Origin of the sequence: Streptomyces sp. ISL-100 (genome assembly GCF_018614615.1) — a bacterium.
GTDB lineage: Bacteria > Actinomycetota > Actinomycetes > Streptomycetales > Streptomycetaceae > Streptomyces.
The window spans coordinates 1-56,096 of sequence record NZ_JAGGOK010000008.1 but is presented as its reverse complement, the minus strand read 5'-3'; the positions used below and the strand labels follow the sequence as shown (position 1 = coordinate 56,096).

Sequence of the window (56,096 nt, the reverse complement as noted above, 5' to 3'; positions counted from 1 at the left end):
GTGTGGGTCGTGTCGGTTCGGGCTTCAGACATGTTGGGAGATCCCCTGGAATCGCTGCGATCACTTTCAGTGGTGCAAGGCCCGCCCCGCCGTCACCGTCGGCGTTCAGCCGCAACGACTGCGTAGCCCCGGACCGAGTTAATCACGTGCCCCGCGCCCGGTGAGAGGCGCCTGCTGGAGCGGTACGGGCTTGCACACCACAGGAGTGTCCGGAGCCCGGAATGGTTCCCCACCTGCGGATTCCACTTGTGGGGGTTCAGTGATCATCGCGTCTTCCGGGGCATCGAAACGTGCCACCCCGCACGGCACCGCCCCCGTAACGTACGGTAGTTGCAGCACCGCGTCGCGCGTCCAGAGGCCCGTCCCCGCCAACCACCCCTGCGGTGCCGCGAGGTGATGCAGCCTCCGCCCGGCGGGCCGCCACACCCCGACCCAGCTCCTCCCCGCCACCCCGTCCACCCGCAGCGCCACCGCGCAGCTCTCCGGCGTCAGTACCTGCCCCGGCTGCACCGCGAACGGCGTCACCGCGCAGTCGGCCGGAGCCAGACACTCCGGGAAACGCACCGGCAGCATGCTCCCCAGCACACCCCACCCCAGCCGGTCGCGCCCCGGCGCGTCCGACCGGATCAGCAGCAGCCCGCTGTCCGGATCCGCGAGCAGCAGCCGGTCGTTGCTGCCCTCCGCGATCTGCAGCAGCGGCGTCACCTCCCCGCCCCGCTCCAGGTCGACCGCCACCGCCTTCGTCACCCCGTCGGCCTCCCGGTCCAGGGCGAGCATCCGTCCCGTACGGTCGAGCCATACGCCGCCCGAGCAGCGCCCCGCGACCTCGGCGACATGCTCCGGACCGAGGGTGCCGCCCGCCACCTGCCATACGGTGGTGGACAGTTCGCCCACGGACAGGGCGTACGCACGTGAGCCGTCCGGGGCCGGCGGCAGCAGCTCCAGCCGCTCGCACTCGACCGCGCCCACCGGCAGCTCCCCGGTCCGCGGCCCCGTCGGGTACAGCAGGGAGAAGCAGTGCCGGCCCCCGCCGCTGCCGAAGGCGTGCGAGGCGCCTCCCTCGCGCCGGTGGATCAGCACCCGGCCGTCCGCCATCGGCAGCAGTCCGGTGTCCGGCTCCTCGGGTTGGTCGGCCGGCAGTGGCACGGCGTAGGGCTCGGGTCCGTCGAGCGTCCAGCGCTCGGGGAACCGCGCGTCTCCCTCACCCGCGAGCCGTGCGGCGTAGGAACCGTCAGCGGCGATTGTGAACGCCGCCTCGCGCACCGCGTCGCCGTCGGCCGCGGTCTCGATGGCACAGGCCGTCATCAGGCCATCACCTCCGGCGACCGAAGCTAGTTTTCGCACTTCCTGCCGAACAACACGAGACCGCCCACTTCACACATAAGGGTGGCCATCACCCGATTCGGCTGAGCCGGCGGGGGCGGGTGTGCTGGGCGGTACACCCGTGGCGATAAAGTAAGGCGAACCTAACCCACCCCCAGCAGGAGCTCTTGATGTCCGTACGACGCCGCGGTGCCGCCGCAGTCTCCCTCGCCGTGGCCGCGGCACTCGCCCTCACCGCCTGCGGGGGCGGCGACACCGACACCAAGAGCCAGGAGGCGACCGGCAGCGGCGACAAGAAGGCCGTCGCACAGGGGGGCAAGGACTTCGGCGACGCCGCCGCCAAGACCGCCGCGTACGGCACGGACAGCAAGCCCGGCCAGTTCCCGCGCACCCTCACCCACGCCATGGGCAAGACCGAGCTCAAGGCCGCGCCCAAGCGCGTCGTCGTCCTCGACGTCGGCGAACTCGACAACGTCGTATCGCTCGGCATCGAGCCCGTCGGCTACGCGCCCGCCGAGGGCGACGAAGGCATCCCCGGCTACCTGAAGAAGGACGCCGGAGCCCCCAAGAGCGTAGGCACCATCAACAGCCTCAACCTTGAGGCGATCGCCGCCCTCAAGCCCGACCTGATCCTCGGCAGCCAGCTGCGCGCCGCCGACAAGTACAAGGAACTGTCGGCGATCGCGCCGACCGTCTTCTCCATCCGCCCGGGCTTCACGTGGAAGGAGAACTACCTCCTCAACGCCGCCGCCCTCGACAAGAGCGCCGACGCGAAGACCAAGCTCGCCGCGTACGAGAAGAAGGCCGCGCAGCTCGGCACGGACATCGGCACGGCCGGGAAGAAGCCCACCATCTCGATGGTCCGCTACCTCCCCGGCAAGATCCGCCTGTACGCGAAGGCCTCCTTCATCGGCACGATCCTTGAAGACGCCGGCCTGCCGCGACCGGCGAACCAGCAGATCAACGACCTCGCCGCCGAGATCAGCCCCGAGAAGATCGACGAGGCCGACGGCGACTGGATCTTCACCGGCGTCTACGGCGACCCCAAGGCCACCAGCCAGGACAAGGCCGAGGACAACGCCCTCTGGAAGAAGCTCGGCGCTGTGAAGAAGGGGCAGGCCAAGGACGTACCGGACGAGACCTGGTACCTGGGCCTCGGCGTGACCGCCGCCGACGAGGTCCTCGACGACCTGCGCGGGTACCTGGCCAAGTAGGCCGCGTACGCCATGGCCGGCGGGGCACGCAGCGCAGGTAACCTGTCTGCGTGCCCCGTCTGTCTGAAGTCATCGCCGCACTCGACGCCCTCTGGCCCCCCGAGCGGGCCGAAAGCTGGGACGCGGTCGGTACGGTCTGCGGCGAACCCGACGCCGAAGTGACCCGGGTCCTGTTCGCCGTCGACCCCGTCCAGGAGACCGTCGACGAAGCCGTGAAGCTCGGCGCGAACCTCCTCGTCACCCACCACCCGCTCTACCTGCGCGGTACGACGACGGTCGCGGCGACCACCTTCAAGGGCCGCGCCGTGCACACCCTCATCAAGAACGACATCGCGCTGCACGTCGCCCACACCAACGCCGACAGCGCCGACCCCGGCGTCTCCGACGCCCTCGCCGGAGCGCTGGACCTGCGGGTCACCGGGCCCCTGATCCCCGACCCCACCGACTCCTCCGGCCGCCGCGGCCTCGGCCGCGTCTGCGAGCTCGACCCTCCGGCCACCCTGGGCCACTTCGCCGCCCGCGTCGCCGCCCGGCTGCCCGCCACCGCGCAGGGCGTCCGCGTCGCCGGCGACCCGGACGCCCTCATCAGCCGGGTCGCCGTCAGCGGCGGCTCCGGCGACAGCCTCTTCGCCGACGTACGGGCAGCAGGAGTCGACGCCTTCGTTACGGCCGACCTGCGCCACCACCCGGCCTCCGAGGCCCGCGAACACACTCCCCTCGCGCTGATCGACGCCGCGCACTGGGCCACCGAATGGCCCTGGTGCGAGCAGGCCGCCGCACAGCTCGACGAGATTTCCGACCGTCACGGATGGGACCTGCGCGTCCACGTCTCGAAGACGGTCACCGACCCCTGGACCACCCACCACTCTTCTGGAGCCCCCAACTGAACGCCGCGCCCGCCGACCAGATCCGTCTCCTTGACGTCCAGGCCCTCGACCTCCGCCTCTCCCAGCTCGCCCACCGGCGCAACTCCCTCCCGGAGCACGCCGAGATCGAAACGCTCACCAAGGACCTGGCGCAGCTGCGCGACCTGCTGGTCGCAGCGCAGACCGAGGAGAGCGACACCACCCGCGAGCAGACCAAGGCTGAGCAGGACGTCGACCAGGTCCGCCAGCGCGCCGCGCGTGACCAGCAGCGCCTCGACTCCGGCGCCGTTTCGTCCCCCAAGGACCTGGAGAACCTCCAGCGCGAGATCGTCTCGCTCGCCAAGCGCCAGGGTGACCTGGAGGACGTCGTCCTCGAAGTCATGGAGCGCCGCGAGTCCATTCAGGAGCGCGTCGCCGAGCTGACCGAGCGCGTCTCCTCCGTCCAGGCCAAGGTCGACGACGCGACCGCGCGCCGCGACGCCGCGACCCAGCAGATCGACGGCGAGGTCGCCACGGCCACCAAGCAGCGCGAGGTCGCCTCCGCCACCATCCCCGCCGACCTGCTGAAGCTGTACGAGAAGATCCGCGTCCAGTCCGGTGGCGTCGGCGCGGCCCGCCTCTACCAGCGCCGCTGCGAGGGCTGCCAGCTGGAGCTCAACATCACCGAGGTCAACGAGGTGCGGGCCGCCGCCCCCGACACGGTGCTGCGGTGCGAGAACTGCCGCCGCATCCTTGTCCGTACGTCCGAGTCCGGCCTGTAGCCATGGGACGCAGCCTCGTCATCGAGGCCGACGGCGGCTCCCGGGGCAACCCGGGGCCCGCCGGCTACGGCGCGGTCGTCCTGGACCCTCGGACGGGGGAGACGCTCGCCGAAGCCGCCGAGTACATCGGCGTCGCCACGAACAACGTCGCCGAGTACAAGGGACTGATCGCCGGCCTGCGCGCGGCGCACGCGCTCGCGCCCGACGCTTCTGTCCACGTCCGCATGGACTCCAAGCTCGTCGTCGAGCAGATGTCCGGCCGCTGGAAGATCAAGCACCCGGACATGAAGCCGCTGGCGGCCGAGGCCGCGACGGTCTTCCCGCGCGTCCGGGTCACCTACGAGTGGATCCCCCGGGAGAAGAACAAGCACGCCGACCGGCTGGCCAACGAGGCGATGGACGCGGGCAAGAAGGGCAAGCAGTGGGAGCCGTCGGCTTCCATGGCCGACCTTGCCGCTGCCTCCGGCCCGCCTCGTGTGGTGGGTGACGCGGTGGCGGGCGCGGCGAAGGCGCGGGCCGCGCTGGGGCGCGCGGTGGCTGAGCCGCTGACCTTGCCGGACGCCTCGGAGGCGGAGCCTGCGCCTGCTGCCGCGACCGTCGGCTGGGGGGCCTCCGCGGACCTCGGTACGCCCGCGACCTTCGTGCTCCTGCGCCACGGTGAGACCGCGCTCACCCCTGAGAAGCGGTTCTCCGGGAGCGGGGGATCCGACCCCGAGCTTTCGGCGATCGGCCGCCGCCAGGCCGAGGCGGTCGCCACGACCCTGGCCGCGCGCGGCACCATCCAGGAGATCGTCAGCTCCCCGCTGCGGCGCTGCCGCGAGACGGCGGAGGCGGTGGCGGCGCGGCTCGGGCTGGACGTACGCATCGAGGAGGGCCTGCGCGAGACGGACTTCGGGGCGTGGGAGGGCCTTACGTTCGGCGAGGTCCGGGAGCGGTACCCCGCCGATCTGGACGCCTGGCTGGCCTCCCCGAAGGCGGCGCCGACGGGCGGCGGCGAGAGCTTCGCGACGGTGGCGCGGCGGGTGTCGACGACGCGGGACAAGCTGATCGCCCGTTACGCGGGACGTACGGTCCTGGTGGTCAGCCACGTGACGCCGGTCAAGACGCTGGTACGGCTGGCGCTGGGCGCCCCGCCGGAGTCTCTGTTCCGCATGGAGCTGTCGGCGGCGTCGCTGTCGGCGGTGGCGTACTACGCCGACGGCAACGCGTCGCTGCGCCTGCTGAACGACACGTCGCACCTTCGCTGATCGGTGACGGTGACGGTTCCGGGTGCCGGGCCCTACGGGAACGGCATTCGGGACTGCACGACCCGAACACCGCTCCCTACGGATGTGCAGCCGTGCCCGGCAAAATCCAGCCCCTCCGGCGTTTGAGGAGCGGGGTCTGGGGCGGAGCCCCAGTGGTCCACCCCCGGTGTCTTCAGCCCGTCCGGCGTTTGAGGACACGCCCGTAGGGCGTCTGTGTTGTCTGGGGGCTGGGGGCTTGCCCGCAGTTCGGGAAGGGGCGGGGTGGGGAATGAGCCCGCCGCAGGCGCTACCGCCGCAGCCCCGCCGCCTCACGGGCCAGCGCCTCCACCCGCCCCCAGTCCTTCGCGGCCAGCGCAGCCGCCGGCAGCATCCACGTGCCGCCCACGCAGCCCACATTGCCCAGTGCCAGATACGACGGCGCAGAGGCAAGCGTGATGCCGCCCGTCGGGCAGAAGCGGGCCTGGGGGAGCGGGGCGCCCAGCGACTTCAGGTACGGCGTGCCACCCGCCGCCTCCGCCGGGAAGAACTTCATCTCCGTCACGCCCCGCTCCAGCAGCGCCACGACCTCCGAAGCTGTCGAAACCCCCGGCAGGAACGACACCCCCGACGCCTTCATCGCGTCCAGCAGCGCATCCGTCCACCCCGGGCTCACCAGAAACCGCGCCCCGGCCGCGACAGCGTCGTCGACGCCCGCCGGGGAAATCACCGTGCCGGCCCCGACCACCGCGTCCGGCACCTCCGCCGCGATGGCCCGGATCGAGTCGAGCGCGGCGGGCGTCCGCAGCGTCACCTCGATCGCCGGCAGCCCGCCCGCGACCAGCGCCCGCGCGAGCGCCGCCGCGTCGGCGGCGTCCTCCAGGACAACGACAGGGACGACGGGCGCGAGGTCGAGCAGGGAAGTCATGCCGACATCCTGCCGCCGAGAGGCGTTACACGCAACGAGCGTTGCGCATCATGCAACGCCCTTCAGTGAATCTGGCTCACCACCACGTCCAGCCCCCACGCCTTCCCCGCTTTCACCGGTGCCGACGCCTCCACGACGTACCCCAGATCCCGCAGCACCGACACCAACTCCGCCGGGTCGGCGGGAGCGGCTCCCGCCAGGAGCAGGTCCCGTACGATCCGGCCCTTCGTCGCCTTGTTGAAGTGGCTGACCACGGACCGCTTCTCGACCCCCGCCGCGTCGATCTGCGAGTGCAGCACCCGCACCGTGGCCGTCCGCCCCGCCACGTCCCCCTTCGGCTTCCAGGCCGCCGCGTACGCCGACGACCGCAGGTCCAGCACCAGCCCGTCACCGGCGGCAACCGGCATCGCGGCGGCCATCGGCTCGCGCCAGTACGCCCCCAGCGCGCCCAGCGCCGGCAGCTTCACGCCCATGGAGCACCGGTACGAGGGGATCCGGTCGCCGATGCCGACCGCGCCCCAGAGCCCGGAGAACACCAGCAGCGACTGCCGGGCCAGCCTGCGCGCGGCAGCGTCGAGGGTGGAAAGGCCCAGCGCGTCGTACAGCACGCCGGTGTAGATCTCCCCGGCCGGCCGCGCCCCGGCGGTCCGCAGCTCGACGTTCTTGGCGATCTCGCCGCGCAGCCCCTCGCTCAGCCCGAGGACGACCCGCGCTTTCTCCTCGTCGGCGGTGCACAGCTCCACCAGCTCGTCCAGCACCGCGGCCCGCGCCCCGGCCAGCTCCGGCAGGGAGAGGGACTCCGGCTTCAGGGGCGCGCCGGAACCGCCGGCGGCCTTTCCTTCGGACGGCGGCAAGAGCACGAGCACAGCGGAACTCCTTCGGATACGTACACAGTGAAACGCCAGGGTAAGCGGATCCCGCCGTGCCGCCCGGCCCCACCCGGCCTACGCTCGGACCATGCCCCGCCGCCATATCCATGTGACCGGTGCACCGGAGGCTCCGCTCCGGGCAGCCCTGCGTGCGCTGCGGACCACGCTCGATGTGCGGGACGAGTTCCCGGCCGACGTCCTCGCGGAAGCGGAACAGGCCGCGAAGGCGCCCCGGCTGCCCGCGTACGACGCGACCGGCATCCCGCTGTTCACGATTGATCCGCCGGGTTCCGTCGACCTGGACCAGGCGATGCACCTGACCCGCCGCGAGGGCGGCGGTTACCGCGTGCACTACGCGATCGCGGACGTGGCCGCCTTCGTCGCACCGGGCGGTGCGATCGACGCCGAGGCGCACCGCAGGGTGATGACCCTGTACTTCCCGGACGGGAAGGTTCCGTTGCACCCGCCGCAGTTGTCCGAGGGCGCCGCGAGCCTGCTCCCCGACCAGACGTGCCCCGCCCTCCTGTGGCGCATCGACCTCGACGCGCACGGTCGTGTCGAGGTGGTCGACGTGCGCCGGGCGCTCGTCCGCAGCCGGGCCAGGTTCGACTACTCCGGCGTCCAGCAGCAGATCGACGCGGGCACCGCCGAGGAGCCGGTGGCGCTGCTCCGCGACATCGGGCTGCTGCGGGAGAGGCTGGAGCGCGAGCGCGGCGGGATCTCGCTGAACGTACCGGAGCAGGAGATCGTGGAGCACGGCGACTCGTACTTCCTCGGCTTCCGCGCCCCGCTGCCCGCCGACGGCTGGAACGCCCAGATCTCCCTCCTCACCGGCATGGCCGCCGCCACAGTGATGCTTGGGCAGCCTCCGGCTGAGGGCATGACCGCCACCGGCACCGGCATCCTGCGCACCCTGCCCGCCGCCCCCTTCGGCGAGGTGGCGCGCCTGCGCCGGTCCGCGAAGGCGCTGCGCATCGAGTGGCCGCATCACACGTCGTACGCCGAGATCGTCCGTTCCCTGGACCCGACGAAGGCCGCGCACGCCGCGTTCCTCCAGGAGTGCACGACGCTGCTGCGCGGCGCGGGCTACACCGTCTTCACGAATGGCGAGGTGCCTGTCCCCGCCGTCCACGCGGCGGTCGCCGCCCCGTACACGCACTGCACCGCCCCGCTGCGCCGCCTCGTCGACCGCTACGCGGGCGAGCTGTGCGTCGCCGCCGTCGCGGGCGAGGAGCCGCCGCAGTGGGTACGGGAGGCACTGCCCGGCCTCCCGGCGGAGATGGCGCTGGGGACGCGGCGGGCGGGAACAGTCGAGCGCGAGTGCGTCGACATTGTCGAGGCGGCGCTGCTCAAGGACCGGGTGGGCGAACTGTTCAACGCCCATGTGGTCGATGTGCAGGAGCGCGACCGGGCCGTCGGCGTCGTTCACCTGGAAGACGTGGCGGTCGTCGGCCGTGTGGAGGGCGGCGACGGGGATCTCCCGCTGGGGGAGCGGATCAGGGTACGGCTCACGCAGGCGGACCCGGGGTCGGCGAAGGTGGTGTTCGCCCCCGCGTGACGGCGGCGACGAGCGCGACCGGGTCGTCGGCGTGGAAGCGTACGACCCGCGCCTCGCGGCGCGCCCCGAGCGGCCGGAGGTAGGCGACGGGCCGGGTCAGTTCCAGCCGCACGCTCGTCTGCCCGCCCACGCCAAGGCCGAGGACGCCGGTCTCCTTGGCGTCGGTGTAGCGGCGTTCGACGCGTACGGTCCCTATCGCGGCAGCCGGCACGCGGACGTCGTAGAACCCGCCGTACCGGATCCGCAGCGACCCGTCCGTGCCGACAACATGCGGCCGGGTCACGCAGCCGGCGTGCAGGCCGAGGATCTGGACGATCGTGTAGACGTCCAGGAACAGCACGATCTGGTGCACCAGCGGCCACGGAATAAGCAGCGCCAGCATCACGGTCTCGACGACGGCGACGAAGAGGAGCCCGTACATCATCGCTGTCTGCGGCCCGGTGTACGGCGCCGCGTAGGCCCCCGGCCCGACCCCGTGCCGCCGCCGTGCCACCCACAGCGCGAGGCTGTGCAGCGCCCGCAGCTCGTGCCCGACGAGCCGCACTGCCCGCACCGGGGCGGCGGCCCGCACCGCCGCCCAGCCCCCACCGACGTACAGCCGCCACACGCGAAGCGCCTGCCACACCAGCGCCGCGAGCACCAGTACCTCGGCTGCGACGATCACCGCACGGGGCACGTCAATGCCGGCCAGCAGGCAGGCAACCAGCGCGAGTTCGGCCGCCAGGACGAAGGCCGCCGCAGCGCGCCCCCTCACCGCTGCCCTCACCGCCGCATCCTGTCCGCGAGCAGCTCCATCACCCGTCGTACGACCGCGGCCTGGGCAGGAGCGAAGTCCGCGAGCATGGCTTCGCCGTACGCACCCGCGGCGGCGACGGGCCCCTCTGCCGGGATCGCCGCGACCACCGCGTCCGGGACGGCCGCCGCGAGCGCGTCGGCGAGCGGCCCGATCCGGGGGTCGTCGCGTGAGGCCTCGGCAAGCTCGTCGAGGCGCTCGTACAACGCCACCACCTGCGGGTCCCGGGTCAGCGGAGCCATCGCCTCCAGGATCCGCTCGCTCTCCTCACCACCGGCCAGCAGCGTCAGATGCTCCCGGTCCTTGGCAGCCGACGGCGAATCGGTGACCGGCAGCCCGCCCAGCAGCTCGGCCAGCGCGGGCGGGACGGGCCCCTCGGCGGGCAGCGTCCCGGCCTTGGCCTGTGCCAGCAGCCCCGCCAGCCGTTCGCGCCGACGCCGGATTTCTGCCTCCTGCCGGGCGAGGTCCGCGTCGAGCTCGTGCAGTACGACGGCGAGTTCGGCCCCGGCGTCGTCGGCCAGGACGTCCCGTACTTCGTCGAGGCCGAGTCCGAGTTCGGTCAGCCGCTTGATCCGGGCCAGGATGACGGCATGCCGCACCCCGTACACGCGATAGCCGTTGGCCAGCCGCGGGGGCTCGGGCAGCAGGCCCTGGTGGTGGTAGTGCCGCACAGCCCGGGTGGTGACCCCGGCGAGGGCGGCGAGTTCTCCGATCCGCATGGGGCCAGTAGAAACCCTGACGCTGCGGCAAGGTCAACCACGCCGGCCTGGCGGGTAGCATGGTCGGCACGGCAGACGAGCCGGGCGGACGGCCGCGTGGAGATCTTCGGATCTTCCCGAGGAACGTCCGGGCTCCACAGGGCAAGGTGGTGGCTAACGGCCACCCGGGGTGACCCGCGGGACAGTGCCACAGAAAACAGACCGCCGGGGACCTCGGTCCTCGGTAAGGGTGAAACGGTGGTGTAAGAGACCACCAGCGCCTGAGGTGACTCAGGCGGCTAGGTAAACCCCACCTGGAGCAAGGTCAAGAGAGGTCGTCGCAAGACGGCCTTGCGCGGACGATCGAGGGCTGCCCGCCCGAGTCCGCGGGTAGACCGCACGAGGCCGGCGGCAACGCCGGTCCTAGATGGATGGCCGTCTCCCCGGCCGCCGCGAGGCGACCGGGCGACAGAACCCGGCGTACAGGCCGACTCGTCCTGCCGGAAGGGGCCTCTGGCCAGCTTAATTGCTGGTCAGGGGCCCTTTCGCATACCCGCAGAGGGCTATCCCAGACCCCGGTACGTACGGGCTGAAACGGGTCCGTGTGGCTACGTACGTAGCCATCAGAGTAGCCACGGGGCCAGGGCGCTGCGGATGGCGACGATGGGGCCTGACCTGCGACAAAAGCTCTCTGTCCTGGGCCATCCAGTTGATGCCGCCACGGTGGCCGAGCAGGGTTCGAAGCCCTGGCCAGCCTGTACCCCTTTGCCTGCCCCATTTGAGAGCAAGCGTCAACGACGTGGCGCGCATCACCTGATCCGGTGGTCCTTGAGGGCGCCGGCGCGGAGGCGAGACCAGCGAGCCGAGAAACGCAGAAGCGGGGCTGAGGCCCGTGTTCGGCCTCAGCCCCGCTATCGAGGGGGCTCCCTGGCTGCCGCTGCCACGAGGGGCAGCGAGCACGGGGGTCAGTTCGTCATGCCGCCGCGACGTGCACTGGCGACGGCTTCGGCCGCGCAGTCAGGCTCGCGGCTACCGCTCCGTGGGTGTCGGCGTGATCCCGCAGGAGGTGGCTGTACGTGCGGCGCAGCTCCTCGACGGAGTCGCCCACCCACGCGGCCACGGTGTGCTCGGGGATCTTATTCTGGAGGCACGTGGAGATGAAGGTGTGCCGCAGATCATGGAAGGTCGGAAGGTTGCCCTCCTCGTCCTTGATGCCCAGTTTCAACAGTGCGGGCTTCCACACGCCGTCGTTGAAGTGGTTCCGGCAGTTGAGGTTCTTGCGCGGCGTCCAGAACAACGCCCGCACCGTGCCGCGCTTGCAGTCGTCCATCTTCTTCTTGTGTTCCCACAGGATGTTTTCCGTGCTCCGCGGCGGGTGACGCTTCATGTACTCCTCCAGGACTTCCTGGAGGTACGGAGGTATCGGCACCGACTTCGTGTACAGGCGTGGGCTCGTCTTGAGTCGGTCTACGACGGTGGGGCGGTAGCGCGTCTCCTTGGTCCTGAGTACCTGTCGCCGAACGGTGAGCAGCCTGTTGTCGAGGTCTATGACGTCGTCGCACACACCAAGAGCCTCGGCCTGCCGGAGGCCGCAGGCGAAGCCCAGCATGGGGATCGGCCGGTACTGCTCGGGGAACTCGTCGTAGAGCGCCCAGCACTCCTCCGCACTGAAGACGTATGAGGTCGACTCGCCGACGTAGGGCCCGTCAACCTCGTAGGAGGGATTGGCGTTGATCTTCCCGTTCTGGAGCGCGTCCTTGATGATCATCTTGAAGACTTTCCAATGGCCCTCTGCGGTGGAGTTGGCGAGCTTCGGATTCGCTTCCATCTCCTGAACCCACGCTTCGACCTGGGCCTTCTTGATGGTGCGCAGGCGTTGGTTGCCCCAGCGCGGGTTGAGGTGGAGACGTATAGCCGTCTCGTAGCTGCTGACGCTGATCTCTTTCGCGCGGCGCCTGCTGAGCCAGTCGGCTGCCCACTGCTTGAAGGTGAGGTTCGTTTCGACGGGCTCCGGCTCCACGCCTGGAGTCATGCCGTCGAGGACGGCCTGCGCCTGGGCCCTGGTCAGCCCGACGGACTCGGGGATCGTCGCGCGCGTGCGGTTGCCCTCGTCGTTCGTGCGGTTGTAGGACCAACTATGTCCACAGCCGCCCTTCTTGGGCCTGTTCTGGTCGGGGCAGTCGCACCGCTTGTAGACAGTGGGCTTGCGTGCCACGGGACGCCTTTCGCGATCTTGATCGGTTCGTAGATGACTCCCTGGCCAGGGGAGTTGGACTTTACGTAGGCGCAGCCATGGCTGGTCAAGCCTTCATGTGGGGGTGGCGCCGTCGGCGATCCGCCTTCAATTTGCTGCGATAAACGCCCGGCCGGCGCGCCGATTCACTGCGTGCGGGCGTCGAGCCATGCCTCGAAATCGCGCTCCCGGACGCGGAGAATGCGATCGCTGATGCGCACGACGGGGATATCCCAAGTCCTGTAGTTATCGAGGACCGTGCGCTTTGTGAGTTCCATGCGATCGGCAATCGTCTCGAAACTCAGCAATACGTTGGAGCCACCGCGAGGCATTTTCGTCCTTGTCCACTCGTAGGTGTCCCCCGGCGTTCCGGCCGGACGGAGCCGGTTGTGTTCAGTCCGGCACCGGTACGTACGTGGATCAGCGAAATCTGTTACACCCCGGTCGGGGGCCGCCGAGCTGGAGGGCGCGGTGAGGCGGCGGCGGAGCAGGGGCCCGGTCCGGTCGCGTGGCTGGCGGGCATCCTCTTGCGGAACGTGTCGCGTGTGCGTGGGTGCTACTGCTGGAGTCCCAGCGCGCGGGTGCGCGGGCGGCGCGGGCCGGGGTAGATCCGCATGACCTGCTGTGCGGGCCCCTTGCCCCGGGATCGCAAGATGCCGCGTCGACGGCCGACACGGGCGAGGGTGGCGGCCGTGCTCTCGTCGACTTCGGCGTGCTGTGCGGCAACGCTGAGCGAGATCCACTCCTCGAAGGGCAGTCGCATCAGTGCGTGGTCGGTGGCACTCGAGGGCATGGCGGTGAGCCTTTCGGTCGGGGTCAGGGCGCCGGGTTGCTCTCCCGGCGTGTGCTGCACCGTATAGCACAGCGTGCGTCGACAGGTATCGCTAACCCGTTCGACTGAGTCCGTAAATGACCGGTTATCCTGCCTCAACGTCGCCGCGGAAGATGATCCTCCTCCTGTGGGGAAGCGGTGGAGGTCGCGCTCAGGTGACGTTTGCAAGATCAGCGCGGTATCGGCACTTGGGGGAAGCGCGCCGTGACAGACATTGTGGAAGCCCTGGTCACACGCGCCGCAGCAGGCGGGCCAGACGGGGCCGATGCCATCGCGGCGTTGTACGACGAGCTCAACGACACCGTCTACAACTGGGTCCGCTTCTACATCCGGGACGCTCACGTTGCAGAGGACCTGAGCCAGGAGGTCTGGCTCAAGCTCGCCCAGAACGTCAGCATGTACCGGCCCGGTACGAACTTCCACGGGTGGCTGAGGACGATCACGAAGAACACAGCCCTCGACTACCTGCGGTCGGTGCAGCGCCGACCATCCGAGGTGCTGTATGCCGATCACCTCGAACTCGACCGGCCACGCATCGGCCAGGGGCCCGAGGAGTACGCCGAGCGGCAAGCCCTCGCCGAAGCCGTGGCGGCCCACCTACACAAGCTCCGGCCTCAGCAGCAGCAAGTCCTGATCCTGCGCTTTTTCGACGGGGAAAGTCCTGGGCGTACCGCGGAGATCATGGGGAAGACGGACGGTGCTGTGCGTACATTGACGGTACGGTCATTGCGCAGGCTTGCCGAGGTCATGCCAGCTGGGGAGTCTTCCTCACAACTGGTCGAGGAACTGCTGACGGCGGCTGTGGGCAGAAACAGAGTTGTCGGTACACGGGTTGAATCACGAGAGGGTAGAGCGCATGTCGCGACGCGCTGACCAGAGCGAGCGTCTGGAGAGGGCGCTGGACGGCGGTCCTATCCCTCACGACGAGGAGACCCAGCGGATGCTGGCCGCCGCGGGATCGCTGGAGCCCGGGAACCGTCGCAACCCCGCGCGTGTGCGTGCCACCAAGGAAGCGATGCTCCGGGCGTACGAGCACGCCCAGAACCCGCCCGAGACCCGGGATGACGCCGGGACGGACGATGGTCTGGATGAGCCGGAGATCCACCGTCAAGAGATCGACCTGCCCGGCGGCGGCCACCTTGTCCTCACCGACATCGAAGCCATCACCCCGGAGCGGGCCGAGAAGACGGCCGCACGCATCGCGCGCATTCTGCAGAGCAGTGAAGAGAAAGATCGCCTGAGTTGACCAGTGCCATATCTGGTGGCATGACCGTGGGGAAGCGGTCGTGACTTCCTCCCTGCCGCCTATCAAGATCCACGTCCTTGGTCCGGACGCCCATGATGACGACGTTCCGCTCACCGACGTGGGTGTGGTCAATCTCGACGGCGAACGCCACCTGTTCCTGAGCCCGCAGAGCTTCAATTCGGCGGTGCGACAGGTCAGCTCAGCCATGCCCGACCTGCCCATAGAGCAGGTGGAGCGCTTGGTGCGTGATCACTGCGACTTCCGGGACTTCGACGAGCTGCTGGCACCGCCCGCCGAGCCCGCCCCGCCCGTCGACTTGCCGCCGCCTCCGCATGAGCCGACAGCCGCCCCCGCACGAGCGGGCGGCGGCCGCGCGAAGAAGTGGGCCATCGCTGCGGCCCTGCTGCCGGCGTTCGTTGGGACATGGGCACTGGGCCATGCCACCGGTGAAGATCAGGCACCGACCGCGGCCAGCACCCCAGACGTGAGTCCAGACGCGGCGAACGCTCCCGTCGGAGACAAGAACCTGGGGCCGGAGCCGTTCACTGCCCGCGACTTCATGGATTTCTCCGATGCGGGCAGGATCGACTGCAACCCCATCGACAACCTTGAAGCCGAGTGCACCGACTCCGATGGCATGGTGATGGCCACCAAAGCGGCTACCGGCCCGGACAGCACTATCTTCACGTTCAGCTATGGGGCTGAGCGCCTGGGGCTGCGGATCTTCGGAGACGGCGAATATGCCGAGACGTGGAGCAAGCAGGACGGCTCCCGGGAGCTGTACCCGAACATGGTTCGCTCCGGCCGGTACGTCCTATGGGGCACGGACAAGGGCCGACTGAATGAATACCTGGATCTGCTCAAGCAAGGGCTGGTGAAGAAGGCGACCCAGGCGCAGGCGAACACCGTGAGCTTTGCCGAGCCGCTGCCGCCCCGCCTGGCTGCGCTCACCTTGGGGACGCTCGGGCTCGACGAGTCCGACGTGAACACGATCCTGTTCTCCCCGCAGGACGCGCCGGTCGACGCGCCGGTACTGATGGCGGCCCAGGCTGTACTGGGCGTCGGCGGAGGGAGCGCACCTACCGGCGATCCAGGCGCCGAGGACATCGTCGCGCTGGCCGCGGGGCTGGAGCTTCCGCCCGCCGAGAGCAACGAAGGGGAATCGAGCGCGCACACCGGGGATGGCGCCGGCAGCGTGGTCGTGGTCACTGATCCGGCGCCCGCAGCGTCGACTGGCGGTACCTCGACGACACCCCCGGCCACCGACCCGAGCCCCACGCCAGACCCCAAGCCGTCCGGGGACGGCCAGACGCAGGAGCCGGTTGATCCGCCCGAGCCGGAGACGCCCGCGACTCCGGACCCGAAGCCGGAGGAGCCGAAGCCCACCGAGCCGGAGACTCCGCCGGTGCTGCCCGGCCCGCCTCCGGTCGACCCGGCGCCGCCGGTCACCACCCCCGTGCCGCCGATCGTCACTGATCCGCCGGCACCGCCCCAGGAGCCGGACCCGGCAGAACCGCAACCGCCAGCACAGGACGACGGGACTGGGGAGCCGCCCACCACCGGCGAACAGAAGCCCTCGGGCGACGTCGGCGACGGCCAGTTGGCCCTGCCATACGCCTGGATCGCACCGGCCGCGTAAGACGACGCGCCGCGCAGGAGACACCCTGCGCGGCGCGCTCGTTTCTGGCCGGTCAGAACGGAGGCTCGGTGGCCCACTGGTCATCGGCCACGGGACGCCCGGCCCCGTTAGGGTTCGGGCGCTGTCCACCGGTCTTCGTGACCTTGGCGGTCGCGTTCTTCAGGCTCACGCCGACGTCCTCGACGTCGAGTTCGTACACGGTGCGTCGGACGCCTTCTCGGTCGTCGTAGGAGCGCTGCTTGAGGCGGCCCTGCACGATGATGCGGGTGCCGCGGCTCAGCGACTCGGCGACATTTTCCGCAGCTTGCCGCCACACCGCACAGGTCAGGAAAAGGCTTTCGCCGTCCTTCCACTCGTTGCTCTGCCGGTCGAAGGTGCGCGGGGTCGAGGCGACGCGGAATTTCGCCACGGCGGCGCCGGAGGGGGTAAAGCGGAGTTCGGGGTCGTCGACCAGGTTGCCGATCAGGGTGATGACGGTCTCGCCTGCCACAGGAGCGGGGCCTTTCAAGGTTGCTGGTCGGCCCGCGTTGTGGCGGGCCGACCAGGGAGCAGGATCAGGAGAACAGCAGGCGCCAGGTGAGCGACCCGGGGATGCCGTCCGGGTCACCGCTCAGCTCCTTGCGGGAGCGCTGGTAGTCGGCGACGTTCTTGCGGTCCGCGTCCGACCACTTCGGGCCCGGCCCGGAGGTGTAGTGGCGGCCGAAGCCCTTCTTCACGAGCTGCGTTCCGAGCAGGGTGATATGCGAGTTGTTCTTGCCCGGCCCGAAGTAGGAGGCGCCGGGGAACGGCGGCATGGGCTTGGCGGTCACCTTGCCGGGCAGGGCGCCGAGGAGCCGTTTCAACGAGTCCTCACCGGGGACACCGTCAGCTGCCTTGCCGCTGTACCCCAGCGACTTCTGGAAGTCGCGGTAGTTCTCGGTGTCGACATCCGTCCAGGTCGGGCCGGGCCCGGAGGTGTAGTGACGGCCGAAGCCGCGCTTGACCAGGGCCTCGCCGACCTGGGTCACATGCGCGCCCTTGGCCCCGTACCCGTACGTCAGGCCGTTGATGGTGGCCTGGTAGCGGGTGACGGACGACCCACCCCCGGCGCCGGTGGAGCCGCCGGGGTCCGGCGCGGGCTTGTAGTCCCCGGCCGGCATCCCCGCCTTGACCCACGCGTAGAGCTTGGTGCCGGGGCAGGCCGTGGCGAAACCGTCCTTGTGGCCGCGCTTGGCGAGGGAGCGTCCCGTCTTCTTGCACGCCTCCTCGTACAGGGCGCGGCACGCTGCGAGCGCCTTGGCGCTGGGCTCCTGGCTGCCGCCGGCGGCGATCTGGACGCCGATCCCGGACACGTTGTGGTTCGGGCAGTGGGCGCCCTGGAGCGACCAGCCGCGGCCCTCGTAGACGTTGCCCTGCTGGTCGACGACGAAGTTGTAGCCGACGCCCGCCCAGCCCTGCCCCATGTGCTCGGCCTCGATGGCGCGCATGATCGAGTAGCCGGTGCGGGTGATGGGGGTGCCGCCGTCGTAGTGGACGAAGAACTCCGTACGGCGGCTGAGGGAGATGGCGGCCGGGGTGCCGTTCCAGGGCTTCGCGCCCCACTGGGAGCGGGTGATGATCTGCATGGGTGGTGCCCTCCGGTGACTGTGGTCAGGGAGGGGGCACCGTGCAGGGCTACCGGGGTTAGTGTCGCGTGCTGCCCTCTGGAGGCGCTGATCAGCCGTCGATCACCTCAGCGTCGACGACGCTGCCGTCCTCCAGCTCCGGCGGGTCGGGGTACTGCACCGCGAACAGCGTCTGGTTCAGCCGCTCAGCGAGCGCACCAAGGTCCACTCGCTCCTCCTGGGCTGTGTCGCCACTATCCAGACCGGTGATCTCGACGGCGATGGCAGCGTCCTTGCCGTAGTGATGGCGGTGCTGTCGTTCCAGGTACCAGGCGTCCGCACGCCAGTCCGGTGCCGTGCGGTCCTCAGTGACCTCCTCGACGATCTGTCCGGTCTCCGGATCACGGAACTTCCGGGTGGTGACCTTGGTGACGATCCCGCCGTCGGCCACGCGCCTGACGTTGGCCATGGCGCGGGCAGCGGCCATCGCGCGGGCCGTGCGGACCTTCTCGAACAGCTCGACGTACGGGTCTTCATCCCGGCTCGGACTCTGCCCGTCCTCCCGGGCGGTCACCTCGGCACGGCCGCGGGCCATCCACCGGCGGTAGGTGGCGCTCGAGATGCCGGCGGCTTCGGCGGCGAGTTCGATAGCGATGCCGGTGCGGGCGGCGACGATGATGCGGCCCTCGACCTCTTCGGTCAGCAGGCTGCGCCGTCCGCCCTTGTTGACGCTGCGTGCTTTGCGGCGGAGTGACATAGGGCGGCTCCTCATCGTCCGGGCGTGAACATGTGGCCGCAGGCCGGGCAGTTGGCCAGGCGTGCACGTCCCTCGTCGTCTGGGCTGAGACCGTCGCCGCCCAGGTCCTCGTCTCGGTCGTCGGGCAGGTGCAGCGCGGGCGCCTGGTTCTCGTTGACGGCGCAGGGCAGTGTCTCGGGATCGACTTGGCGCAGAAGGCTCTCCAACTCGTCCTCGGGGATGGCGAGAGAGTCGAACAGCTCGGCATCAGCCGTCACGATGTCTTCGAGGTAGGTGGCCAGAGAGCGCGGCTGCCACCCGCCGTCTGCACCGATCTTGTTGAGCTTGATGTTCAGGGCCTTGGCCTCGGTATCGGACCGGGAGGCCCAGCCGCGTTGGACGGGGACGAGCCACCCGCCGTCGTTGTCCAGGAGAATCCCGTCCGGGAGCGAGGCGCCGCGTGACTGTATCTCGATGAGGGCTTCACGACGGCCATGTCCACCGAGGATGGTGCTGGTGCGTTCGTCGGCGATGGGCTGGTCGACGAAGCCGTGCGTCGTGATGCTCTCGATGATCCGTTCGACCTCGTGGCGCTTCGGGTTTCCGGGGGCAGGGGTGAGGTCAGTTAGCGGCACGTAGGTGGTGTAGCGGGGCGCGGGCACGGTCTCGGTCACGACAGTCCTTCCGGAGGTTCGGAGTGCCGGCGGCGGGGGCGGTCTGCGAGCCCGCGGACTTCAACCGCGGCGCCCCGCCTCGCAAGCGGGGCAGGCCGTCATGGCCGGGCTGCTCCCGCCGCCGGGCCGGTGGCGCCTTCGTTCCGGATGGGGCGACACCGGGGCCAGCCGCTCCTGGTGACGTCACCAAGGGCGGCAGGGCCGAGCGGAACGTAGGGGGCGCGGCAGCTTTGTGTCGCGACGTCAGTCCGGCATCAGGGCGGGTGATGTGCCGTGATCGGTGAGTTCCCGTGCGAGCACAGACACCAGCCGACGCGTGCTGTACTATTCATTGTGGCTGGGAGAGCAACCCAGCTGCCTGGGCCTAGGTGTCACAGATTTCGCCGATCGACGTACTTACAGGCGACGCCCTCTGCACCCCGCCCAGGACAGACCCGAAAAGCCCTGGGCTACGCCTTGGGTGAGAAAGGACCCGCATGTCGTACGACGACGTCGACCAGACGCCGGAGCCCGCCCTGTCCTTGGGGGACGCCGCACTCCTCTCGGTCTTCGCCAAGCTGTTCAAAGACCAGGTCGTCCCCGCGATCGACGAGAAGATCGCCGCTGTGAAGGGTCCGCTCCTCGCCGCCTACGACAACCCCGAGAGCAGCACGAAGTCCATCGACGCCAAGGTCGACGGCATGGCTGTCGCCACCCACACGGTGGCCATCTCCAAGGACAAGTACGCAGTTGGCGACGAGGAGGCGTTCACCGCCTTCGCCGAAGACAGGGGCGAGGTCGAGGTCATCATCCGCGCCCGGCCCGCGTTCCAGGACGCGATGCTCAAGCGCGCCAAGTACGACAAGGCGACAGACGCCATCGTCGACAGGCTCACCGGCGAGTTGATCCCCGGCATCATCCGCATCCCCGGCGGCAAGCCGACCGGCTCCGTGTCCCTGCGCTGGAAGGACGGCGGCCAGGAGGCCGTCATGGAGGCGTTCCACAAGGGAGAGCTCGACAGTCTGCTGCGCGGTGTGCCCATGCTCCCCGCCACTCCCGCCCGCGAGCCCGAGCAGCAGTAGCCCGCGCGCTGTCGAACGACCGGCCCGGCTGCTCCTCGGCAGCCGGGCCCCTCCCCCAAGGACCCCACCTTGTCCAGCAGAACCGTTGACATCGCCCCCGCGCTCGGCGGAAAGCTCTCCGACCGCGCCTTTCGCCTGTACTGCTACCTCGTCCTGTTCGGCCAGGACTGGGTCACCGTCCAGGACGCCGCCGACGCGTGCAGCCTGACCAACCACCAGGCCCGCGAACCGCTCTCCGAACTGCGAGAGGCGGGCATGGTCGAGTCCCGGCGCGTGTACGAGATGGGCTCCCACGGCCGCAAGACCTGGCACACCCACTTCCGCCTGCAGCACGAGACGGCGAACGAGGCAGCAGCGTGACCAACCGCAACGCGCTGCGCCGCAACCGCCGCCACCTTTTCGTCCAGATTGAATCCAGCACCGCCCGCGACACCCGTCTCAGCTACCGCGCCCTTGGCGTGCTGACCTTCTGCCTCGACCAGTCCGACAGCTGGAACGTCCGCTCCGAGCAGCTTTCACGCGGCGAAGGGCGCGAGGGGCGCGATGCCGTGCGCAAGGCCCTCCACGAACTCGCCGCGAACGGCTACTACCGCCTTGAGCGACGCCGCTTCCTCGACGGCACGACGGGCATGGGCGCCGCCGTCAGCGAGTACCCCGTAGAGCAGTGGGCCAAGGACTATGTCATTTTCGGCAACAAGCTGGACATCCCCGTCGTCGAGCAAAAGGGCGGCTCTTTCTGCGTCCGTTACGCCGACGGCAGCTTGGGCACCGATGGCTTCGCGTCCAACCTGGATGCTCCCGAGCCCGCCGCGCCCGAGTCGGACGCAAGCGCCGAAGAGCCCGCCCCGCAGCCGGAGAAGAAGGAACGGCGAGCCACCCCGCCGGCCGCCGCCCGCTCCGCCGCGCGGAAGAAGGCTGAACACGAGGCGAAGGCCCCGGCCCCAGTTGCGACGCCGGTTGAAGAGGAGCAGGCGCCGAAGGAGAAGACTCCTGCTCAGGAGGTCGCAGGCTGGTACTACGACCATGCCAAGCAGCACCTCGGCCCGTACGCGGGCAGCAAGAAGTCCGGGTGGTACTTCGGACTCGTCAAGCTCAGCGAACAGGCCCTGGACGCGCAGTACACGCAGAAGCAGGTAGCCAAGGCGTTCCAGCGCACCGGCGTCCACTTCCCGACGGCGCACCAGTTCCAACGCGCCCTGAGCGACGAGCGGAACAACAAGCCGATGCCCGCCCAGTACGGCGGACGGCCCGCCCCCTACAGCGACGCAGCGACCTGGGGCATCCATGGCTCGGCAGGTCCTTCGACCCCGACCGTCACCGAAGACATCGACGAAGACGCCGAGTTCGGCATCGTCCCGGCCTGACACGAAGAGGAGAACGAGCGGTGAGTGCCATGACAGCAGAACGCTTCATCCCCGAGCGGGAACCGAAGCGACTGTTCGAGGTCACCGGCCGTCTGCTGGCGACCCTGCGACGAGGAGGCGCCGACCTCTCTCAACTCGGCATACCTGCCATGCCCGACCAAGAAGATGACCTTGAACTGTGGGAGGACGTTTCCGTGCCCAAGGCCAACGCCCGCGCCCTCGCGTGGACCAACAGCATGAAGGCCGCCGACCATGACGACTACCTGAAGTGGCGGTTCGCCGACCTCGACGACTACCAGCGCCCCCAGGCGCTGGGCGGCTGGCTCGACTCGCTCATCGAGGCCAAGAGGAAGAAGGCCCGACCCAGCGCAATGCACTTCATCGTGTCCGGGAACATCGGCTCTGGAAAGACCACGATGGTTGCCGCGCTCGGCAACGAAGCCGCGAACCGGGGCCTGCTCGTTCGGCTCGTGCAGCACTCCACGTACCTGACCTGGCGGCGTCCCGACGGCGGCCCCGACGGCCTGAGCCGCTACGAGATCAGGAAGCGACACGTCGAAGATCCGGACCTGCTGATCCTGGATGAGCTGTGCGGCGAAATGGACGGCGTACAGACCGAGTTCGTGCGACGCGAGACGACTGACCTTGTCGGCTCCCGGCTCGCCTCCGGCCGCCCGACGGCCTTCTCCACCAACCTCAAGCGCGACGGGATCGCGACCATCCTCGGTGAACGGCTGCTGTCGCGGATCGAGGACCGCGCCTACCTGGCGAAGGTCGTCGGCCCGGACCGCCGCGCCCCGCGCAAGGCGCTCGATTGGTGAACCCGCCCGCCCGCAACCGGTGATGGAGGGTGCGGACGGAACAAGAGCAGCGCGACAGCGGGCCGACGCTATATCGTTTGGGCAACCCGAGGACCGACGAGCATAGGTCCCTCGGGAAGACCCGAACGAAAGGGACGTGTCTTGCCCAAGTTGCCTACCATTCGCGCCATTACGCAGGGCGAGCGGGAGTTGCGAGATTGGCACCGCAACATCCGGATCGGAGCCGCAGCCGCGGGCTTCGGGATGATGCTCGCCTCCCTCTACCAACTCCACTGGGCCGGAACACTCATCGGCTTCCCCGGGTTCGCCGCCGGGGCGATGGCCGGTTCGCTCGAACTGCTCCTCGCCTTCAACGCCGGGGCGGTCACCTCCATTCGGAAGCGCAAGCCCGACGGCACGGAGGGCCGCTACTACTGGTCGCTGTGGTGCATCTTCGCGTTCCTGCTGCTGATCTCCATCGCCGCCAACGTCGGGCACGCCGTGGTAGCGCTGTCGGAATGGTTCAGTGCCGGCCGCGCCCCGTCCGTCATGGCCCAGAACGAGATGGTCGTGTACGTCATCGGCGGCGCTGTCGCCGCGATGGTGCCGCTCGGTGGGTCCTTCGGTCTGCACATATCTGGGTTCGTCCGTGCACGGGGCGCGGGCTCCGACTGGGTCGACGCCGACGGCACCGGCGCTTTGCTCGACACCGCCGCCCCCACGGCCGTGCCACAGCAGCAGCGGAAGGCCGTCGTCGTACCGCGCCCGGCGACGAAGGCCCCCGCTCAGCCCCACGCTTCCGCGCCCGCCCCGGTCTCGCTGGAGAAGCCGGAGGCCCCGGCGGTGGAGCAGCGGGACGAAGAGGCGATGTCGTCACCGGCAGAACCGCAGGAGACGGCGAAGATCGAGCCCGTGCAGGTCGTCTCCGAAGAGGAGCTGTACGCGATCTACAAGGCCGCCAGGGAAGCCAACGAGGAACATCGCTTCGGCCCCCGCGGGGATCTCAACCCCACTCAGCTCGGACGTCGGCTGGGACAGAGCCCGCAGAACGGCCGGAAGAACGTCGGCCCGCGCTTCGACTCCCGCTACCGCGCCGAGGAGCAGGAGAGGCGTGGCGACGGCGTAGACATGGACGGCCTTGCGGCCAGTAACGAGACAGCTCAGGCATCCTGACCCTCCGCACCTCGCACGACTCGCGGCGGGCGCCCCTCACCGGGGTGCCCGCCGCTGGCACGATCGGACCCCTCCATGAAGACCAGTGCGCGTATGGCGGAGCGCGCCGGCCACAGCGTTCGACGGCGCCGAAGGTGACGCGCGGGTCCTGGACCACTGGCACCGGCCTCACCGCGAGGACGCTGGTCCGGCCGTCGATAATCCGGTGTCCGACCTGCTCCAAGCGGATTGATTCTCAGCCAGGAACCGCTAAAATAATACAGCGCGCGTCAGGGCGCGAAGTTAAGGCCCTGAACGCCGCAGCATCCGGGAGAGCAACCCGGAAGACCCGAAGCGAAAGGCCCAAGTTCCGTGGCTGGAATCATCGCGCCCCAGCGCACCCGCAAGAGCCGGAAGCCCACCGGCAAGCCCAACCCGCCGATCATCCTGCTCACCGGTCCGGAAAAGTCCGGCAAGAGCTACGAGGCCGCCCGCGGCTCCGGCTCCGAGCTGATCGGCACGACCTACTGGATCGAGGTCGGTGGTACCGAGGGCTCCGCCGACTACTACGGCCGCGTTCCCGGCGCCGCCTACGAGATTGTCACGCACGACGGCTCTTTCCAGGACATCCTTGACGCGATCCGCTGGGTGAACCACCAACTCCGCGTCGACGGCAAGCCGAACATGCTGGTCATCGACTCCATGACCTCCCTGTGGGACATGCTCTGCGACGAGATCGCCATGTACGCCCGCAACCGCGCCATCGCGAAAGCGCAGCGAAACCGGTCCCGCATCCCCACCCTCGACGACCCGGTCGTCATCGACTCCGACCTGTGGAACCGCGCCAAGGACCGCTGGGGTGAAATCCTGTGGCTGCTCCGCCGCCACCAGGGCCCGTGCCTGCTGCTCGCCCGCACGGAGATCGTCACCGCCTTCGAGAACGACAAGCCCACGAGGAACACCACCCGGAAGGTCAAGGCGGAGAAGAACCTGCCCGCCGCCGTCGACGCGATCGTGGACCTCCATGCCATCGGCGAAGCGTGGCTCACCGGCGTGCGCACCCTGCACATGGACATCAAGCCCGGCGAGAGTCAGCGCTTCCACGACTTCACCGTGGACACCCTGCTGCGCCGCCTCGGTCTCCAGGACGCCACCGAGTCCCGCTCCACCTCCGAACTCCGTCCCGACGCCACCTTGCAGGAATCGGGCCAGCAGCCGCAGCAGCCCGCTGTACGACAGGCCGCACGCCCGGCCCCGGCGCTGACCGGCGAGCAGGCCGCCAAGCTCATCCGGGACGCTCTCATGCACCCCACCGACCCGGAGAACGCTCTGCGCGAGCTGCGCGAGGAACACGGCCGCCGCACCCTCAATGAGGTGAAGACGGACACCGGGTGGGGCGTGATGAGCGCCGACGACCTGATCACCAAGTCCCTCGACCACCTCAAGACCAAGGCCGAGCAGGCGGAGGACGGCCAAGGCGAGAAGAGCCCCACCGACACCTCGTCCCGCCAGCCCGGCAACAAGGAGGAGACCAGCCACACCGGCGGCGACGAACCGGACCGGATCGGCGAGGGCACTCCGCCGCCGCCCCCGGACCCGGCCACCGAGCCGCACGTCCCCGAGGAGCCCGAGGACGTCAGCGAAGCCGAGGAGCCGCAGGACCTGCCCCGACCGCGCCCCGCCCCGTCGAAGGGAGTCAACAAGGTCATGGCCGTACTGCTCACCGAAGCGGAGATCCAGGCGCGCATCCTGGGCATGACGATGGACGAACACCTGGAGGCGATCTCCGACCCCCGTAGCGAAGGGACGCCGCCGCCGATGACGAAGCTGCGCTCGTACGTCATCGAGAACCGCCCCGTGGTGATCGGCTTGCTGGAGGAGCGAGGCGAGCGCGACATCGCCAACGCTTACCGCCTCGCGGGCAAGCCGGAACTCAAGATCGCCGCCATGTTCGCGACGCTCTACACCGACCTCCTCACCGCCGCGTGAGGTGACGTGAGGTGACGCGCCCAGCGCGCGCCTGATCCGGCCGAAGACCGGGATGGGGCGCGCCCGCCACAGCACGTCACGTCACCTCCCGAAGGCGCGCCCGCACGAACCAGCCACCGCGCAGGCGCGCCTTCCCCGTGCTGAGGAGCGCGCCCCTCGCGCGCGCGAGAGGCGCGCCAGGCAAAGACGTGGCGCGCCTCTCGTAGCAGGCCGAGCGCGCCACGCGCCACCCAAGCGGAGCGCGCCACCGTACGCGCGCGCCACCCCGGGGCGCGCCCGCGCCTCGAAGGCGCGCCCCACGACGCCCCTCGCTCGCCGGTAACGAGCCGTCCTGCGGCGCGCCCCGCGCCCCCGGGCGCGCGCTACTCAGGGGCGCGCCACCCGCTGACCTGCGCATTCGACGGGCGCGCCTTCTCGCGCGCCACCCGATGCGCCTCCCTTGACGCGCCGCCGAGTGGAAACGACGCGCGTACGCGTCCGACGCGCCACCGCGGTGAAGGCGCGGGAGGACATGAAGAAGGGCGCGCCTTGTGCAGGCGCGCCCATCGTTCGGTTGCTCCTCAGCTCGCCGACCGCTCCTGGTTCTGCCGCTCCGAGCGCCGCTCTCGGCGCACCTCGTCGCGCGCCTTCTGCGCATCCTCGCGCACCGCGTTGCGCAACTGCGAGAACTCCTCGGAGTACTTCTCGGCGAGCAGCCGCATGGCCTGGAGACGGTAGTTCGGCGCGGCCGGCATCCGGCCCCACCGCGCCACCATGTAGTTCAGCGTGTACTGGAGGAATCGGAGCTCCGCCTCCAGCCGGGACCGGAGCTGGGAAATCCGCGCCTCGTGCGCCGTGCGGGACTCGCCCTCGGCGGCCGGCAGGAACTTCGCAGGTTCGCGCATCATGCGCTCGGCCAGGGCCTGAGTGCGCGAAGCCACTTCCGGTGATCGGAACGCCAGTCCCTGGACGGCATCGCGGCCGGAGCGCGCTGCACCGGCGACGGCCTTAACGAACTGGGTCCACTCCTCGGCGAACGCCTCATCGTCGAGCTGGGCCAGGTACTCAGCCTCATCCACGGCCAGGTCCTCGACGGCGGCCACGACAGGTTGTCGGGCCTCCTGAAGCTGCCCGCGGAAGGCAACGATGCGGGCTTGGTAGTTCTTCTTGGACTCGTCTTCCAGTCGCTGAACGACCTGCTTGAACTCGCGAGCGGCACGGTCGGCCGCGGTGAGCGTGCGGCTGGCCAGCTCCGGGGAGCGGAATGCCGCTGCCTGCACTTCGCGCGACACCCGGCGTTCATCGGTCCCGCCCTGTACGAACGTCGTCCACGCCTCGAAGAACGCCTGATGCGACATCTCCGTCAGGCGCTTGACCTCTGCCGTGACCTCGTCGGCAGGCGGCTGCGCGTCGACCATTCCTGCGGTTCCTCCTGGTCCGGCGGCTCGCTGCATTCAAGCCGCAGTGTGCCGCGCTGGGCGGCCGTGCGTAGTAGAGGATGGCCGCCTCGCAACCGAACCCACTCCGTGTGCCGGGTCATCGCAGGAGCAACCGCTATCCGGCCCTGAGCGCTCAGTGCGCGCGCAGTGGTCTCGGGCCATGCGGCTGCTGGTTCGACCCCGGTCGAAAGGGAAACCCCAAAGAACCAGGAACCAGCAGCCAACCCTCAACGCAGTGAGTTCGGCGGCGAGGCGGCCACCTTGGTGCGGATGATACCCGCCGGCGCCCCGGCGAGTTCCCGACCGCGTCGCTATCCGGCCTGTCCAGACCCCTTCGGACTGGTCACCGACTCGATCGCCGGGGCGACCTTGCTCGGCTTCCAGACCAGGTCGTACGTCGTCTGCGACGCCGCGAGGACAGCGGTGATCGTGGCGAAGGTGAGCGTGCCGTGCTGGAACTGCTCCCAGCCGCCGGACGCGGCGACGGTAGCCACGCCTGCGACCAGGGCGAGGACGACGGCCACCACCTTCTTCACCTCCGCTGACCAAGCCGGGCGCTGCACGATCGCGGTGAGCAGAGGCAGGATGGCGCCGACCTGGGCGCCGGTGGTGATGGAGTCGAGCGTCGACATGAGGGTTCAGCCCTTCCGATGGGTGATGCGGAGGGCAGAGCGTGCGCGGCCCGAACAGCTTGTGTCGTGCTCTGGGCTACGCGGCAGAATCGGTCCGCTCGATGTCGGCAGCGATCTCCTGGGGTGGTTCGGGCGCTGGCCGGTGAAGGGCGCCGCGGACCAGGTCGCGGAGGTCGTGGATGTACTCGACCGCGGCCGCCTTCCAGCGGCGCCACTGCCGCTGCTCCTCCTGCAGATGCTCGACGCGGCGCTCAAGGGTGTCGTACTTCGCTTCGAGGGTGGTCATCCGCTCCATCGTCTGGTTCGTCGACGCGCGCTGCTGCTCCAAGAGGCTCGTGAAACCTTCGGTCAGGTTCTTGATGGCGGTTGCTTCGGAGTTCTTCTTGTTCTGCCGGTACACCAGCCACGCGCCGCCCAGCGCACCGAGCATCCCGAAGAGGGGAGCAAGTAGGGGTGCCAGCGAGACGAGCCCATCCACTGGCACTCCCTCGGTCGATCGGTCATGGGTGCGCGGGAGCCGGGACGGCTGACGGTCCACGGCTCCCCGCGACGCGCACCGTGCAGGGCCGCGTGGCCTTACGTCTCGTTCTGGGGGTTCACTCCGGCGGTCAGGTCCCACGCGTTGCGCACTGCGGCGAGGATCAGTTCGTCCGTGACGGCTGACTGTGCGCTGTCGGCCTGGCCGTCGATGCGTCCGGCGTCGGCGGCCGTGGATACGTCGGGGTCGCTGGCGATGACCGGGGCCATGCCGTGCGCGGTGAGGTCGGGCGGGTTGAGGACGCTGCGGGCGAGCGAGACACGCAGCTGGTTTCCAGGGGTTCCCGGGTCTCCTTGCTGGCTCAGGACTTCGCGGGCGACGCGGGTGAAGGCCATGCGGACGCGGGCGCAGAAGACTGGGTTGCTGATCAGGTCGTGTTCGTGGACGAGGGCGGAGCGCGATGGCATGGCGGGTGCTCACTTCGTGTAGGTGACGCGCAGTTTCGGAGGGTTGGTTTCGCCGTAGCCGCGAGCGCGGCCGTAGTAGGTGATCGACGAGTTGTTGGGGTCCAGGGCGATGCCGCGCCACGTGGTGGAGTCGAACACGCTCGTGATGTCGACCCACTTGCCCTGATTCTTAGCCCACGAGATGGTCGTGGCCTCCGAGTCGGAGGAGAAGCTACTCGGCCTGGACGCGTGGCTGTGCGCCTTGATCACGGCCTTGCCGCCGGAGTTGCTGTACCAGTGGTCGAAGTAGAGATAGATCTCGGCTTTGTTGATGGTCGCGCCGGAAAGGTCGCTGGTCATCGCCGCAGGGAAGCCAACGAGCGAGGCTTGCATCCCGTTGGTGGAGGAGTAGTAGCCCTGCATCATCTTGTTGCCGTAGTAGCTGTTGTAAGAGCCGCGGGCGGCATACGAGCCGGACCAGGAAGCCGAGTACGTCTTGACGTACTTCTGCGGCGGCGGCGTGGTGCTGGCGCCACCCGTGTTGTAGACGCCGGTCTCCAGGACCATGGGACCGACGTCTTCGATGTAGAACACGCCTCGGTAGCTGGTGCCGCCGAGGAGTCGTACGGTCTGCCCCGAGGGCCCGGACACGTTCTTGAAGGTGATCAGGAGCCGGTGGGTGCCCTCTCCCCACTGCGTGCCGTGCCGCACGTCCTCCAGGCGTACCCGCTGCCAACCCCCTGTCCCGGCCATGGGGTAGATGGCGGACTGGACCTGTGCAGAGGAGATGAGGGGAGCATTCGCCCCGCCATCCCGGAGGAAGATCTGCACCTCGCCTCCGGCGACGGAGGGGTCCGCGTAACAGTCGAGGACCACGCGGTACATCCGGTCCTTCTCCGCTGTGAAGGCGAGTTCGACGAATCCCATCTCCGTGCCAGTCGTGGTCACGCTGGTGGCCTGATAGTCGACGGCGACGATGCCGCGCGGTCGGGCATCGAGGATCGTCGTGAGGGAGTCACCGCCGATCGTGAAATCACCGGCCACGTAGAGATCCTGGAATCCGGCGTTGCCGCTCTGGTCGATGGTGGCGACGGGGGTCCCATCGGTCGCCAGCGTCAGGTAGTTAGGCCTGCCGCTGACGAGGGCGACGGCCTCTTGGCCGTCGTCGTCGTACAAGAGGAGGCCCTGCGGTGACAGCTCGGCGCGGGCCCCGGGGAACCCGGAGGCCATCACGACGCGGCACACCGCGTTGTCGAAGGTGACGGTGCCGGCGGTGGACTCGTTGGTCGAGATCGTCACGCGTGCGGTGACGGTGCCCGCAGGGGCGGCTTCGTCCGGAACGCCTTGGAGGCGCTGCCAGCCTCCGGTGACGACAGCGCCCTCGCCGGTCGTCACGGTGCTGTAGCCGAGAAGCCCTCCAGCGGCGTCCTCCCAGCGGGCATAGAAGCTGATCCGGCGCCCAGCCCAGTTGGTCGAGGCGAAGAAGTCCACCGCCAGGAACATCTTCTGGCCCGGCACGGCGGGGGCCAAGGCGAGGACGAGGGTGCGGGTGGTCGCCGTCGTTGAGGTCGCGTCGACTCGGACGGCCCGCGGCGTGCTGTTGCCCGGGGTGACAACGCTCCAGTAGGGCGACCCGGCGACGCGCGCGTCGGTGACGGCGTTCTCGAAGGATGGGTCGGCGATCATGTTGCCGTCGGTGCCAAGGGACAGCCGGTCCGCGGTGAGGCTGCCCGCCTTGATGTGGGTGGCGTCGATACTGCCCGCGAGGATCTTGGTGGCGGTCACCGCGTTCGCGGCGAGCTTGTCAGCGGTCACGGACAGTGCCGCGATCTTGTCCGCCGTGATCGCCAAGGCCGCGATCTTCTCTGCGGTGATGCCGAGCGCGACGATCTTTTCAGCCGTCACCGAGTTCACGGCGAGTTCGGTAGCGCTGATCGAGCCGGCGACGACCATGCCGGCCGCGATGACCGTGCGGGCCTCGACGTTGTCGAACCACGCCCGCCCTGCGGAGGCTTCCGACGCCTCGACGCGCAGGGAGGCGCCGACGGTCCCCGCCGGGGCTTGCACCTGGGCCTGGGCGCGCACCCATCGGCCGCCGAGCACGAGGGGAGCGGTGGCTACGCCGTATCCGAGGACCTTGCCGTCGGCATCGTCGTACCGCAGGAACAGCTTCGCGGCCGAGCCGTTGAAGTCAGCCGACACCCTGAAGTCAACGGCGAGGAAGTGGCGTTCGCCAGGCAGAGCCTTGAGGTAGGCGAGGCCGAGGCTGCGCCAGTCCTTGGCTGTGCTCGTGCTGTCGACCGACAGGGCGGTGGGGCTGTTGTTACCAGGTGTGGTGAGGGTCCACTCGGGCCGGGCGGCGATGAGCTGCGCGGTCTGCGGGCCCTCGAACGAGGGGTCCGGAGCGAGGTTCCCAGCACCGAGTGCAAGCTGGTCGGCGCCGATCGCGCCGAGCTTCACCTTGGCTGCGGAGACGGCCTGTTCGGCGAGCTTCTTCTCGTCGATGATCCCGTCGATCAGATCCTGCGAAACGGCCTGGCGCGCGGTGCCCTGCACAGCTGCGGACGGCGGACCGGTGATCGAGGCCGTGTTCTGCGCGATGAGGCGTACCCACACTGGGTCGTAGCCCTCGACCGCCACGGTGACAGTGCCGCCCAGGACTGCAGTGATCGTGCCCGCGAGCGTCGTCACATCGGGGGCGAAGTCCTGGACGGCACCGATGTGGACCTGCATCAGGGAGAAGTCCGTGGGAGTGGCGTACGAGTCGTCCCAGGTGCCGTCCCAGCCGACCACCAGCCCGGCCAACTTCGGCTCGATGGTGGGTGGCATGGGGGTTGGTGGCGGATCGGTATTGACGGGGACGAGCGCGACGCCGCCGTCGGGCTGCACGCCGACGCTGCCCTTGAGGTTCCCGTCGCCGTCGTAGATGTCCATGGCGCCGCCCTCGATCGAGGTGTGGGCGGCCTGGGTGGACCGTTCGAGGGCCTTGAGGCGGCGGTCGTAGTCGTCCAAGAGGGCAGCGAAACGCCGGGCATCCGCTTGCGTGTCCAGGAAGTTGACCATGGCCCGGGATGCTGCGGGGCGCGGGGGCTTTGCGTCGCGTCCTCAGTAGTGGAAGGCGTCGGAGCGCTTCAGGGTCAGGACCACGGTGCCGTCGGCGCTGATCTCGTCGGAGACGATCCGGTGCCACACGTCGACGTCCCCGACCCACGGGACGTGGACCTGGACGCGGATGTCGTCACCGAGCTGCCAGGAGCCGAGCCGGGCGTTGGGGTGGTCGATGACCTGGATGGCCGGGATCTGCAGCGCCTTGGTGCGGCCGGCCGATTCCTGCTGACCGCGAGTGTTGAGCGAGGAGGACGAGGAGAGCGTCTTGTCGGTGACCGTGGCGACGCGACGCAGTCGCCCGTCGTAGCGGTGGACCTGGGCGCGGGCCATCTTCCGGCCTTCGCCCTTCCCGAGGACCACGACCTCGTTGGCGTAGTCGTCGCCCATTCCCTCGGGCTTGGCGATGGCGATCAGATTCTCGCCGTCAGCGAAGCGGAGGTCATCGCGTTTGCGGCCGAGGCGCGGCGTACCGAGGCGGAGTCGGTGCTCGATGGTGTTCCCGGACCCGGACCAGGCGTGCGTCTCGATCCAGTCGAACGGCGTGGTGCTGGTCAGGGTGTCGAGGGTTTGCCCGCAGTCCGGGTTGTCCCACCAAGCCAGCTCCCACGGGTTCTGGCCGTCGCTCGTGCCGAGGAGTTCGCCGAGCTTGTGACTGTCGATCTTCAGGCCGATGTTGCCGTACGGCTTGCTCTGCACGTGAGACCAGACCTTGCGGAACGCGTCGTACACGTCGACCCGGGGCCCTCCGTACGGTTTCGGCGGGTCGGGGACGCGCTGCTTGCCCTTCTTCCCGTCAACCCAGCCGTCATGGTTTTTGTCTTTTCCGGCGTATGGGTCTTTAGGGGTGATCAGGGCGCCGGAGACCATGTAGTCCTCGTACGGGATGCCCTGCGGGTAGCAGGAGAAGCCCTCGCACTGGATGCTCGCCTGCGGCCCGTCGTACGACGTCTTGGTCACGACGCCGCCCCACCGGATCACGCCGTCGATCTCCAGGTACAGCTTGGTGTCCCACTCCTGCAAGATCGGCTTGCCGTCCGCGCCGAGCATCCGCGCGTACTCGGGCTGGATCGTGCCCGCCATCGCGCCAGGCCCGGACAGGTCGCGCTTCGGGTTGCTGCTGAGTGCGAAGGGGACTTCCCAGTCGAGAATTTCCTCGGGCAGGGCGCGCTGAGCGATGAACCGCCACCCGGCCGGCATCAGACCTCTTCCTCGTCCGGGGCCTCGACGAACTCCACGTCGGCGACGATCGACGTGGAACCGTCCACGGACAGGTCACCGGTCTCGCTTTTCGACATGTACGTCTGGAGGTAGAGGCGTTGGGTGGTGCCCCGCAGCGCGCTGGAAATGCTCATGTTGTCGGCGATGACGATGGTCTGGCGCCGCGTCTGGTTGCCGGTGTCGTCGTCGATCACCGTGTTCTGACCCTGGATCGTGCCGAACACGTTCTGCATGGAGGCGTAGACGTCGGCCTTCGTCATGCGTAGACCCGCGATGGTGGTGATGATCTTCAAGCGTGTCGCCCAGGCGGGGACGTCGATATCCCACCGCGCTGGATCACCGGGCCAGTTGTGCCACTTGTTGTCGGAGTAGGTGAGCGTCGACAGGGTGCTGGGGAAGGCGGTGTAGATCCGCCGGTCGCGGCGTGGCGCGACCATCGAGCGCAGGTCCTTGATCATGGCCTGGGTGACGGTCGTGGTGTTCGCCGGGATGTCGATGCGGGCGAGCGCGATTGCGGAGTCCCCGCTCCGGACCTGCCGCACGTTGGTCGTGGTCTTCGAGACGCCGCTAATCACACGGGTGTAGACGTACGGGCCGATCTTGGGATCGGAGGGGTTCGGCCAGGTCTCGCCGTAGCTGTAGGGGTTCTCCACACGGGCGACGATCAGGTCGGAGCGTGCCGAGACGCCGGTGGCGGCAATCGGCACCTGGTCGGCGACAGGCAGCCGGGCAGCGTACGCCTGGTACGCACCGCCCTGGGCGCGGTTGATGACCGCGCAGGCACCGGTGCGGATCTGGACGGCCGCCGCGGGGGTGCTGAGCGCCTTCACCTGGAGGTCTGCAGAGCCGACCACCCCCTCGGCGCCGCCGAATGCGGCGTACGCCAGGAGCCTCGCGACTTCGGAGCTGTGCTCCGCGCCGCCTTCGGTGAACCACGGAACCGAATCCCACGCCATGTTTCCTCCGCTGCTTGCTGGGCGAACCGGCGGGGATTGTTCAGGTGGCTTGAGCCTTGCGTCGCGTGCTGCCCGGCAAGGGGCTTGCCCAATTGGGCAAGAACGATCTTCGTTCGGTCACAGGTAGGCGTATGCATCGCGCCAGGCCACCGTCATGTACGCGGTACCGGTGCTGTCCGTGCCGCGCATCACGAAGTCCTGGCGGCCTACGGGCAGGCGCATGTCCTCGAGTCGCGGCGTTCCGCGGTAGAGGAGTCCGGCAACTGACCCGGTGCCGTTCCGTAGCACCGTCCTGGCCCAGGGGCGGGTGTCGATTGCGACCCGTTCACCCGCTCCGAGAGTGAGGTTGAGGGAAGCCTTCCATCGGCCGACGACCTCGCACACGGGCTGGGTGATCGGCCCGTAGATGGTGATGACGGGCCATGTCGCTCTCGTGCCGCGCACCGTGACGTCCCCCGCCACCTTGCCGCTGCTCTCCCCAGTCATCGTCAGCGGCGTGGTCAGCGGGCCGACGAGACCACGGTGCGGCGGTGGCTGAATGTCCACGCGGACGCTCTGCTCGACGTCGTCGTACGCGGTGTCGTCCTGGCAGGCGAAGGTGCATACGACAGGGGTGTAGCCCTGCCTGGTGAGCTTGGACGCGGCCGGCGCCCACTTGCGGGGGCGGCCGTAGAAGCGGCGGGCCCGGCCGCCCTGCGTGGTCGACAGCGTGGCCGGGGTGGCAAACCGAAGGCGCAGTGCCTCGGCGTCCCACGCCTGTCCGAACGTGGACAACCGGTCCAGGGCCGCGCCGTGCCGACCCTGCTGTGTGGTCGCGTCGTCGACGGCGTCCACACCGACCTCGAAGGTGATGGTCGCCGCGGTCTTGAAGTCCTGCCCGAAGCGGACGCCATCCGCGCGGGGCAGCGGGGTGTCCCCGGCGTCCGTATCTCCGTACGAGATCTCGTACGGCTCCAGCAGGTAGTAGCCGGAGCGGATCGTGCCGAACGTGAACGTGGCTCCGGGATGCACGCCATTGGCGCTGTACGACAGTCTCCACTCGCTCTCAGCCAGCGACATGGGCACCTCCTCGGCGAATGCGGCGCAGCTCGAACATGGCGCCGGTCAGGGCCTCTCCTGGACTCATGGGACGGCCGGTCATGGTGAGGTTGAGGTCGCCACCGACGAGGGAGGGGTTGACGGCCTGGGGAATGGAGGCGCGGGGTGCCGCAGCACGGGTGCCGCGGTTGACGGCCACGGCGCCGTCGGCGTACTGGCGCAGCGCGCCGTTCGCCCAGGCGACGACACCGCCGAACTCGCGCACTACCTGCTCGACGATCTGCTTTGACCGGGTCCGCTTCGACCCAGCCAGCGGCACGTAGGCTTCGCCGCCGGTCTCCGGCTCCGCCCACAGACGCCATTCACCGGGCCGGGCGACCTGCGCGACGTGCCGTTCGGCTCCTGCCGCGAACGCCTTGATGCGGTTGCCGGCGCGCTGGATGCCGCCGTTGGCGAACCGCGTGATGCTGCCGTTGGCGTGTTCGGAGACGTAGGGCTTGCCGATCGTGGAGTACTTGATCGTGACGTGCACGGTCTTGCCGGTGAGGCCGTTGATCTTCCGCTGGATCGCCTCGACGTTGGAGGATGCCGACCCGGTCGGGGCGGTGATCTCGACCTTCTTGCCCTTGAGTTCCTTGACCTTGAAACCCAGGTCCTTGATCATCTTCTGCGCCGTGGCGGTCGGCGCTTCCATCTTCAGCTTCTTGCCGGGCGGCAGCCCCGCGACCTTGTCGCGGATGGCGGTCAGGTCCCCGGTGGCCTTCTTGATGATCGCGGTGACCGTGACGTTCTTCCGGTTCGGGGCGTTCGCGATGTCCGCGGCCAGGGCGCCAATGTCGACGCGGGCACCCTTCGTCGGCGCGGTGACCCGGACGTTCTTCCCTCCGGGGAGCGTGGTCACCTTGAAGCCGAGGAGTTCAAGCTGCTTGCGGGCCTCGCCCGTCGGTGCCTTGACGGTGATCGACTTGCCCGGCTTCAGCGACTCCAGCGTGCCGCGGAGTCCGAGGATCTGCGCTGTCGACTCCGGTATGCCCTTCGTGGTCATCAGCGTGGTCACGGTGTCCGGGATGAACCCCATCTGGTCGGCGAGGGCCTTGGCTTGCGACTTGGGGATGCCCATGTCCATCGCGAGCTGGATCGCCTTCGAACGGGCCCGCTCCATCGCGGCCTGCCCTCTGTCCATCGCCTCGGACATGGGCATCACGCCCTGCTCGGCCGACTGCTGGGCGCTGGTGGCAACGGCGAGCATGGAGTCGCGCAGCTCGCCGAGCTGGCCGTTTAGGGTCTGCCCGTTGCGGGAGGCGGTGTTGACCAGGCCATCACTGTCGACGAGAGCCTTGCCCCAGCCCTCGGCCCGGTCGATGTTGCCCTTCATCGTCTCGTCAATCTGGAGCATGACGGAGTTGAGCTGTGCGGACGCGTCGTGGAAGGACTGCGCGTTGCCGCTGAGGGCGTCGAGCGCACGGCGCAGGCTGTCGGTCCGCTCGTCGGCGCTCTTTGTCTTATCGCTGTAGCCCTGCACCGCGGCCTGGAGGCGGCCGTAGGCGGACGTCCCGGTACTGGACGTCCCGTTGACCGCTTCGTTCAGCTCCTTTGCCTTCGTCTTCGACTTGTCCAGCTCACCGCTCATGCCCTTGAGGGCGTCGGCGGCGGCCTGGTACTTCTCGCCCTGCGGCGTCATCTTCAGGACGTCTGTCTTGGGGCCCATCGAGACGTAGTGCTCTGTCTCCTTCGCGAGTGTCCGCAGCTTCTTCTCCAGGCCCTCGACGGAGCCGCCTTGGTCGAGGTAGGCGTCGGTGACCGACTTGAGGCTGACGTCCGCGCTGCGAAGGGTGTCGACGAGCTTGCCCTTGCCGTCGTTGAGCTTGACGTCCTGGAGGTACTGGGCTGCCTGGGCCCTGACGTTGGCGTCAATCTGCCCGTGGGAGTCAGCGAGGGCCTGCGCCAGGGAGCTGATGCGTTCCTCGTGTGCGGCGGCGGCGCGGGCGGCGGCCTGCTGCTTCGCTGCGAGCAGCCCGAGCCCGATCGTGACCCCGGCCATAGCGATACCCAGTGGGCCGCCGAGCGCTGAGGTCATACCGCCGAGAGTTCTGGAGGCGACCCGGTTCGCGGCGCCGATGCCGCGCAGCGTGCCGGAGAGGCGACCGCCCTCGGTGGAGGCGGTGCGGTAAGCCGTGCCCATGCGCTGCCACATGGTGGCCTGCGGACCGATCGTCCCGGCCGAGAGGCTGCCGCGCATGACGTTGCCCAGGGACGATGCCGATCGCGTCGCCGTGGCGATCGACGTGCCGAAGCCGCGCAGCGCGGTCGAAACGGCGGAGACCACCTTGAGGGCGAGCATCGTCCCGAGCAGCACGGCCAGGGCCGTGTTCGCGCCCGGCACCACGCTCATGATCGTGTTGAAGGCGTGCAGCAGGCCGTTGAAGGCGGCCAGAAGCACGCCGAGCCCAGTGCCGGCCGCCGAGAGATTACCGATCGCGGTGGCGAGGTTGGATACGAGGCCGATCAGTGCGGGCCCGATCGAGTGCCCGATGGAGTCGAAGAAGGTGCCGAGCGCGGGCATCAGCTCGGTTCTGATCTGCCGGATCAGGTCGGTGATGCCGTTGTCCTTCGCAGCCCGGCCCAGCCCCCGGAAGAAGTCGCCGACGAGCCGGTTCAGCTCGTGGAAGGTGGGCGCGGCGTCGGAGAAGAACTGCTTCATCGACGTCTGGCCCTTGACCGAGTTCGCCCACCGCTTGAAGCGGGTCATGGTGCCTTCGAACCCGTCGAGCAGCGCATTGCCGGAGTCCTGGGCGGCCTTACCGACGCCTCCGAGGCCCTTGACCAGGTCCCAGGTGGAGCGGCCGAGCTGGGACGCCTTGTCTCCGGCGTGGTCGAGGAACTTCGCCAGCGATCCGGTTTCGCGACCGGCCTGGACGGAGGCCCGCGCCCATTGCGTGAACTTCTCAGCGCCGCCGCTGACCCGTTCGACGAAAGGGCCGGAGGCCACCAGGAAGTCGAGGCTGGCGTGCCCGAGGTTCGCGAGCCCATCGGTCATGTGCCCGACGGCCGTGCTGTTCGTGGACGCGATCGTCTTGAAGTCGCGGCGGAACGGGCCTGACTGCATGAACTGTGCGCCCCGCTTGGCCAGGTTGCCCATCTGGCCTGCGGTGTCGCCGAGCATGTCCTTCAACAGAGGCAGTACCGAGCCCGACAGGGGCTTGATCTCGTCTGCGACCTGCGAGAAGAAGCGTTCCTGTACGGACTGGCGCATTTTGCGCCATGCGCCGCTCAGGGAGGCGACCGTGGTCACGCTCTTGCGGGCGGAGACGGAAAGCTTGTCGGTGGACTGCTTGAGCGCGTCCTGCTGGGCTTTGGTCAGCTTGGCGCCATTGGCGGCCTGCTGCTGAGCCTTGAGGGTTTGCTTCAGTGCCTCCCCGAACCCGCCGAAGGCAACCTTCGCGCCGATCGCCGCGGTGCCGGCCGCCACGATCAGGCCGGGTATCGCGCCGAGCACACCCACGGCGGGTGCGGCGGCGGATACGAGCGCGGTCAGCGCGGCGCCGTACTGGGTGAGCGCGGCCACGGCGGGCTGCGCGAGGGAGAGCAGCGAGCCGATGCCGAGCATCCGCATCGACCCCCGGCCGCGCGGGAGCCGCATCTGCACCGGCACGTTGACCGGGGTGCGGTCGGCTTCGCCCTGCGCGCCGCGGATCAGGTCGCGAACACCTGCGAGCAGGCCCCCGCTGCGGCTGTGGCTGTCAGAGTCGCCGTCCGGCCGGACCGGTACGCGGACATCGGTTCCTGCGATGCGCCGTGCGATCCCGTCCAGCTCCGCGCGGAGCCGCTGGTCGTCGACCTTGATCTTGACCTTGGCGCTGACGCCCTTCGACGCCTCCTTGACGGCGGCTTCGAGCTTCTTGCGCAGGTTCTTGTCGTCGACCTTGACCTTGACCTTGACGGCCAAGCCCTCGGCGGCCGCCTCGACCTTGGTGCGCAGTTCACGCGCGAACCCGGCGAGGTCGGCGACGACCGGCACGTCAAGGCGGCCAGCCTGCAGGCCCTCAGCCACTGCGGACCATTCCTCTCTGCATCGCGGCCGCGAGCATCTGCCGGTGCCCCGTCATCTGGGGAGCGGCGGTGTGCTGTTGCGGCTGCGCACCGGGCTGCTCGTGAGCGGCCTGGGCGGGGTTGTACGGGCGAGGGATGGACGTCGGTTCTTCACGTCGCCGGTCGGCGGCCAGAATGCCGACCTCTTCGATCAGCTGGGCCAGGAGTTCCGTCTCTTTGGTCCACCCGTTGATCTGGGCGGACTGGATGCGGGACTCCTCGGGGAGGCCGTCGATCAGGACGATCAGACGCCTCAGTCCGAGGAAGCCGGGCTCTCCTGGCTGTCGCCAGATTCCTCGGGCGTCGAGCCCGTGGAATCGGCTGAGGTCGGACTCGACGTCTCCCCACCGCTCTCGGAGGAGCCGCCCAGTCCGAAGAGTTTTCCCAGGTCAACGCCATAGACCTTGATCAGGCCCAAGGTGAGACGGACGTACGCGGGAAGGGAGGGGCCCAGGTCCTCGAACCGCTGGTACTCCTCCTTGCCGAGGAGAATGCGGTGCACCTCGTAGATCGCATCGACGAACTGGCGCGGCAGGTGAGGCCGTTTGAAAACCAGGTCGATGACGACGGACGCGGTCGGGTTCTCGCTCGCCTCGATGACATCGCGGAGCAGGCCGACAAGGTCCAGCGTGTCGGAGAGCAACGGGTCGAGCGCCTTAGCGGGCAGCTCGGCCGGGTAAAGGAACTGCTCCTCGCGGTACTTCACCGGGATGCCGTGGGGGTACTGGACTTCCCGGCGTTCGGCGGCGTCGAGGTCGATGACGAAGGACATGAAGGGCGGGCCTCTCGTGTGTGCAGGCTGAGTCGCGGGATGCGGCAGCGCCGGAGACTCGCAGGCCACCCGCCCTTACGTCGCGCGCAGCTTCCGTTCGTAGCGGGCTGATCGGGCCCGACTGCACGTCAGGCACCGGCGACCCTTGCCGTCGGGTCCCGTCGAAATGTTGTCCTTCGTCAGCGGATGACCGTTGCGGCACACCTCCCGGACCTGCTTCTGGGGAGTGGGCCTCTTGGCGCGTGCCCGCTCAGCTGCGCACGTGCGGCAGTGCCGAGAGCCGCGGTTGTCGGTGTATGTGTTCTCTGACGTGAACTTGTGCCCGTCCTTGCAGAATTCCGGCCGACGCCGCGCGGCGCGGGCGGTACTCGTCTTCACGGCTGGTTCGACGGCTGCCAGATGGTCTGGGTTGATGCAGCCCCGGTGAGGGCACAGATGGCCGCCCTCGCACGTCTCGGGGTGGTGACAGATGTGGTCGATGACCATGCCATCCGGGATGGGGCCGTGTGCCACCTCGTAGACCAGACGGTGTCCTGTGACCATGCGGTCCCCCCACTTGACGCTCACATATCGGGTGGGGTGCTGACCAGGCCAGTAGTAGCAGTCTGGTCCGATGTGCCTGTCCAGGGCCCATTCGACGAGCTGTCGCTGGTCCATGCCGCGGGGCCGGTAGCCCCTGCCCGCCCGGATGCCGTCAGCGGCTCGGGCGGCCCTAGCCGACGCTCGCCGTTCACGGGCTGCGGCTGCAGAGCAGGCCCGGCATGACCGTCCCCCGGCCGGGTTCTCGTAGGTGTTGTCCGGGGTCATCTTGTGCCCTGCTCGGCAATAGTCACGCCGCTTACCGGATTGCGCCCTCCGGGAGTTGACTGAGTTCTCCACGGCGCGCAAGTGCCTGGGGTTGCAACACCGCCGGTGAAGGCAGCCAGCGCCAGGCGCGGGGCAGCCCAAGTCGTGACACTGGTGGTCGATCGTCAAAGACGTATCACCATAGGTGAGTTCGTACACCGCCCGATGCGCCTTGACCATGACACGGTCTCGAGTGCCGGAACCGGCATAGCAGACGGCGTAGCCATTGACGAAACTTCCTCCAATCCACGGCCAACACGCGTCCGGCCCGCCGGAACGGTCGACGTACCGTTCCAGACGGGCCTTCAGGGACTCCAGAGCATCAGAGGAGAGTCGCTCGAGTATCGGCTTGGAGGGTTTGCTCATCCTTGCATGGTACTAACTGCTTGACGGCGCAAAGCTGGGGTCAGAAGTAATAACATACCAAGCGTCGGAGTCGTCACCGCCCTGCACTGCGAGCCTGAGTGGCAACACGGCTTCCTTCGTCTTGGCCAGCTCCGTGTTCACGCCTTCCATCTGCATGGCACGCGGGACCATGTAGCGGTAGCTCTTGCCGCCGTCTATGACTTCGATGCACGCGGCGATCTCGGTGCGCGAGCCGATCCGCGGCGGGGTGAACTTGAAGTGCTTCTTGGTGTCCTGTGCCGTGACTTCGACGATGTCGCCGCCGCCATACACGGCCCGGAAGTTCTCCCCGGACCACTGCTGGAGGTCGACCTCGATCGTCGACGCGTCCTGCGTCTGGAACGTCCGGGTCGGGAAGGACGACTGCGCGGAGCGCACCTGCTCGAAGTTGGGTTCGTTGTTGAACTTCAAGCTGTCTTCGGTGGTCAGGCCGACGGCGCGCCAGCCGGTGGGCATGACGACGGTCGCGTCGGCCGGCGCGGTGGTGCCGACCTCGGCGAGCCACACGCGGGTGAGCGCGGGGATGACGATCTGGTTGTTGTTGGCGGTCTCGCCTGCCATGGCGGGGTCTCCCTGGGGGTCCGGTGATCGGGCCTTGGAACCTTGGGGAGAGCAGAGGGCTAACGTCGCGCGCTGGCCGAGGCGCTAAGCCGCTTCTCAACGAAGTGCACACGGTGTGCTCCGACCTTCCCGCAGCGTGGGACTGCTGGAGAGGTTCCAGAGGTGGCGGAGTGCCTGATTAGCGGCTGGCAGGCGGTGCGTAGGCTGGCAAGGGCCACGCGTGAACGACCTCACTGCCAAGGACCGCAAATGACCGACACTCCACCTCGCGCAAATGCAAGTACCGAGCCGCGAGAACACGTCGACAATGGGGCAGAGGTGCCCGTGCGGCGGGCTGAACTCCCGCACGGCGACGTGGAGTTTCCCCCTGTTGCCAACGGGCTTGACTACCTGGTCAGCGTCGTGGAGATGTTGGAGTCTGGCGAGAGACAGGGCAGTCCACGAAACCTTAAGTACGCCCTACTGCACCTTGCTGCGGGGGCTGAGGTGCTGCTCAAGGCCCGGCTCCAAGTTGAGCATTGGAGTCTGGTCTTCTCCAACCCCGGCAAGGCGACCAAGTCTGCGTTGGAGGAGGGCACCCTGAGTAGTTGTACGCCCAAGGAGGCTCGTGAGCGGCTGACGGAGATCGTCGGCCTGTCCATTGCCAGGCGCGACGAGGAAGCTTTGGATCAACTCGCAAAGAGTCGCAACGCACTTCAGCACTATGGGCTGGTCGGAGCGGCGGCAAATGCCAGATCGGTCGAGTCCCTAACCGCCCGGGTATTGCACTTTCTCATGGTCTTCCTGGAAACCAGTCTTCTACCCCAACTGGGCGACAAGGAAGTGAGGCAGGCCAGCCCAGAGTTGGAGCGAATACGCTCAGGTCTGCATCAAATAGAAAGTTATGTCACAGAACGGATGCGTTCACTAGCCCCGGTGCTCGGCCCCGCCCGTAACCGGACCGTGCGTTGCCCCAACTGCCAACAGTGGGCCCTCGTACCCGCGATCAACGACCACCCACTCTCCTCCGCCATGGACGAGCTCTACACCGTCTGCTGCGAGTTCTGCAGCACGCTGAGCGCCCCCCGCGAAGCAGCACTGCGCTACGCCGACTCGCTACTCGAACATCCGATGCCCAAGGCGCTCTACGAGGCTGGCGCGACCCGATGCTCGGTGTGCGAGCAGGAGTGCCTGGTGCGAGGTGCTTCCACTGCCGCGGCCCCGGACACCCTTGTTGAGTTCTGTTTCTGCTGCGGGGTGGTACTGGCCGTACTTACGAAGTGCCCCCGTTGCTGGAGCATGTACGAGCCTAAGGACGAGGAACATCACCGCTGCATGTTTGACGACCTGTGGTTCGACACGGTCAAGAAGTGAAGGGCAGAGCCTAGGAACCGTGCGCGCTGGGCTAACGACTCCACATCGAGCGTCAGTAGCTCCCCACCTCGTCCGGCCTGGTCGCAGTTCGCGGCCACTTCACGGGTGCAGGGAGACCAGTAGGCCCAGGAGCCAACGAGGCTGTCCGTCGACGAGCGGGGACCAGAGGAGCGTGCCGGAGGGGCGGACGCCGCTGATGACGGGCTGGCCCGGCGTGTGGGTGGCGTCGGGCAGCTCGGAGGCCGCGGCTGCGCACAGGAGGATGATGCGCCGCAGCTCGGCTTGTCCCGGCCAGCCGCCGGGGTCGCCGTACATCTCCAGTGTCACCTCGGGCTCGGTTGCCCACGTGAGGGTGCGCAGGTCTCCGCCGGGCCCGTGGCTGATGCGCAGGTGAGGCCACGGGGCCTCGGAGATCCCGGAGACGCGGCCGGGGCCGCCCAGGGCCTCGGCCACGCGGGGGTGTTTCTGGAGCCAAGTAAGCAACGCCGTCACCGGGTCGGCATCGGCGAGCGCGGCGATGGCGGTCATCAGGTACGGGCGACGTAGCCCGAGAGGCGCAGGCGGCGGGCGTAGTCGGCCGGCACGCGGACCTTCGCGCCGGGCAGGTAGCTGCGGCCTTCGATGTTGAGGTGGTTGGCCAGCGTGATGGTCTCCATCGGCGCGATCGGCGGGGCGGTGACGCGTGCGGACGGGACATCGTCGGCCGGGGCCTCCGGCGCGGCGCTCTGGGTGGTGAGGTTCTTGGCAGTCATGGCGTGCACTGTGGGAGACCGCGGTGCCTTATGTCGCGCTCTGATGTGGTGGGGCGGCTGTGGCTTCCTGCGAGGTGCTGCCGTCAGCGTCGGGCGGCCACGGCTGCGGCAGCACGGGCCATGAAGTGCGCGCCGACGGCGATGAGGTTGCCGGGGTAGACGGTCCCGACTTCGGCCTCGACAACCATCGGGCCGCGGGCGGTGACGGTTACCGTGACCCTTTTGCCGGTGATGATCGGCTGGCTGGAGCTGATGTTCCGTGCGATGCCCTCGGGGTCGACGGCGGTGGCGCAACGGCAGTTCTTCAGGTTGGCGACCGCCCGGGACGTCTGGTCGCGGGGCTGGAGCATGTACGTGTTCGGGCCGACGCCGCGGTGCTTGCGGTCCCAGTCCATGCTGTTGATCGTGAACCGCAGGTTCCCTGGCACGACTTGGCCCTGTGCCTGGACGTGGGTGGGGCGCACCTTGTCGTCGGGCACGGTGACCCACCGCTTTGTGGGTGGGGCGAGACGTTTCGCCTCGACCTCGACCTGGTGGGCGATGCGCTGGACATGCGGGGCGACCATTCTCGCGAGCAGCGTCTCCAAGGCAGGGTTCGGGGTGAACTTGGCCATGTCAGGGCACCTCCGGCGGGTTCTGCGTGGCGGTGGCCTGGATGTAGTCGACGGCCGGGTAGCCGGGCACCCGGTGGAGGCGGGCGGTGGTGACGGTCCATGTCATCCCGGCCTCGTCGCCGACGACATCGCCGGGCTCTACGGGCCAGGCGGCCGGGTCCAGGCGCAGGGACCAGGTGGTGTCCGGCTGCTCCAGGGCGGAGCCGGGCCAGGTGCCGCGCGGCGCCGGTCGATGATTTGGGTCGGGCGGCACGGGGACGCCGTTCGCGTCTCGGGCCCAGGGGTGCGCGAGCGCGTACAGCGTCAGCGCCCGGTTCGCCAGAACGACGGCCATCGTCCTCCCCTTCCGATCATCGCCGGGCGCGGCTCGACGCGTACGGCCAAGGGGCGCGCGGCGGCCGGGACAAGGGCTGGAACACCAGACGGCGCAGCCGGTAGAGGCTGTCGATGGTGGGGAGAGCGCCTGCCTGCCCTGTGGCGGGCGCGGGATCGTACGAGATGGACTGGCCTTCGGCGCTCACGGATGAAACGCGGCGACCCGCTCCTGCTGCTGTCGTGGCTTGGTCGGTGCGCTGTCGGACGGTCTCGGCGGCGTGCGCTACGACATAGCGCACCACCGACTCCTCCTTGGCGCCGTCGAGACCCACGAGGAGGTCCACGTCGTACGTGCCGTCGCCATTGGCCCGGTAGGAGATCACCTCAGCGATGTCGTCGACGTCGAGGTGCCAGGTATCTGCGTCCTCAAGTGCATCCGCCCAGTACGGGGTGAGCCCGCGCAGCGTGGCGACCGAGGGCACCAGGGTCCGGCCGAGGTAGGCGGCGACATCGGCCTGCGCGTTGCGGATCTCCGTCTCGTAGGTGCTCCGTTGGCCAGAGGTGAGCGGGAGCGGAGTACCGAGGGCGTCGGCGACGGCCTCGGGTGACGTGACCAGGCCCTGTCCGGTGGGGAGGTCCAAGCGCACCGATGTGTCCATGATGGTCTGCCCGGATGTGTTCGGGGTGAAGGTGACCGCACCCCAGTAGCGGCCCGGCGCGACGTGGGGGATGTCGAAGCGGTACACCCCGGCGCGCAGGCGGACGGCAGGTGCGGCCGATGCGACAACCGACCCGTCGCGTTCCGGTGTGGCGTACAGGTCGAGGCGTGACACCTCGCCGCCGGCCGGGGCCGGGTCGTAGTGCGCTCCGGCCCACATGGGTTTGTGGTCGTAGACCGACACCTGGCGTCTCCCTACTGGTTGGGGTTGGTGCGCGCGGCCTGCGCGTCGAGGCGTTCGCGGATACGGGCGGCGATGTTCTCGGAGACGACGGCGCCCTTCGGCTGGAGGAGCCGAGTCACGGGACTGTGGTGGGGTCCGAGGAACGTGCGCTCGATCAGGCGGACGGTGCACTGGAGCGTCGAGCCGAACGGGGTGAGGGGTACGAACACCTCGTCGAGGTTGGCGGGCGGCTGCCCGGTGGCGTCGTCGAGAATGACGTCGGCCAGGTTCTCCTCGTCGGGGATGACCTCGGTCGGTGTGACGTATAGGGGTGCGGCCGGGGGCTCGGGAGCATCGTCGACGTGCGGCGGTTCCAGCGGGGCTGCTTCCGGCGCGGTGGGGCCCGAGTCGGTGGGCTCGATGTCCGGTGCAGCCGCCGTATCGTCCTCGGCGGTCGTCTTCGCGGTGGTCTTGCGGGTGCGGGCGGTGGTGGCCATGGATGGCTCCTCATGCGAGTGTCGGTCCGATCGCGCGCACCCTGCACAGGTGGCCCGGTTTGTGTCGTGCGGTGCGGGACGATCGCGGCTTGCGGGAATGGGAGCCCCGGGGCGGTGGCCCCCGGCTCCGCTGGGGCCCCACAGCTGGGGCCCCAGACGGCTCGGGTCAGCCGCCAGCCGGGGCCTCGTAGGTGAAGCCGCTGGTCTTGGAGATGAGGCCGCTGTCATCTGCGAGTTCGACGGTTACGGCTCCCGCTTCGCCGGACGGCGTCTTTACGGTCAGCTCGTTAGCTGAGTGGATGCGCAGTTCGGTTCCGGCGGTGGCGCCGAAGCTGACGGCGGAGACGCCGTCGAGGTGTTCGCCCTTGATCGTGATGGTGGTGCCGCCTGCGGCTGAGCCCTTGGTCGGGCTGATCGCGTTGACGGTGGCTGCGGTGAAGGCGCGATCGATGTTGGATCGCGGGACGACGGTTCCGGCCTGGTAGAGCAGGAAGCGCTTGGAGCCTTCGGGCTGTCCGTCTCCACGCCCGTACGGCTCGGAGACGTAGATGTCTTCGGTGACGCGGACGGGGGGATCGTCGAGTGCGGCCGCGGGAAATGCTGCCTTCGTGATGCGGGTGCCATCCTGGCGATACAGGCCCATGGTGTCCTTCCTCCGATTGCGATGGTCGGCGAAGGATGCGTGCCGGAGCGGGCTAGGGTCGCGCCCTGACGGCTCAATCTTCTACGTGACCGAGGGTGTGACGGGGAATGGAGTTGATCTCTGAGCGAAGATTCACCACACGCGCAACAGGAGCAGGCAGTTCGATACTTGAGGCAACAGTGGCTGGGGCCAGTTGCGCTGGGGTCAAGCCGGGGGCGTTCCGAAACACGGTGTCTCCGTAGAGCATCGCGCCCTCAAGCCGAGCCCCGTGGAGGCTCACGTCGGAAAACAGTGTGTCTTCAATGTCCGCTTCACGTAGGTCCACTTCTTTCATCGTTGCCTCGTCGATGGAAGTGCCTTCCAGCTGGGCATGACAGAAACTGGCTTTCTCTAGCGACACGTTGTGAAACTTTGTGCCCGAGAGCGAGGCGCCATCAAATGTCACCTTGGACAGGTCGCAATCAGTCAGAATTGCCTTGTCGAGGACAGCGCCACTGAGCCGAACCGATTCGAAGTTGCAGCCGATGAAAGTCGCATTATCTAGGTCCGCATCTGAGAGGTCGAAATTCTGCAACCGGCCGCCCTCGACGTGTACGTCCCGCAGAGTCACGTCGTGCAGATCAACGCGGTGGGCCTCGTCGCGGGCCGGACGGCGACAGAGCACCTGGAAGGCCACTATCCCGTCTCGCTCCGGTGAATTCGAGTAAGTGAGCGTTGCCTGTTCGCCGTTGACTTCGACTATTTCGGTCTCATCTTGACGCTCGCAGCGGTTGCGTACAAACGATGCAAGAACTTCGACCACCGTCCAATGATCTTTCTCTGAATCCTTCATGATTCTTTCGAGGGCGTAGATCCCGCCGAGCCGTTCTGTCTCGTTGTCGGAGCCGAGCAGCTTGATTGCCGTCATATACCGCTCCGTGACCTGGCCTTCACGTACGAGTTCGACCTGCTCTCGATCCTTGTCGCGCGTGTGCTGAAGATTCAGATGTGTATACATCAGGCCAAGGCCCGCCACCACGGCGGTACCGAGGGCGACAAGCATCGTGCGGAGCCCGGTAATCACGACACCATCGGCCGGCTGCAAGTCGCTGTCCCGGATGTGGGAACCGTCGAGCCACCAAGGGCCTCTCCAGAGCAGCAGCCCGTAGCCGGTAACCCCGAGAAAAACGACCACAGCAATTGCCAGGCGCCGGACTCGAGTTCCGCCCCGCAGCTTCCAGCTTCGCCTCAACCGAGTATTCACCCGTCCACTGTGCATCGGACGAGGTTCGCGAACCGCCCTTCCGTGAACATCAGAGCAGAACTTGAGGTACTGCTGCGACAGCGGGGAACCTGCGGGGCTCAACAGAGCCATGAAAGTCAACTCGCGTGACAGCGGAGATCTGCTGCACCCGACTGATCTTGCTTAGAGCAACCGGAGGTGATCCCAACCGTTTGGGCCGATGCTGAAGACGAGCAGGCCCGCCGTCGAGACCTCACCGCTGCGGGCCGTGTACCAGTCCGAGCCGTTGTCGAGCGTGGGGGCCTGGATGTGCAGGCGTCCGTTGCCCAGCTGTTGGGTGCGGAAGTGGTGGTAGTGGCCGGTGATCAAGATCGCGGCATCTGCGATGGCCTGGCGGCCGAAGCTCTGTGCCCGCCACCAGTCCCCGGCCTTCTCCGGCTTGGGGTACTGATGGCCGTGCGCGAGTCCCACGGTGGTTCCGGCGATGTCCAGGCTCACGGCCTCGCGCCATTTCCCCGGCATGACGAAGCTGACGTGCCCGTACGCGTCCGTGTTACGGGCGTACGCGTCGGCGATCTGGGACATGACCTCAAGGCCCCAGTCGTCGTTGGGTGGGCCGACCGCTTCGCGGCCGCGCCGCACACGTCCGTGGTTCGAGCCGCAGGTTGCCGCGACGACGCGGCCGAAGCGTCCGGCGAGGCGGTCCAGGCCCTCGAAGGTGATCCGTCTGTGGACGCGGATCATCTCCGTCATGCTCAGGTCGTTGGTGTACGCCTGCTGGGCGGTGTTCTCGTAGTTCTCGACGCAGTCCCCGGCATCCATCCAGTACGCGGCGTCCGGTGCCTGCCCGATCGCCTTCAGGTCCCGTATGTGGTCGTCGAGTCGGTCGAAGCGTTCGGCGACACGGGAGACCAGCTCCGGAGTGCCGCCGTCCCGACCGACCTTGCCGGCCTGCGCGTCGGCGTAGACGACGATCAGGGCACGCTCTGCCGTTTCGGCGGTGGCACGTGGCTTTCGGCGGCGCCGCATCGCATCGCGGACCAGGGCGTCGACGTCGCCAGCGGAGAGCCAGGTCGGGGCAGCGGGTTCGACCACGTAGCGGCAGCGCCAGACCGGTCGGGTGACCGCGTCCTCGCCCTGAGCGTCGCGATGCCACGCGGCCGGATCATGGCGGGCCTCGACGAGCCGCACTCTCCAGCCGTCGGGGACGGCGAGCCCAAGTTCTTCGACACGGGCGCGCCAGTCAGCTTCGCTGTTCGGCGGTTGTTCGGCGGCTGGGGTGGTGACGACCATCGTGCCGCCCGGCTCGTAGCGCACCCCGGACTCCCACCCTCGGGGCGCCGGGGCAGGAGAGCGCAGGACTTCGCTCGGTTGCGACTGCGCGGCAAGGGTGGGCTGGAGCAGTGCTTCCAGGTCGTTCGTCAGGCTCATCGCGCGCACCGGCAACCGTGCGCGGCGCCGCGGCGGCGGTGACGTGCCACGGTGTAGGAGGTGACCTCCCGGCCGTGCTGGTTCAGCACTTCGGCGATAGCGGTGGAGGAGACCTCGGGGGTGCCGAGGATGCGTCGCAGTGCCGCGCCGGTTTCCCCATCGACCGACGCCAGCACGGTCCCGACGGTGCACGGCGGGCCCTTGCGGGTAGGCGGCGCGTCCAGCAATGCTTCCAACCCCGCGACCAAACCGGCGGACTGGCTCTCCGACATCGGGAACCTCACTCTCGTCAGCGACAACGGGGCGGACCGTACGGACCGCCCCGCTTTGCGTCGCTTGCTTGCCTCAGTCGGCTATCGCGCGTTCGTTGAACTCGGCGTACTGGGCCCGCTCGTCAGTAGTTCCGTACAGGGCCAGCAGGCCACGCGCGAAGTCGAGCTTGGGGCCAATCTCCTGGCCCTTGGGTTGGAAGTGCGACCACAGTTCAAGGTTCCCCGACCGGAGGCGTCCGCGTTCGTCCAGGACGAGAGGGCCGTCCGTCTGGTTGTTGTGGCGCTGACCGTCAAGGTGGTGGACGGTCTCGGTGGGCAGCAGGTGCCGCCCGAGCAACTGCTCGATGACCCAACGATGTTCCAGCACCCGGACCGGCTTCTCCTCGCCCTTGTCCACGTAGATCCAGACGTAGCCGCTCTTGTCGATGTATCGGGTGCCAGCAGGTGTGCGCCTGGCGAGCCCTACACATTTCGGTGAGCAGTAGCGCTTGCTGTGTGCGATCTCGTCTGGGGAGAGGGACATCAGGGTGCCGCATTGCTCGCAGGGAGCCTCGGGCCGGCTCACGAGTTCGCGTCCCGTAAGCCACATGCCCTTGCACGCGGTCGAACAGAACCGGCGCTCGCGGTCCCATCCGGCAGCTCGGTACACGGGGGTGCCACATTGCGCGCAGGGCTCCTCGGAGCCCTGTCGGTCCTTCGTCGGCACCGAGTGGAAGCACGTTCGTGAACAGAACGCCCGGTTACTGCTTCGGCTGACGGGACGCGGGGTCGGCTTGCCGCAAGCGAAGCAGGTGGCGTCCACGGTCTTCCCCGCCTTCTGACAGGCGCGCGAGCAGAACACCATGCGACCGGCAGCAGCGCGTAGGGCTCTCTTGCGATCTACCTTGAAGGTCTCTCCGCAGTGAGGGCATTGGAGTTGCGTGGCGGGGGTCTTGCCGATCGGCGCGCCCTCAGTGTGGCGTGCCGACAAGTCCTCGTCGTAGTGGCTCCTGCAGAACCCTTTGGCGTAATAGGCACGTCCGCAGTCGCGACGGCTACAAGAACGGCCGGTCACCGTGTGTTCTCCCCTCACCCCGCAGACGCCCCAAGGCGGCCGGGCGATCTACCTGCTGGTGCCAGCCTAAGCGAAGATCGCAACAAGAATCGAGTGGGCGCCGCATCGAAATTGCGGCGCCCACCCTTGGAGCGGCCTGCTGTTATGCGCTCGGCGCCGTCCACGACCCGATCACGAAACTCTCGGGCCGGGGCACCTCCAAGGCAACCCTTTCATCTGCTCGGAATGTGATGAGGCCCTTCTCGAAGTTGTCCGCGTTCTCCGAACTGACGGTGACGGAGACGGACTCCCTGTCGTGGAGCTGGGCGCCGAGGCCGAACGCGCCGATGAGGAAGTTGTCATCCGCCATCGCGGTCGTCTCTACAACGTCCAGGCGCCAGACGCGCTTGGTTGCGCCGACGGCTATCTGCAGGGCGACGCGGAACGCCCCGGTCTTGTCCTCTTCGACTTCGACGTGCTCCCACATCGTCGGCGAGAGGACTATGCCGGTCGGGTCGTACTCGGCGAGCAGGGCCTTGGTGATGCTGCGCCGGATCTGGACGCTGTACTGGTCGGAGTTCAGCCCCAGGTACTGCTGCACTCCAGGGGTGTTGAAGATGCCGGTCAGGCTTTGGCCGTCGCCGACGGAGTGCAGAAGGTCCCAGTCTTCCTGGTACTTCACACCTTCGATCATGCGGCTGTTGATGAAGGTCTTGAGCCTGGGCTCGTCGCTCAAGATGTTCTTGTGGGCGTCGAGGAGGTGGGCGATCTCGCTGACCGGGTACATCACCGGGACGAGCGAGAGCTTCGAGCGGGGCGCCCGGCCCCAGGTGTCGGTCTCTGCGCCCGTCGCCGGGCTGGTGCCGTCGGCGCCGTAACGTTCCTTTACCTGCTTGGCGTTGTTCGTCCAGCCGGTCTCGCGGGCGCCGTACAGCACGGCCTGCTTCGTCGAAGACTTCGGGAACAGGTCGCGGACGTGGAACTTGCGGTACTCGCGCTCCGCGATCCCGAGGTTCTGCACAGAGCCGAGAGTCTGGTGCGTGACCGTCCCAGCCGACAGGCTGAAGATGGACTTCCCTTCCATCTCAGCTCGGACATACGGGCGGTCGCGGAACCCGGCCTGGGCGGCGTGCTTGAAGGCGTCGGACTCGACGAAGAGGTCACCGAGGCTCTTGCCCTCCATGGGGCCCTGCTGCCTCTGTCCGTAGTGCTGGCCTGCGGCGGGCACCGAGTCGGGCTCGGCCAGGTACTGCTTGACCTGGCTCAGGCCCTCGGCGTCTGCGATGAGCTGCTTGAGTTCCATCGCGTCGGCGGACACCTTCTTGAAGGCGGCGGCCTGCTCGGTGCTGACGACGAATCCACCGTTGTCCTCGACCTTGAAGGTCTGGCTGATGCGCTCGGCTTCGGCGGACTTCTCGGCGAGCTGGGTCTTCAGGCTGTTGATAAGGCTCTTGTTCTCAGCCATTGCGGGGTGCTCTCTCCCTGATGCTGGGTGCGGTTGACGTGCGTCGCTCGCCCGGCCAGCACCGGGACGACCCGACAACGCGGAGCATTTGAGAGAGCGGGGGTGGTTAACGTCGCGTGCTGCCGTCCCTCACGTGATGGAGGAAGGCAGCACACGGGCTCTGACCTGCTGATTTGTTGAAGTGTTTGGAGCAGAAACCTCGGGGGCGGCGAAAGGCGGTGCGCGGGCTGAGTCGCGGTCGCTACCCCTGGATCGCAGCGAGCTGGGCCTTCACTTCGTCGGGGTCGAGGAGGACGGTGGCCTCGTCGTCTTCGTCATCGTCCGGCTGCTCGCCCATGTCGTCGGTCGGGGCGGGGCCGTGGGGTTCGTCGTATGGGTCGTCCCACAGGTCGATGCCGCTGCCGGCCATCGGGAACGGTGCAGACGCAGACTCTCGATCGTCCTCGTCGTCGGGGTGGACGTCGAGGCCCTTACGGGAAAGCGCGGCGACGAGTTCTTCCACGGTGGAGCGCAGAGGCTCAAGTTGCTCGGTACCGTCGGCGGCCTGAACGCGGGCGGTGACGTCTGCTAGGGCGCTCATGGCTGGGCGCACGACCAGGCTGTCCGTTGTCTCGTCGGCATCGGCAGGGCGCGCCGGCCCTTGGTCGGGAATGACCACGGTGGTCAGCTCGACAGCCTGGGGAGCGCCGAGGGATATCTCCCTGCCCTCGCCGTCGTACGGGACGGAGTAGGTGGCCGAGGCGCCGCCGTCCTGATGGACGGAGACGATGGCGCGGTCGGGATAGGTGGCCTCGATGCACACCCAGGTGCCTTCCTCGGTGGCGAGCAGCTGTCGGACTGCCGCGCCGACGCGGTCGCGGATCTCCTCGTAGGAGGCGGGCAAGGGCTGGATCGGCGGCACGAGGGCTCCAAGTGTGATGCGGGACTTGGCTTCGAAGACGGTGGTGCGGGCGCTCTTGTTCTCCGGCGTGCGGCCCCTACGGCTTCGGCTGCCTGCGGTCTTCGCTTCGAGCACGGTGGCGCGGGCGGTCTTCGCTTCACCCCGGGCCCGCATTCCAAGATCGTTCTTGACCAATTGGGCAAGCCCTTCGGAGGTCGCCGCTTCTTCGTCGGCATGGCCCGTGAGGCGGACGGGGGTGGCGTCCGGGCCGCGGACGACGTGAACGGTGTCGAAGGAGACAGGTATCGGAGGCACTGCCGGGATGTCGGCGGGCAGGTTGTAGCCCAGGGTGATGTGCGGGGTGAACCCGTGGTCGGTCCGTACCGCCCCAGCGAGGGGCGACACCGCAAGGACGTCGAGGATTCGCGTACGCAGCTCGGTCAGGCCGGGCACGTCGACCGGGACGAACGTCGGCTCGCCGTCTGTGCTGGCGGGGAAGCGCCCAATACCCCCGATCTGGCCGATGAGGGGTTCGACGCCATCGAGCGAGGCGGCGACCAGCTGGGCGAGGTCGTCAGGGTGGCCAGGAAGTTGGTCGGCGTCGCCCAGATAGGCGAGGGTGATGTGCAGGTCACGCGGGTCCGTGCCGTCGCTGTGGGCGATCTTCGCGGCGGTGCCGGCGGGGAGGTAGAGCGCGACCATGCTGCCGCGGCCCACCTGCTGCTCGGCGGCCTTGATGTCAATGTGGCCGCTGGACGCGGTGGTCTTGTGCTCCAGCTCGACGGAGCCGGGGTCGGCCTTGACCTCCAGCGAGCGGGTCATGGGGTGCGCCCCGTGCAACACCGGGGAGACCTCGTACAAGTCGAGCTTGTGGATCACACGCACGCCGTCGGGCCGCTTCGTCGCGCCGCTCGGAGGGACGCGGTAGCCGATGGAGAACTGGGCCTCACCGTGGTCGTGCCACTGGCGCACCTGCTCGTACACGTCGCGGCCCTTGGACGTGCGCAAGTTGAACGCGATGGTCGCGACGAGTGCTCCGGCTTCGGACGGCCAGCTTGGAATGTCGGCGAATCGGGGGTCACCGGGCTGCCACTCGGCGACGTCCAGAACGACGCCGATGGGCTCCTTCCACTCGTGGTGCCAGACAGTCTTGACGGGTCTGGTCGCCAGCGTGTGAGCGAATGCTCCGGGGACGATGAGGTCCGCGACTTCATCGACGACGCCGGTGACGGCGAAGATCGCCCTGCAGATGCCCTTGCGGGGCGCAGGGGCGCGGGACGTGGGGGCGGTCGGCACGGCGAGGAACCTCCGGCGGGTGGACAGTTGGCCGCCGGGACCGTGCCGTGCCCGCCTGCCTACTGTCCTGCGCTGACCTCGGCCTGGGGGGTCTTCGCCTCCGACGCCGTGCGCGCCGCCATGTACCCCTTCGTCCAGTAACGGGCGCCGAACTGCTGCGTCTGGTCGGGGCTGTACTGGTCGTAGGGGCAGGCGTCGGAGGGGTCGCCCGCCGTGAAGGCGTCTCCGCCTTCCTTGAGCAGCGCCAGGTAGCTCTGGCGGTTCAGCTCCACCGTTGTCGCTCCTTAACTCTGCTGCTTCGGAGGGAACAGCGGGTCCTGCCCGCCGTGTTCGGCAGATGCACCGTCGCCAGCGTCGCCACTGGCATGGCTGTGGGTGCGGGTCATCTGAGCATCGTCGACGTCGATGGCCCACACGTCGGGATCGGTGTACCGCCACACCTGTCCGGTGGCATCCCGGACCCATCCGGTAAGTGTGCCGTCCGGAGCCTGATCGAGCCACGCCTCCTCTCCGTTGGCTCCCTGGTAGGCGGCGAAAGCGGCGGCAGGGTCGGTCTCGTCGCCCTCGTCGTACATGTCGCCGGACCACGGCCGCGCATCGTCCTCAGGGGCGGGAGGCGCTTCCTCAGAAGACTCGACCTCGGCCTCTTCGCCCTCCGGGGGTGCCCCTGTCGGGGCGCCCGGGGCTTCCTCAGCGGGTGCGGCGCCGGGATCGGCCTCGTCTTCTGGGGCCTCGTCTGCCGGGCTGCCCGCTGCTGGACCCGCGCCCGGGGCGGCCGGGCCGGGTGGGGTCTCAGTGTCTGCGCCGTCCGCGGCTGCGGTGTCGTGGTCCTGGTCTTCCTCGTCGTCCCCGAACGGCTTGCCGCCCTTGGGGAGTGCCTTGATGGCGAATCCGTATCTGGTCACCGGCGAAGGATGACCGCGCGACCGCGCTTGTGTCTCGGCCGCCCCAGTCCTGCCTACCCGCCACCGCCAGTCGCGTCTGTCCCTCGTCGGGGCTGTAGTTAAATTCGCCCCGCCAGCGTGCGCGCCAAACTACGATGATCGAGTGATCGATGATGGTGGGGCGTACAAACTCATCTTGCATAGAGCGGTGAAGCGGTTCGAACTCGACCTGCGGGAGTGGCCGTGGCCCCCGGCGCACGCCAGTGAAGACTGGGTTACGTACTGGCGAGTCCGGTTCGAGGACACGCTTTTCCGGGTTGGTCTCGGAGTGCGAAAGCTAATTGAGGCAGCAAAGCTTTCGGTTGAAGTGCAGGAACGTCCCATTAGCGTCACGTTCCTGCCTATACGGGACGAGTATTTCCCTGGTGCTATAGATCAACATCGCATTGAGAAATTCTACGATACGGAGGCCGCGCGCCCTGACCGGTTGCCTGTCCTGGTTCTCTGTCATGCGATCGTTCACTCCTACGTTCTCGTTCCCCGCTTCAACGGTTCGGCACATACAGGGCTGCTTCTACAAGACTTCTACCTGGCTTCGGATCGCGGGCGGAAGAAAGGCGTCTACCTGATCGAATGGCGCACTTTCGTTGATGAACTGGTGCGTCCCGTGACATCGGACGCCGTCAATGGGATTGTCATGCGTCGATTGCCTAACGGGGAAGAACTGAGAATCCCATCCGCTTCCCCGGATGCTTCCAGGGAAGCGCGAGACCGTTTGGTGGACCTTTACAGCAACCTGTCGCAGGGGAACGCCAAATCTTTTGATAAATTCATGAAGGAGTGGCGAGCGGCTTATGGCCTGCCGCCCGATTTGGAATCGAAGTCCTGAAACAGGCTCGTTCCGCCATCAGGGAGATTTCAAAGTCGTGGTGCTCTCATGAGTGTGCAGGTCACGGCGGTGTGATGATGCCGGTCGGGTGCGCGACCGAACGCATCGAAGCTCCGTTGTGGAGGTGACCTTCCCAAGTCGCCGTCCCACAACGGACCGT

Annotated in this window: 55 protein-coding genes and 1 other RNA gene; 17 read left to right on the top strand and 39 right to left on the bottom strand. The window is 68.4% G+C overall.

Annotation, left to right across the window (positions count from 1 at the left end):
* Window positions 1-138: 138 nt before the first annotated feature.
* On the bottom strand, window positions 139-1,305 hold the full coding sequence (locus tag J7E89_RS04675) for a hypothetical protein (RefSeq protein WP_214968689.1): 1,167 nt from the start codon (window positions 1,303-1,305) through the stop codon (window positions 139-141).
* Between the two features lie 188 nt (window positions 1,306-1,493).
* Here J7E89_RS04675 and J7E89_RS04670 point away from each other — a divergent pair, with 188 nt between their 5' ends.
* Genes J7E89_RS04670 through J7E89_RS04655 form a run of 4 tightly spaced genes read left to right on the top strand, consistent with a single transcriptional unit; the run spans window position 1,494 to window position 5,411 of the window.
* The gene (locus J7E89_RS04670) at window positions 1,494-2,537 is read left to right on the top strand and encodes an ABC transporter substrate-binding protein (protein WP_214968686.1); all 1,044 of its coding nucleotides are present in this window, start codon (window positions 1,494-1,496) and stop codon (window positions 2,535-2,537) included.
* 50 nt (window positions 2,538-2,587) lie between these two features.
* A complete protein-coding gene (locus J7E89_RS04665) occupies window positions 2,588-3,424 on the top strand; it encodes a Nif3-like dinuclear metal center hexameric protein (protein ID WP_214968684.1) in 837 nt (278 codons plus the stop codon).
* On the top strand, window positions 3,421-4,164 hold the full coding sequence (locus tag J7E89_RS04660) for a zinc ribbon domain-containing protein (RefSeq protein WP_214968843.1): 744 nt from the start codon (window positions 3,421-3,423) through the stop codon (window positions 4,162-4,164). Before J7E89_RS04665 ends, J7E89_RS04660 begins: the two co-directional genes overlap by 4 nt.
* Window positions 4,165-4,166: 2 nt before the next feature.
* A complete protein-coding gene (locus J7E89_RS04655; RefSeq protein ID WP_214968682.1) occupies window positions 4,167-5,411 on the top strand; it encodes a bifunctional RNase H/acid phosphatase in 1,245 nt (414 codons plus the stop codon).
* A 286-nt stretch (window positions 5,412-5,697) separates the two neighbouring features.
* On the opposite strand, the gene eda is transcribed toward J7E89_RS04655, so the two are convergent.
* Both eda and yaaA read right to left on the bottom strand, forming a co-directional pair.
* Window positions 5,698-6,315, bottom strand: coding sequence for a bifunctional 4-hydroxy-2-oxoglutarate aldolase/2-dehydro-3-deoxy-phosphogluconate aldolase (gene eda, locus J7E89_RS04650; protein WP_214968680.1), 618 nt, complete (start codon window positions 6,313-6,315; stop codon window positions 5,698-5,700).
* Window positions 6,316-6,377: 62 nt separating this feature from the next.
* On the bottom strand, window positions 6,378-7,181 hold the full coding sequence (gene yaaA, locus J7E89_RS04645) for a peroxide stress protein YaaA (protein ID WP_214968678.1): 804 nt from the start codon (window positions 7,179-7,181) through the stop codon (window positions 6,378-6,380).
* Between the two features lie 91 nt (window positions 7,182-7,272).
* Between yaaA and J7E89_RS04640 the strand changes: the two genes are divergently transcribed.
* A complete protein-coding gene (locus J7E89_RS04640) occupies window positions 7,273-8,742 on the top strand; it encodes an RNB domain-containing ribonuclease (RefSeq protein WP_214968676.1) in 1,470 nt (489 codons plus the stop codon).
* On the opposite strand, the gene J7E89_RS04635 is transcribed toward J7E89_RS04640, so the two are convergent.
* Complete coding sequence (locus tag J7E89_RS04635) at window positions 8,693-9,508, bottom strand: hypothetical protein (protein ID WP_214968674.1); 816 nt, start codon at window positions 9,506-9,508, stop codon at window positions 8,693-8,695. The genes J7E89_RS04640 and J7E89_RS04635 overlap by 50 nt on opposite strands.
* Window positions 9,505-10,254, bottom strand: a complete 750-nt coding sequence (locus tag J7E89_RS04630; RefSeq protein ID WP_214968671.1) for a MerR family transcriptional regulator — start codon at window positions 10,252-10,254, stop codon at window positions 9,505-9,507. The genes J7E89_RS04635 and J7E89_RS04630 overlap by 4 nt, the downstream gene beginning before the upstream one ends.
* 76 nt (window positions 10,255-10,330) lie before the next feature.
* Here J7E89_RS04630 and rnpB point away from each other — a divergent pair.
* Window positions 10,331-10,732, top strand: an RNA gene (rnpB, locus tag J7E89_RS04625) — RNase P RNA component class A.
* 474 nt (window positions 10,733-11,206) lie between these two features.
* On the opposite strand, the gene J7E89_RS04620 is transcribed toward rnpB, so the two are convergent.
* From J7E89_RS04620 to J7E89_RS04615, 3 genes are all read right to left on the bottom strand, one after another.
* Window positions 11,207-12,448 carry a tyrosine-type recombinase/integrase gene (locus J7E89_RS04620; protein ID WP_214968669.1) on the bottom strand — a complete coding sequence of 414 codons (1,242 nt, stop codon included), beginning with the start codon at window positions 12,446-12,448 and terminating at the stop codon, window positions 11,207-11,209.
* 164 nt (window positions 12,449-12,612) lie between these two features.
* Complete coding sequence (locus J7E89_RS41735; protein ID WP_285439197.1) at window positions 12,613-12,744, bottom strand: hypothetical protein; 132 nt, start codon at window positions 12,742-12,744, stop codon at window positions 12,613-12,615.
* Window positions 12,745-13,022: 278 nt separating this feature from the next.
* A complete protein-coding gene (locus J7E89_RS04615; protein ID WP_214968666.1) occupies window positions 13,023-13,259 on the bottom strand; it encodes a hypothetical protein in 237 nt (78 codons plus the stop codon).
* A 243-nt stretch (window positions 13,260-13,502) separates the two neighbouring features.
* Between J7E89_RS04615 and J7E89_RS04610 the strand changes: the two genes are divergently transcribed.
* From J7E89_RS04610 to J7E89_RS04600, 3 genes are read left to right on the top strand one after another with little or no spacing between them, the layout of a single operon-like run.
* Window positions 13,503-14,171, top strand: coding sequence for an RNA polymerase sigma factor (locus J7E89_RS04610; RefSeq protein WP_214968664.1), 669 nt, complete (start codon window positions 13,503-13,505; stop codon window positions 14,169-14,171).
* A complete protein-coding gene (locus J7E89_RS04605; RefSeq protein WP_214968662.1) occupies window positions 14,155-14,544 on the top strand; it encodes a hypothetical protein in 390 nt (129 codons plus the stop codon). Before J7E89_RS04610 ends, J7E89_RS04605 begins: the two co-directional genes overlap by 17 nt.
* Window positions 14,545-14,584: 40 nt before the next feature.
* Window positions 14,585-16,183, top strand: coding sequence for a hypothetical protein (locus J7E89_RS04600; protein ID WP_214968660.1), 1,599 nt, complete (start codon window positions 14,585-14,587; stop codon window positions 16,181-16,183).
* 52 nt (window positions 16,184-16,235) lie between these two features.
* Here J7E89_RS04600 and J7E89_RS04595 read toward each other — a convergent pair whose 3' ends face one another.
* From J7E89_RS04595 to J7E89_RS04580, 4 genes are all read right to left on the bottom strand, one after another.
* Window positions 16,236-16,673: a single-stranded DNA-binding protein gene (locus J7E89_RS04595; RefSeq protein ID WP_374196781.1), complete on the bottom strand. Its 438-nt coding sequence runs from the start codon at window positions 16,671-16,673 to the stop codon at window positions 16,236-16,238.
* A gap of 64 nt (window positions 16,674-16,737) precedes the next feature.
* Window positions 16,738-17,787, bottom strand: a complete 1,050-nt coding sequence (locus J7E89_RS04590; RefSeq protein WP_214968658.1) for a peptidoglycan-binding protein — start codon at window positions 17,785-17,787, stop codon at window positions 16,738-16,740.
* A 91-nt stretch (window positions 17,788-17,878) separates the two neighbouring features.
* Window positions 17,879-18,523, bottom strand: coding sequence for a hypothetical protein (locus J7E89_RS04585; RefSeq protein ID WP_214968656.1), 645 nt, complete (start codon window positions 18,521-18,523; stop codon window positions 17,879-17,881).
* An 11-nt stretch (window positions 18,524-18,534) separates the two neighbouring features.
* Entirely contained in the window at window positions 18,535-19,176 is a 642-nt protein-coding gene (locus tag J7E89_RS04580; protein WP_214968654.1) for a ParB N-terminal domain-containing protein, read from the bottom strand.
* A 476-nt stretch (window positions 19,177-19,652) separates the two neighbouring features.
* On the opposite strand from J7E89_RS04580, the gene J7E89_RS04575 reads away from it, so the two are divergent.
* The 6 genes from J7E89_RS04575 (at window position 19,653) to J7E89_RS04550 (ending at window position 25,542) form a co-directional block, all read left to right on the top strand.
* A complete protein-coding gene (locus J7E89_RS04575) occupies window positions 19,653-20,237 on the top strand; it encodes a hypothetical protein (RefSeq protein ID WP_214968652.1) in 585 nt (194 codons plus the stop codon).
* Window positions 20,238-20,306: 69 nt separating this feature from the next.
* A complete protein-coding gene (locus J7E89_RS04570; protein ID WP_214968650.1) occupies window positions 20,307-20,597 on the top strand; it encodes a hypothetical protein in 291 nt (96 codons plus the stop codon).
* The gene (locus J7E89_RS04565) at window positions 20,594-21,601 is read left to right on the top strand and encodes a hypothetical protein (RefSeq protein WP_214968647.1); all 1,008 of its coding nucleotides are present in this window, start codon (window positions 20,594-20,596) and stop codon (window positions 21,599-21,601) included. Before J7E89_RS04570 ends, J7E89_RS04565 begins: the two co-directional genes overlap by 4 nt.
* A 20-nt stretch (window positions 21,602-21,621) precedes the next feature.
* Window positions 21,622-22,422, top strand: a complete 801-nt coding sequence (locus J7E89_RS04560) for a hypothetical protein (RefSeq protein WP_214968645.1) — start codon at window positions 21,622-21,624, stop codon at window positions 22,420-22,422.
* Between the two features lie 141 nt (window positions 22,423-22,563).
* On the top strand, window positions 22,564-23,574 hold the full coding sequence (locus J7E89_RS04555; RefSeq protein ID WP_214968642.1) for a spore coat CotO family protein: 1,011 nt from the start codon (window positions 22,564-22,566) through the stop codon (window positions 23,572-23,574).
* Between the two features lie 351 nt (window positions 23,575-23,925).
* A complete protein-coding gene (locus J7E89_RS04550; RefSeq protein ID WP_214968639.1) occupies window positions 23,926-25,542 on the top strand; it encodes an ATP-binding protein in 1,617 nt (538 codons plus the stop codon).
* 560 nt (window positions 25,543-26,102) lie between these two features.
* Here J7E89_RS04550 and J7E89_RS04545 read toward each other — a convergent pair.
* The 12 genes from J7E89_RS04545 to J7E89_RS04490 form a co-directional block, all read right to left on the bottom strand.
* On the bottom strand, window positions 26,103-26,939 hold the full coding sequence (locus J7E89_RS04545; protein ID WP_214968637.1) for a hypothetical protein: 837 nt from the start codon (window positions 26,937-26,939) through the stop codon (window positions 26,103-26,105).
* A gap of 332 nt (window positions 26,940-27,271) precedes the next feature.
* Window positions 27,272-27,592, bottom strand: a complete 321-nt coding sequence (locus J7E89_RS04540) for a hypothetical protein (protein WP_214968635.1) — start codon at window positions 27,590-27,592, stop codon at window positions 27,272-27,274.
* A gap of 76 nt (window positions 27,593-27,668) precedes the next feature.
* On the bottom strand, window positions 27,669-28,070 hold the full coding sequence (locus J7E89_RS04535; RefSeq protein ID WP_214968632.1) for a hypothetical protein: 402 nt from the start codon (window positions 28,068-28,070) through the stop codon (window positions 27,669-27,671).
* Between the two features lie 98 nt (window positions 28,071-28,168).
* Window positions 28,169-28,537 carry a hypothetical protein gene (locus tag J7E89_RS04530; RefSeq protein WP_214968630.1) on the bottom strand — a complete coding sequence of 123 codons (369 nt, stop codon included), beginning with the start codon at window positions 28,535-28,537 and terminating at the stop codon, window positions 28,169-28,171.
* Between the two features lie 9 nt (window positions 28,538-28,546).
* Complete coding sequence (locus J7E89_RS04525; protein ID WP_214968628.1) at window positions 28,547-31,579, bottom strand: hypothetical protein; 3,033 nt, start codon at window positions 31,577-31,579, stop codon at window positions 28,547-28,549.
* Window positions 31,580-31,621: 42 nt separating this feature from the next.
* A complete protein-coding gene (locus J7E89_RS04520) occupies window positions 31,622-32,821 on the bottom strand; it encodes a hypothetical protein (protein WP_214968625.1) in 1,200 nt (399 codons plus the stop codon).
* Window positions 32,821-33,798 (bottom strand): hypothetical protein, encoded by a 978-nt coding sequence (locus J7E89_RS04515; RefSeq protein WP_214968623.1) that lies wholly within the window; start codon window positions 33,796-33,798, stop codon window positions 32,821-32,823. Before J7E89_RS04515 ends, J7E89_RS04520 begins: the two co-directional genes overlap by 1 nt.
* A 117-nt stretch (window positions 33,799-33,915) precedes the next feature.
* A complete protein-coding gene (locus J7E89_RS04510) occupies window positions 33,916-34,857 on the bottom strand; it encodes a hypothetical protein (RefSeq protein ID WP_214968621.1) in 942 nt (313 codons plus the stop codon).
* Window positions 34,844-38,887 (bottom strand): hypothetical protein, encoded by a 4,044-nt coding sequence (locus J7E89_RS04505; RefSeq protein WP_214968619.1) that lies wholly within the window; start codon window positions 38,885-38,887, stop codon window positions 34,844-34,846. The genes J7E89_RS04510 and J7E89_RS04505 overlap by 14 nt, the downstream gene beginning before the upstream one ends.
* 291 nt (window positions 38,888-39,178) lie before the next feature.
* Complete coding sequence (locus J7E89_RS04500; RefSeq protein WP_214968617.1) at window positions 39,179-39,697, bottom strand: hypothetical protein; 519 nt, start codon at window positions 39,695-39,697, stop codon at window positions 39,179-39,181.
* A 75-nt stretch (window positions 39,698-39,772) separates the two neighbouring features.
* Window positions 39,773-40,240, bottom strand: coding sequence for an HNH endonuclease signature motif containing protein (locus tag J7E89_RS42295; RefSeq protein ID WP_374196785.1), 468 nt, complete (start codon window positions 40,238-40,240; stop codon window positions 39,773-39,775).
* 681 nt (window positions 40,241-40,921) lie between these two features.
* Window positions 40,922-41,509 carry a hypothetical protein gene (locus J7E89_RS04490; RefSeq protein ID WP_214968612.1) on the bottom strand — a complete coding sequence of 196 codons (588 nt, stop codon included), beginning with the start codon at window positions 41,507-41,509 and terminating at the stop codon, window positions 40,922-40,924.
* A 249-nt stretch (window positions 41,510-41,758) separates the two neighbouring features.
* On the opposite strand from J7E89_RS04490, the gene J7E89_RS04485 reads away from it, so the two are divergent.
* Entirely contained in the window at window positions 41,759-42,862 is a 1,104-nt protein-coding gene (locus J7E89_RS04485; protein WP_214968610.1) for a hypothetical protein, read from the top strand.
* 99 nt (window positions 42,863-42,961) lie between these two features.
* Here J7E89_RS04485 and J7E89_RS04480 read toward each other — a convergent pair whose 3' ends face one another.
* The 15 genes from J7E89_RS04480 to J7E89_RS04410 form a co-directional block, all read right to left on the bottom strand.
* Complete coding sequence (locus J7E89_RS04480; protein ID WP_214968607.1) at window positions 42,962-43,390, bottom strand: hypothetical protein; 429 nt, start codon at window positions 43,388-43,390, stop codon at window positions 42,962-42,964.
* Window positions 43,390-43,614 (bottom strand): hypothetical protein, encoded by a 225-nt coding sequence (locus J7E89_RS04475; protein WP_214968605.1) that lies wholly within the window; start codon window positions 43,612-43,614, stop codon window positions 43,390-43,392. The genes J7E89_RS04480 and J7E89_RS04475 overlap by 1 nt, the downstream gene beginning before the upstream one ends.
* 83 nt (window positions 43,615-43,697) lie before the next feature.
* The gene (locus J7E89_RS04470) at window positions 43,698-44,228 is read right to left on the bottom strand and encodes a hypothetical protein (RefSeq protein ID WP_214968603.1); all 531 of its coding nucleotides are present in this window, start codon (window positions 44,226-44,228) and stop codon (window positions 43,698-43,700) included.
* A 1-nt stretch (window position 44,229) separates the two neighbouring features.
* Window positions 44,230-44,562, bottom strand: coding sequence for a hypothetical protein (locus J7E89_RS04465; protein WP_214968601.1), 333 nt, complete (start codon window positions 44,560-44,562; stop codon window positions 44,230-44,232).
* 16 nt (window positions 44,563-44,578) lie between these two features.
* The gene (locus tag J7E89_RS04460; protein WP_214968599.1) at window positions 44,579-45,445 is read right to left on the bottom strand and encodes a DUF4054 domain-containing protein; all 867 of its coding nucleotides are present in this window, start codon (window positions 45,443-45,445) and stop codon (window positions 44,579-44,581) included.
* An 11-nt stretch (window positions 45,446-45,456) separates the two neighbouring features.
* Complete coding sequence (locus J7E89_RS04455) at window positions 45,457-45,921, bottom strand: hypothetical protein (protein WP_214968597.1); 465 nt, start codon at window positions 45,919-45,921, stop codon at window positions 45,457-45,459.
* Between the two features lie 166 nt (window positions 45,922-46,087).
* The gene (locus J7E89_RS04450) at window positions 46,088-46,564 is read right to left on the bottom strand and encodes an IPT/TIG domain-containing protein (RefSeq protein ID WP_214968595.1); all 477 of its coding nucleotides are present in this window, start codon (window positions 46,562-46,564) and stop codon (window positions 46,088-46,090) included.
* A 73-nt stretch (window positions 46,565-46,637) separates the two neighbouring features.
* Window positions 46,638-47,807, bottom strand: coding sequence for a pentapeptide repeat-containing protein (locus J7E89_RS04445; protein WP_214968593.1), 1,170 nt, complete (start codon window positions 47,805-47,807; stop codon window positions 46,638-46,640).
* Window positions 47,808-47,969: 162 nt separating this feature from the next.
* A complete protein-coding gene (locus J7E89_RS04440) occupies window positions 47,970-49,217 on the bottom strand; it encodes a hypothetical protein (RefSeq protein ID WP_214968591.1) in 1,248 nt (415 codons plus the stop codon).
* Window positions 49,214-49,489 (bottom strand): hypothetical protein, encoded by a 276-nt coding sequence (locus tag J7E89_RS04435; protein WP_214968589.1) that lies wholly within the window; start codon window positions 49,487-49,489, stop codon window positions 49,214-49,216. The genes J7E89_RS04440 and J7E89_RS04435 overlap by 4 nt, the downstream gene beginning before the upstream one ends.
* 73 nt (window positions 49,490-49,562) lie before the next feature.
* Window positions 49,563-50,012 carry a hypothetical protein gene (locus J7E89_RS04430; RefSeq protein WP_214968586.1) on the bottom strand — a complete coding sequence of 150 codons (450 nt, stop codon included), beginning with the start codon at window positions 50,010-50,012 and terminating at the stop codon, window positions 49,563-49,565.
* Between the two features lie 673 nt (window positions 50,013-50,685).
* Window positions 50,686-51,987 (bottom strand): phage major capsid protein, encoded by a 1,302-nt coding sequence (locus J7E89_RS04425; protein WP_214968584.1) that lies wholly within the window; start codon window positions 51,985-51,987, stop codon window positions 50,686-50,688.
* A gap of 241 nt (window positions 51,988-52,228) precedes the next feature.
* Window positions 52,229-54,163, bottom strand: coding sequence for a 2'-5' RNA ligase family protein (locus tag J7E89_RS04420; RefSeq protein WP_214968582.1), 1,935 nt, complete (start codon window positions 54,161-54,163; stop codon window positions 52,229-52,231).
* Between the two features lie 59 nt (window positions 54,164-54,222).
* Window positions 54,223-54,435, bottom strand: coding sequence for a hypothetical protein (locus J7E89_RS04415; protein ID WP_214968580.1), 213 nt, complete (start codon window positions 54,433-54,435; stop codon window positions 54,223-54,225).
* Window positions 54,436-54,447: 12 nt separating this feature from the next.
* Complete coding sequence (locus J7E89_RS04410) at window positions 54,448-55,068, bottom strand: hypothetical protein (protein WP_214968578.1); 621 nt, start codon at window positions 55,066-55,068, stop codon at window positions 54,448-54,450.
* A gap of 142 nt (window positions 55,069-55,210) precedes the next feature.
* Here J7E89_RS04410 and J7E89_RS04405 point away from each other — a divergent pair, with 142 nt between their 5' ends.
* Window positions 55,211-55,936 carry a hypothetical protein gene (locus J7E89_RS04405; protein WP_214968576.1) on the top strand — a complete coding sequence of 242 codons (726 nt, stop codon included), beginning with the start codon at window positions 55,211-55,213 and terminating at the stop codon, window positions 55,934-55,936.
* Window positions 55,937-56,096 lie beyond the last annotated feature (160 nt).

What these genes read in the sequence shown, in the direction of transcription:
- J7E89_RS04675 (WP_214968689.1), bottom strand. Translation starts at nt 1,305, where the DNA reads ATGACGGCCTGTGCCATCGAGACCGCGGCCGACGGCGACGCGGTGCGC.
- J7E89_RS04670 (WP_214968686.1), top strand. Translation starts at nt 1,494, where the DNA reads ATGTCCGTACGACGCCGCGGTGCCGCCGCAGTCTCCCTCGCCGTGGCC.
- J7E89_RS04655 (WP_214968682.1), top strand. Translation starts at nt 4,167, where the DNA reads ATGGGACGCAGCCTCGTCATCGAGGCCGACGGCGGCTCCCGGGGCAAC.
- eda (WP_214968680.1), bottom strand. Translation starts at nt 6,315, where the DNA reads ATGACTTCCCTGCTCGACCTCGCGCCCGTCGTCCCTGTCGTTGTCCTG.
- J7E89_RS04640 (WP_214968676.1), top strand. Translation starts at nt 7,273, where the DNA reads ATGCCCCGCCGCCATATCCATGTGACCGGTGCACCGGAGGCTCCGCTC.
- J7E89_RS04630 (WP_214968671.1), bottom strand. Translation starts at nt 10,254, where the DNA reads ATGCGGATCGGAGAACTCGCCGCCCTCGCCGGGGTCACCACCCGGGCT.
- J7E89_RS41735 (WP_285439197.1), bottom strand. Translation starts at nt 12,744, where the DNA reads ATGGAACTCACAAAGCGCACGGTCCTCGATAACTACAGGACTTGGGAT.
- J7E89_RS04615 (WP_214968666.1), bottom strand. Translation starts at nt 13,259, where the DNA reads ATGCCCTCGAGTGCCACCGACCACGCACTGATGCGACTGCCCTTCGAG.
- J7E89_RS04605 (WP_214968662.1), top strand. Translation starts at nt 14,155, where the DNA reads ATGTCGCGACGCGCTGACCAGAGCGAGCGTCTGGAGAGGGCGCTGGAC.
- J7E89_RS04590 (WP_214968658.1), bottom strand. Translation starts at nt 17,787, where the DNA reads ATGCAGATCATCACCCGCTCCCAGTGGGGCGCGAAGCCCTGGAACGGC.
- J7E89_RS04585 (WP_214968656.1), bottom strand. Translation starts at nt 18,523, where the DNA reads ATGTCACTCCGCCGCAAAGCACGCAGCGTCAACAAGGGCGGACGGCGC.
- J7E89_RS04575 (WP_214968652.1), top strand. Translation starts at nt 19,653, where the DNA reads ATGTCGTACGACGACGTCGACCAGACGCCGGAGCCCGCCCTGTCCTTG.
- J7E89_RS04545 (WP_214968637.1), bottom strand. Translation starts at nt 26,939, where the DNA reads ATGGTCGACGCGCAGCCGCCTGCCGACGAGGTCACGGCAGAGGTCAAG.
- J7E89_RS04540 (WP_214968635.1), bottom strand. Translation starts at nt 27,592, where the DNA reads ATGTCGACGCTCGACTCCATCACCACCGGCGCCCAGGTCGGCGCCATC.
- J7E89_RS04530 (WP_214968630.1), bottom strand. Translation starts at nt 28,537, where the DNA reads ATGCCATCGCGCTCCGCCCTCGTCCACGAACACGACCTGATCAGCAAC.
- J7E89_RS04525 (WP_214968628.1), bottom strand. Translation starts at nt 31,579, where the DNA reads ATGGTCAACTTCCTGGACACGCAAGCGGATGCCCGGCGTTTCGCTGCC.
- J7E89_RS04520 (WP_214968625.1), bottom strand. Translation starts at nt 32,821, where the DNA reads ATGCCGGCCGGGTGGCGGTTCATCGCTCAGCGCGCCCTGCCCGAGGAA.
- J7E89_RS04515 (WP_214968623.1), bottom strand. Translation starts at nt 33,798, where the DNA reads ATGGCGTGGGATTCGGTTCCGTGGTTCACCGAAGGCGGCGCGGAGCAC.
- J7E89_RS04510 (WP_214968621.1), bottom strand. Translation starts at nt 34,857, where the DNA reads ATGTCGCTGGCTGAGAGCGAGTGGAGACTGTCGTACAGCGCCAATGGC.
- J7E89_RS04500 (WP_214968617.1), bottom strand. Translation starts at nt 39,697, where the DNA reads ATGTCCTTCGTCATCGACCTCGACGCCGCCGAACGCCGGGAAGTCCAG.
- J7E89_RS42295 (WP_374196785.1), bottom strand. Translation starts at nt 40,240, where the DNA reads ATGGTCACAGGACACCGTCTGGTCTACGAGGTGGCACACGGCCCCATC.
- J7E89_RS04490 (WP_214968612.1), bottom strand. Translation starts at nt 41,509, where the DNA reads ATGGCAGGCGAGACCGCCAACAACAACCAGATCGTCATCCCCGCGCTC.
- J7E89_RS04485 (WP_214968610.1), top strand. Translation starts at nt 41,759, where the DNA reads ATGACCGACACTCCACCTCGCGCAAATGCAAGTACCGAGCCGCGAGAA.
- J7E89_RS04480 (WP_214968607.1), bottom strand. Translation starts at nt 43,390, where the DNA reads ATGACCGCCATCGCCGCGCTCGCCGATGCCGACCCGGTGACGGCGTTG.
- J7E89_RS04475 (WP_214968605.1), bottom strand. Translation starts at nt 43,614, where the DNA reads ATGACTGCCAAGAACCTCACCACCCAGAGCGCCGCGCCGGAGGCCCCG.
- J7E89_RS04470 (WP_214968603.1), bottom strand. Translation starts at nt 44,228, where the DNA reads ATGGCCAAGTTCACCCCGAACCCTGCCTTGGAGACGCTGCTCGCGAGA.
- J7E89_RS04465 (WP_214968601.1), bottom strand. Translation starts at nt 44,562, where the DNA reads ATGGCCGTCGTTCTGGCGAACCGGGCGCTGACGCTGTACGCGCTCGCG.
- J7E89_RS04455 (WP_214968597.1), bottom strand. Translation starts at nt 45,921, where the DNA reads ATGGCCACCACCGCCCGCACCCGCAAGACCACCGCGAAGACGACCGCC.
- J7E89_RS04450 (WP_214968595.1), bottom strand. Translation starts at nt 46,564, where the DNA reads ATGGGCCTGTATCGCCAGGATGGCACCCGCATCACGAAGGCAGCATTT.
- J7E89_RS04440 (WP_214968591.1), bottom strand. Translation starts at nt 49,217, where the DNA reads ATGAGCCTGACGAACGACCTGGAAGCACTGCTCCAGCCCACCCTTGCC.
- J7E89_RS04435 (WP_214968589.1), bottom strand. Translation starts at nt 49,489, where the DNA reads ATGTCGGAGAGCCAGTCCGCCGGTTTGGTCGCGGGGTTGGAAGCATTG.
- J7E89_RS04430 (WP_214968586.1), bottom strand. Translation starts at nt 50,012, where the DNA reads ATGTCCCTCTCCCCAGACGAGATCGCACACAGCAAGCGCTACTGCTCA.
- J7E89_RS04425 (WP_214968584.1), bottom strand. Translation starts at nt 51,987, where the DNA reads ATGGCTGAGAACAAGAGCCTTATCAACAGCCTGAAGACCCAGCTCGCC.